Below are 55,710 nucleotides of genomic sequence, written 5' to 3' on the forward strand. Positions count from 1 at the left end.
AACGCCGCAGGTCAGCGCGTACAGATGGGTGTACTCAGCGAACACCACCTCGATGTCCTCTGCCGCTGGGAGATCCTTCCCAACTGCAGCAGCGGCAACCGTCTGAGCTTGCTCGCGCTCACGGTCCAGCATCTCCCGGTGAATCTCATCGGCGTCTTCAAGACGCCGATACAACGCCAACTGCTCCTGACACGACTGCCGTCACTGCGGAGACAGCTGCAGTGGCTCCGCCTGATGCTGCGCCACTGTCAGCCATCGGGCTGCCTGCTCCACGTCCTCCTGTGTCACCGCGGTCTGCTGCCGTGCCTGGGTGACTTTCCACTGTGCGGTGTGCAAGTCATGCTGCTCGACCTTCTTCCTCCCGGCACCCTTGAGCCACCCGATCCCGCTGCCGGCAGCCTGCTCCGCATCCCGGAACTGTGCCTCTGCGACCCGGAGCAGTCCGGCACATCGATCGGCCTGCTCCTGGGCGGCCGTGAGTTTTTCGGCGGCCTGCTCGACCTTCCGCAGCGCGGTGGCCTCCTACTCCAGCGGCTCACTGGCCTGCTTGACCTTCAACTGCAGACCCCAGGGCTCACCGGCCAGACGCAGCAGGTGGTCGTCGACCTCCCGCAGCGGACGCTGCGCGTCCGGCCGCGGTGCCGCCACCTGGGTGCCCTCTAGCACCTCTGCCGGAGCCTCGGGACCTGCCACACCTGAACCAGCGGCCTGCCGGGCGGCGTAGGCGTCCAGCCGTGCTTCCCGCAACTGACGCCGGTGCTCCATCGCCTCGGCCATCGGCGTGCCGGCGAACGGGTGAACATCCACCGCAAGATCCGTCGACAGTCGCTCCATCGACCACCGAGCCCAGTTCTTGCCCCACACCGCGTGCGGGGTCACATCTGCCCGCTCCCGGCTGCACGCCGCGATCAGGAGATCCCGCGCGTACTCCACTGACTCTCGCTGGCCCCCGGAACCAGCAGCATCGGTAGCATCGACAGTCGTGGACCGGCCGTGACCGGTCTCCGAATCACCCGGCGACGTCTCCGCCAGATACAGCGCATTGACCTTCCGCCCACTCCGATCCCTCGGGATCGGCGACCGATTCCATCTTCGGGTACTCGATCACTGAGCAGCTCCGGGCGGCGAAGGCGAGCCAGTCCCGCAGCAGTGGCACCGGTCGGGCTTCTGGACCGACCAGTTCTCCGAGAATGGACCCGGGCGTCGACGGGCCGAGCCTCTAGGACTCCTGCTCGGTTACGAGAGCCTGCCGCGGGGACCTGCCGACCCACTTGCCTCACAGGAAAATATGCTGAGACACAACTCTAGAAGACGCGACCGGATATACTCTTGTCGAGCGCGGCTAAAGGTCGCGGCATCCGACTGAAGGATAATGCATGAAGGTTCTCATCACCGGTGGAGCAGGATACATTGGATCGACCATTGCGGCATGTTGCGAGGACAATGGCATAACGCCCGTCATCTTGGATGACTACAGCAAGGGGCTCAAAGAGTTCTCACGGCCGTATGCAAACTACGAAGGCGATATCGCGGACACCTGCGTAGTGCAGAACATCCTGTCTGAGCATCCAGATATCGATTCCGTCATCCACTGTGCGGCGAAAATCGTCGTTCCTGAATCTGTGTCCGCGCCACTCGACTACTATGAAAACAACGTCGCCAAGTCACTGACGCTTTTGCGTGAGCTATCCGGTCTCGGAGTCCGCCGCTTCATTCTTAGCTCGACCGCATCCATGTACGAAGCTGGTGATGACTACATGGTCGACGAGTCCGGAGCAGTCGCCCCTCAGAGTCCCTACTCGGCATCCAAATGGATGTTGGAGCGCGTGCTGCGCGATTTCGCTGCCACCGGTGCGATGAACGCGATCGCGTTGCGCTATTTCAATCCGATCGGCGCAGACCCTAGTATGCGTAGTGGCCTCCAGGATCCACATCCGACACACGCCCTCGGCAAGATGATCGAGGCGTATCGAAGCGGAGGGGTATTCACGGTGACGGGTGTCGATTGGCCCACGCGCGACGGTTCCGGACTTCGTGACTATGTGCATGTCTGGGACCTCGCCCGGGCCCACGTGGCGGCGCTTCAGAACTTCGACGAGGTCATCTCGAGATCCGAGATCGATGGTTTCGATATCATCAATCTCGGAACCGGAACGGGAACAACGGTGTTCGAACTCGCCGACGCGTTCGGGCAAGCGACCGGGAAGCCCCTGAATGTGCAGACAGCTCCTCCGCGGCTCGGTGATGTCGTGGGTTGTGCGACTTTGACCGACAAGGCCGAACAGCTCCTCAGTTGGCAAGCCGAGTTGAGCATCGCAGACGGGGTCAGAGATTCACTAGAGTGGGCAGAAAAACTCCCGTCTGTACTAATTCGCGAACGGTCCACCGCAATGGACGCCGGGGAAGCATGATGGATCATGATGGATGCCGTCAACGTCGTTCTGTTTCGGCATTCTCCTCGACCAGTTGAACTGTGGCACCTCAATGACCGCGACGCGATCATCTTGAGTCACGAAAGTTCTAGTTCCCGCTACAAATCGGTCCCGCCCGTTGATCAGTCGATGGTCAGGTTCCTTGTCGACTTCGAGGGGAAGGGTCACGTCATTTGGGCGCGGCACTAGTGAACTGGGCGAGGTGGACTTGGTGCGCATCCTCTTCGAGGACGACGAACTTCAACGAGTGGCCGAGGATGCCTCCTACATCCCCAAACGATGGGGTTCGGACATCATCAAGGCATATCGTAAGAAAATCCAGATCCTGAAGGGAGCCGTGGATGAACGCGACCTGCGGGCCATGCGGTCGTTACATCTGGAACAACTGAAAGGCGACCGAGCCGGGACCTCTTCGATCCGCTTGAACAAGCAGTTTCGGCTCATCCTCAAATTCGCAACCAACAGCGACGGCCGCGTGGTCATCGTTATTGAAATGGTGGATTACCACTGAGAGAAGGTGAACTCATGAATGCTCCAATTGCGGCGGAGCTATTCCCGGCCGGGGAGATCCTCGCTGACGAGCTAGACACACGCGGATGGACTCAGGCCGACTTTGCCGAGGTGCTCGGACGTCCGGCACAGTTTGTCTCGGAGATTATTTCCGGAAAAAAGGAGATTACGCGCGAATCCGCAGCCCAGATCGGTGCCGCCCTGGGCACCTCCGCGGAATTCTGGCTTAACCTCCAGGACTCCTACCTGTTATGGAAGCAGTCTCAGGACGACCGGACGCAGAACAACCTCAACGTCGTGAAAACCCGTGCACAGTTACGAGAGCTAGCCCCCGTCTCTCTGCTCGTCAAGCGGGGATACATCACCGCCACCGACGTACAAAGTCAGGCATGCGAGGTGCTGAACTTGTTTGGCAAGAAATCCTTTGAAGATCCCTTGGGGATAAGCTTCGCCGCCCGACGTAGTAACTGCGAGGAAAAGGTCACTGTTCTGCAGGAAGCGTGGGCAGCTTGCGTTAGAGCAACTGCCAGCGTTCTCGAGGCTGCCCCCTACTCCCGTAAGGCACTAGAAGACCTCGCCCGGACACTGTCGAGTAGAGCATGTGACCCGCAGGCTTTTGCTGAGTTCCAGACTCTGTTCGCCGAGGCAGGGGTGAAACTTGTTTATGTGGAGGCTTTTCCGGGAGGAAAACTCGACGGCTGCGCCATGATGGTCGACGGGCACCCCGTAATTGGCATATCGGGACGAGGGAAACGGCTCGATAAGATACTATGTACCATCCTGCATGAGACAGCCCATATATTATTGGGTCACCTTGTCGACAATGGCGAGGTCATCCTCGATGACCTATCAGATGACAGTGCCGATAATGAAGCCCAGGCAGACCAGCTGGCCAGCGAACTCGCGATCTCTAGCCCTTTACCGGCGGTTCCTGATCGTGTGCACTCATCCTGGATTAAAGAACAAGCCGACCACCTAGGGGTTCATCCCATTACCCTGATTGGAAGGCTTCAAAAAGAGGGTAACCTGTCGTGGAAAACCACTCTCGTGCGCAACGCTCCCACCGTCATCGCTCAGCTTGAAAGGTGGAAATCACCCCTCCCAGCCTGACTGAGATTGGTCGCTTCGTTCACCATCAGCAAGGCGTTTGCCTATCGGACACTGAAGGTAACGGAAGCGATGTACTTATTACGGAAAGGACACGGCTTGCTGCCGGCTCCGATGTCCAAGAATTTCTTCGCTACATTTTGAAAAAGTCGCGCACGAGCCTGCAGGACAATCACACTCACTGGGTGGACACACTCAGAGTCAATGCAACGGATCGCTGAAAGGATCAGCCCAAACCGTTCAGCGAGCTCTCGCTTAATCTCGGGGGAGAGGTTAGCATCGAAGACTTCCTTCAGCGCTTTGAGGTGTAGTCTAAAAATCCGACAAAACGACTGAATCGGGAAATCCGGCGGCGCACCGACGTTGTAGGAATCTCCCTTAACCGCAGTTCTGTAATCCGCCTGATCGATTCTGTGTTAGCTGAACAGCAGAATGATTGGATCCAGCAAAAGCGCTACATGTCGCTGGCAAGCTTGGAACAAACCCGAAACCTCATAGCCGCCAACACCTTCAATGCTAGTAGCACGAAGACCGCCGAAGAAGCAGCCTAATGAACTGACACCAACCTCGAGTCGGACCCCAACACCGCCCCGGACACTATCCTCGATTTAGAAAGAACAAACACACCACTTCCACAGGCCTAACCCTCTGGCAACGCACAAACTATTCGGCGTGCGTAAAGACTGAATAGTCAGCAGGCCGCGCACCTGCGGCAGCGGCGCGCTCAGCGGCCTTGAGGAAGTCGGCAACGACCTTGCGGTCATCGAGGTTGCGGCCGGAAATCGATAGGCGCACGGTGTTGCCGCGCTGGGCGGAGCGCTCCGCGGCGCGGATGATGTTGCGGCGCCACCACTTCGCAGAACCAAAACCCTCACCAAAGGACAGGTTGCGGGCTTGGTGGAGCTCGCCAGAGCGCAAATCATGGATACCTCGGGTAGAGGCGGCGAAGTCGAAGTCAAACTCGGGAAGGACAGTAAGCGTGCCTTCCGACATGCGCCAGCGCGGCGGCGCAAAGATAGTGGGCTCGAAGCCGATCTTTGCCATCTGCCGGGTCGCGCCCTTCAGGCGCAGGCGCGCCTCGTGCGCATCCAGGTTGGCAAACTCCGCGCGACGCCCTTGGACCGCCTGGTCAAAGCCATTGAGAATCAGCACGCGGCCCGATTCAGCTTGCTCACGAAGCCAAGACTGCGTAACCGCATCCTTAGCCAGGTGCCAATTGCCATCGATGTGTGGCGCTACGAGCAAGGACACCGGGATATCCGCTTTATCGAACTGCTCCAGCAGGTCAGCGGCCTGCCTTCGGGTGTCGTCGAAGATACTGGAAATCGAAACCAAAAGGTGGCCATGCATAAGGAAAATTATCGCACAGCCACCGCGCCGCCGCGCGCCGAGCGGGGGTGATGCTTAAGCCTCCGCCCCCGTAGCCTGGTTAATCAGCCACGCGTACTCGAATGCCGACTGCCGCCACTTGGCGTAGCGTCCGGACACACCACCGTGTCCCGCAGCCATCTCGGTCTTGAGGAGGAACTCGCCGCCGGTGGCGACGTCGCGAAGCTTGGCTACCCACTTAGCCGGCTCCACATAGAGCACGCGGGTGTCGTTAAGCGAGGTCAGCGCCAGAATATTCGGATACTTCTGCGGCGCAATGTTCTCGTACGGCGAGTAGGAGGCCATATAGTCGTAGACCTCCGGATCGTGGTACGGGTCGCCCCATTCCTCCCACTCCACCACGGTGAGCGGCAACTCCGGCATCAGAATAGACGTCAACGGATCCACGAACGGCACGTTCGCCTCGATGGCCTTGAACCTATCCGGTGCCATGTTGGCCACCGCGCCCATGAGCAGGCCACCGGCGGAACCGCCCTCCGCTACCAAGGTGTCAGGCGTGGTCACCCGGCGCGCGATGAGGTCATCGGCCACCGCGATGAAGTCCGTAAACGTATTCTTCTTCGCCAGCATTTTGCCGTCGTCGTACCAGTTGCGGCCCATCTCGCCGCCACCGCGCACGTGCGCCATGGCAAAGATCATGCCGCGGTCCATGAGAGACAAACGGAAGACCGAGAAATACGGGTCCATGTTCGCCTCATAGGAGCCGTAGCCATACAGCAGCGTCGGGTTCGGCTGCGTGCGGTCGAGGTCCGCGCGGTGCACGATGGACACCGGCACCTTCGTCCCGTCAGGCGCTTCAGACCAGACGCGATAGGCCACGTACTCATCCTTGTCATAGCCGCCCGGGACTTCCTGTTCCTTCAGCAGCGTGTACTCCCCCGTGGCCACGCGGTAGTCAAAGAGCTGGGCCGGCTGGATGAAAGAGGTATAGCTCACGCGCAGCACCGGCGCATCCCACTCCGGGTTGCCGGCCACGCCAACGGTATAGAGCTCCTCGTTGAAGTGGAGCTCGCTTAACGACGTCCACCCCTCCCGCACGTCCATCACCGCGGCACGACCGATGCCGCCGCGGCGATAGCCCACGACGATCTGGTCGCGGTAACAATCCACGCCCTCGATGCGCACGGAGTCATCGTGCGGCATAAGGACGGTGAGTTCGCGCAGGGCTGGCAGCTCATCAGCAACCGGGCAATACCCCAAAGCAAAGTTGGGGCCGGTGGCATTGTGCGTGACTACCCAGTAGTCGGTGCCCGCCACCACGGCGTGGTCGACGTCGTAGTCCACGCCCGACTCGCGCTCCCAAAGGCAGCGGAACTCGCCCTCGGGAGTGGACTGCTCGAGCACCCACGCCTCATTCGTCGTCTTCGAGCCGGAGACAATCATGATGTACTTCTCGCTGCGGGTCGTGCCCACACCGATTCCGAAACGCGAATCCTCCTCGCGCATGACCACGACGTCCTCCGACTGTGGGGTGCCAACGCGGTGGCGCCACACGGTGTCCGGCCGCCATGCATCATCGACGGTGGTGTAGAAGATGAACTCCTCCCCGACCCACGTCGCACCATAAAAGATGCCTTCCAGGCGGTCCTCCAACAGCTCTCCTGTGCGCAGGTCCTTGATGAAGAGCTCAAAGCGCTCGTCGCCGGCCACGTCGACCGAATAGGCCAGCAGGTCGCCGGAATCGCTCACCGAGGACGCGCCGAGGGCAAAGAAGTCGTGGCCTTCGGCGAGCGCGTTGACGTCGAGAAGCACCTGCTCCCCGTCCGCAGCACCCTCCTCCGGGATGGTCGGCGGAGTCCACGGATCGGAGCCTTCCGACACCGGGATGCGGCAGCTGTAGCCATACTCCTGGCCCTCCTCGGTGCGGCCGTAGTACCAGTACTTACCGCGGCGCTGGGGCACGGACATGTCCGTCTGCTTGATACGGGACTTAACCTCGGTAAAGATGTTCTCCGTCAAGGTCTCCAGGTGTGCGGTGCGCTCCTTCGTGTAGGCGTTTTCCGCCTCGAGGTACTCCCGGGTTTCCGGGGCTTCTTTCGCGCGCAGCCACTCGTAGTTATCAACGAAGCTGCGGCCGTGAAACTCTCGCGTAATGGGCCGCTTGGCAGCAATCGGTGCGTTCATTCAGCCTCCTTAAAAAGTGGTTCCGGACAGGCGCTCAAAGGCCTCAACATAGCGCGCGCGGGTGGCCTGAACAACGTCGTCTGGCAGGCGCGGCGGCATGGACTCCTTGTCCCAGCCGGAGTTGGTGAGCCAGTCGCGCACGTACTGCTTATCAAAGGAGGGCTGGACTTTGCCCTCCTCATAGGTATCGGCCGGCCAGTAGCGCGAGGAGTCCGGTGTGAGGACTTCATCGGCCAAGACCAAAGTGCCGTGCTTATCGACGCCAAACTCGAACTTCGTATCCGCCAAAATAATGCCCTTCTCCTCCGCCAACGCGGCGGCCTTGGCATAGATGCGCAGGGTGGCATCGCGCAGCTCTTCGGCGCGTTCGCGGCCGAGCTTGTCCACGACGACATCGAAGGAGACGTTCTCATCGTGCTCGCCCTGCTCCGCCTTGGTGGCTGGGGTGAAGATGGGCTCGGGCAGGCGGGAAGCCTCGGTCAGCCCCTCGGGCAGCTCGACGCCGCACACGCTGCCGGATGCCTGGTATTCCTTCAGCCCGGAGCCGGTGAGATAGCCGCGGGCGACGCACTCGAAGGGCAGCATGTCGAGCTTCTGCACCACCATGGCGCGGCCGAGTACCTCTTCGGGAATGCGCTCATCATCGAGCGGGCCGGCGAGGTGGTTAGGGAAATCAATGACATCGAAGAAGAACTTTGAGGTCGCCGTGAGCACGCGGCCTTTATCCGGAATGGCGGGCTCAAGGGCGTGGTCATAGGCGGAAATACGGTCGGAGACCACCATGAGCAGGGTGTTGTCGTCGATTTCGTAGATATCGCGCACCTTGCCGGAGGCGATGTGGGTATAGGAAGAAAGTTCTGGACGCATGACATACATCCTAGACCCGTCTAGACTGCTTCAAGATACGTCCCAAGCTTGAGGAGTTAAGCCCGTGCGCTCTCGCGTGACCTCCCTTTTGACCACCGCCGCGCTAGTATGCGGTGCCCTCAGCGTGCCGGCGGCGCAGGCCGCCGATGTCTCCGCGCGCGAATCCGCCCACGGCCAATGGCTGTGTTCCATATCGGCGTCGGAATCAGACCGCGCGCTGGCCCGCGACGTCCGAGCCGGGTACATTGCCACGATCAAGGCGACCTCGGAGCAGATTCAAGCGCAGTTCCCGAAGCTTGATTTCTCCGCGTACACCTCGCGCGACATCAGCAAGGCACCGGGTTATGCGGCGACGGTGGCCGCGCTGAGCAAGGCCGGCTACACGGGCGCGGATATGCTCATCATCATGGTCGGTGCGTCTGCGCCGGAAGAGCTCGTCGCAGACGAGTCGGTGTTGCTACCGGAGGACGCCGAGTACTCCATCAATGCAGCTGCGGCCCGGGCCGAGAAGGGCCCGGCTCCCCTGCTGTCGACGGGCAGCGACTTCAGCCCGAAGCTGCGCGCCGCCCTAGCGGAGAACCAGATGCAAGAAAAGGAAGCCGTCAACGCCTTCAACGCCGCCCAGTCGCAGTCCTTCGCGGAGTGTGTAGAGGAGCTGCGCGGGCGCGGCGCTCAGGAGGGCATCCAGCCGGTGCCCGAGCTGCCCATTCCGGGGCAGACGACGCAGCAGCAGACCTCGTCCACGGGCGCGGCGGTCCTCGGCGTCATGACGGTGCTCACCGTGCTGGTGATCGGCGGCTACCTCGCCTCCAACGGCGCCTCTTTCGGCGGCTTTGAGCTGCCGGTTCTGCGCCTCCCCGGGATGGCCTAATGGCTGAGAGCGACGCCGAGCTAACCGTCATTACCGGTGAGGAAGGCGCACTTGTTATCGGCCCCGAATCCGAGTTGAAACGGCTTTCCGACCAGGCGGAGCTCTCTCCTGTCACTCCCCAGATCCTCCGCCGTGCGAGCCAGGTGCTCACAGGTATCGAGGACTACCAGAAGGAATCTGGACGTTGGCTCAAGCTCGATGCTGAGTCCGCTGCGTACCTCAAGCGCCTGGGCATCAAGCCGGGGGATATCCGCGCCGGTGTAATCCGCACCAAGGATGTCGGCCGCGGCGTTGCTTCGCACAACGGTGGAAGCCTGCTCAAGCACCTGCAGTTTGAGAAGGCCGGCCTGCTCACGCCGGCGGCTCCGATGGTGCTGGCGTCGATGATGCAGCAGGCGGGCGTCGAGAAGCAGATGGAGCAGATGCAGGCTTACCTGGAGCATATCGACGCCAAGCTCGATGAGGTGCTGCGCTTCCAGAAGGATTCGCTGGCTGGTGAGATTGATGGCGTCGCGGAGATGCTGGCGGAGGCCGCCCTCGTCCTCGAGGACACCGCTGAAGTGACCGATACGCAGTGGGCAACCATCGCCCACCTCACTGCGGACCTGGCTAAGCTGCAAGGCCAGGTACTGCGACACCTGCGGGCCGTGGCGGAGACGATGGCGAGGTCAAAGACTTCGCCCGGGAAGGTGCGCGCGACCTTCCAGAAGACTAACGACGACGCAGGCTCGTGGTTCTACGAGCTTGCCCGAACCGTGCAACTGCAGAACCAGATGTATGTGCTTCAGCTCAGCCGCGCCAATGCCGTGGAGGGCGAGGTGGCCAAAGACTACGCCGCGGCTGTTGCTCGGGCGCGGCAGAGGCGCGCCGCTCGTTTGCTGGAAGACCTCACCAGCATCGCCCACATTGCCGACGAGCTGGGCAGCTTCTCGACGCTGCGCAAAGCCATCGACTGGAACTCTCCCCGCGCCGTAGCGGAGGTCAACCACTTCTTTGCCCAACTGCGTGACTTCGCCGACGCTGCCAACCTTGCTGTCGAAGGAACCGAGGGCTTAGAGCCCGTCCGGCGCATCGATGCCTTCCGCGAGCTGAAAGCCTCCGGCACCAACATGGCCCGCGAAGCCGCTGGTGTTGCGCAGCAACGCACCTTAGAAGCCCGCGAAACCGTAACCAACCGCGCCCGGCAAGCCTGGGGTACAACCCGCAGCGCCATCGAGTCCGCAACGAAGGGCGCAGACAAAGCGCCGAATAAAGCAGAAAGTGACTAGCTGATCGTTTCGATCAAATAAGGGCCAGAAAATTCGATCTGGGCAACCTTATTTGATCGAAACGTACATGGACCGGGCCAGCGAGGTACGTTTTCGTAAATAGCGCCCCGAAAACTCGCGTTTGAGAGGGATTGTCTGCGAAAACGTACCACGCCCGGTGGCCCCAGATCACTGGATGCCCCCTGGCAGCGTGGGCTAGAGGATCTCGCCCGGGGTGTAGGCCGCGGCCTTCGGATGCTGGTCAACAATCGCCTTGATGCGGCCCAGAATTTGGCTCACCTGGGATTCGGCAGCTCCGATGAAGGCGTGTTTGTCTGACAGCGCGGCCTCGAGGGCGGCGGCATCGAGCGGCAGGCGCTCGTCGGCAGCCAGGCGCTCAATCAGGTCCTGCTCCCCGCCATTCTCACGCATGTTGAGCGCCACGGCGACGGCATTTTCCTTGATGACCTCGTGCGCGGTCTCGCGGCCTACGCCCGCGCGCACCGCCGCCATGAGGATGCGGGTGGTGGCGAGGAACGGCAGGTAGCGCTCCAGCTCGCGGTCAATCATGGCCGGGAAAGCGCCGAACTCGTCGAGCACGGTGAGGAAGGTTTCAAACATGCCGTCGATAGCGAAGAAGGCGTCGGGCAGCGCCACGCGGCGTACCACCGAACAGAACACGTCACCCTCGTTCCACTGCTGGCCGGACAGGTCCGCCACCATCGTCAGGTAGCCGCGCAGAATGACCTGGAAGCCACCGACGCGCTCGCAAGAGCGGGCATTCATCTTGTGCGGCATCGCGGAGGAACCAACCTGGCCCTCCTTGAAGCCTTCCGTCACGGTTTCGTTGCCAGCCATGAGGCGAATGGTCGTTGCCAGCGAGGAAGGCGCAGCACCGAGCTCCACCAGCGCGGACACAGCATCAAAGTCGAGGGAGCGCGGGTAGACCTGGCCCACCGAGTTAAAGACGCGGGAGAATCCCAGGTGATCCGCAATGCGGGTCTCCAACGCGGCGAGCTTGTCTTCGGAGCCGCCCATGAGGTCGAGCATGTCCTGCGAGGTACCCATCGGGCCCTTGATGCCGCGCAGCGGATAGCGGCTCAGCAGCGATTCCACGCGCTCGATGCCCAGCAGGAGCTCGTCGGCAGCGGAGGCGAAACGCTTGCCCAGGGTCGTGGCCTGGGCAGCGACGTTGTGGGAACGACCCGCCATGACCAGCGTCTGATACTGCGCCGCGCGCTCACCAATGCGCGAGACCACCGCGATGGCCTTATCGCGGGTTAGCTCCAAAGAACGCAGAATCTGCAGCTGCTCCACGTTCTCCGTCAGGTCACGCGAGGTCATGCCCTTGTGGATGTGCTCGCAGCCGGCTAGGGCGTTGAACTCCTCGATGCGCGCCTTGACGTCGTGGCGCGTAACGCGCTCACGCTCCGCGATGGAGGCGAGGTTGACGTTCTCAACCTGCGCCTCGTAAGCGGCGATAGCCGAGGCAGGGATGTCGACGCCAAGATCCTTCTGCGCCGTCATCACCGCAATCCACAGCTGGCGCTCCAGAATAATCTTGTGCTCCGGGGACCAGATTTCAGCCATCTCGGGGGAGGCGTATCGAGCGGACAGGACGTTGGAAATGTTCTTCTTTTCAGCCACGTCGCTCATTATTCCACGCCGCACCCCAAAGGAGGCATTATCAGGGGATTAGATGCTAATCTGCCCCTTCTCCGCCGGCAGTGCAATGTCCGTGCGGAAGAAGCTGCCCTCCAGCTCGATGCCGCCGAGAACCTCGTAGGCGGCTGCGCGGGCATCAGCGAGGGTGGCACCGCGACCGAGAACGTTGAGGACGCGACCACCGTTGGAGACGTAGCCGCCCTCCCCCGTGGTGGTACCGGCGTGCAGAACCCGGGTGGGATCATCAAGATCCGGCGAGGCAATCGGGTCGCCCTTGCGCGGCGAAGCCGGGTAGCCCTCGGCAGCCAGCACCACGGTGACGGCATAGCCGTCTTCCCACTCCAGCGGCGCCAGCTCCGCTAGCTGTCCGGTAGCGGTGGCGCTCAAAACCTCACCCAGCGGAGACTTCAGCAAAGCGAGCACCGCCTGCGTTTCCGGGTCACCGAAGCGGGCATTGAATTCCACCACGGCTGGGCCTTCCTTGCCCCACGCCAGGCCGGCGTACAGCAAGCCAGAGTACGGGGTGCCGCGCTTGACCATTTCCTTAGCCACGGGCACGCAGACTTCGTCGACGATGCGCTGGACGCCGTCGGCAGGCAGCCACGGCAGCGGGGTGTAGGCGCCCATGCCGCCGGTGTTGGGGCCTTCATCGTTGTCATAGGCGCGCTTATGGTCCTGCGCCGGGAGCAGCGGGACGACGGTCTCGCCGTCCACCAAGCAGAACAAGGAGACCTCCGGGCCGTCGAGGAAGGACTCGAGCAGCACTGGGTTGCCGGCAGCATGAACGGCATCGACGTGCGCGCGGGCTGCCTCGCGAGACTCGGTCACCACCACGCCCTTGCCGCCGGCCAAGCCGTCGTCCTTAACCACGAAGTGTGGGCCGAAGCGGTCGAGGGCGGCCTCGATGTCCGCATCGGTGGCACCGGGGGCGAGCTGCTCCGCGCGGGCGGTGCGCACGCCGGCGGCCGCCATGACATCCTTGGCGAAGGCTTTGGATCCCTCGATCTGTGCCGCGCTTGCCGACGGCCCGAAGACCGCAATGCCGCGCTCGCGCAAAGCATCCGCCACGCCTTTCACCAGCGGTACCTCCGGGCCGATGACGACCAGATCCGCGTCAATATCAACCGCCAGCTCCGTCATACGCGCAGGATCGTCCACCTGGGAATACTCCGGGTGAATGGTGGCTTGCTTGGCATGTGCCGGGGAACCCGGTGCGATGTGCAAATCGGTAACAGAGGGATCAGATTTAAGGCCAGTGAGCAGGGCGTGTTCGCGGCCGCCCGAGCCAATAACGAGAATGCGCATGCCGTCTATCTTAACTGGCGGTAGCCTAGGGGCCATGTCTTCCGTATTTACAAAGATCATCGAGGGCGAGCTGCCTGCTCGCTTTGTGTACCGCGACGAGAAGTGCGTGGCGTTTTTGTCCATCGAGCCGCTGCGTTATGGCCACACCTTGGTGGTGCCGGTCGAGGAGGTCGATAAGTGGACTGACCTCGATTCAGAAACCTGGGCACACCTCAACGAGATCGCTCTAGAGATCGGTGGCGCCATCAAGACGGCCTTCGATACCCCGCGTACGGGCTACATCATCGCCGGCTTCGACGTTCCCCATACCCACATCCACCTCTTCCCCACCGAGAAGATGGAAGACTACGACTTCGCCAAGGCCTTCGCTGCCGACGCCACCGACCCCGCCGCCATGGACGAGGCCGCCGCGCGCATCCGCCAGCACCTCGGCACGGACGAGGATGGCCGCCGCGACAGCTAAGAGCTGACTGCTACCTTTCGGCAGCTAGGCACTAGCTGCCGCCTTGGGCAGCTGGACGGTAAACACCGAGCCGCTGCCCAGCTCCGAATCCACGGAGATTAAACCGCCGTGCTGCTCGACGAGTGATTTCACGATGGCCAAGCCCAAACCCGAGCCACCCGTATCGCGGGTGCGCGAGGTGTCTGCACGGTAGAAGCGCTCAAAGATATGGGCCGCGTCTTCGGGGGAGATGCCCTTGCCGTCATCGGCAACGTCGATAAGCACGTGCTCCTCGTCGTCGCGCAAGGTCAGCGTCACCGACGCCTCCTCGCCGCCGTGGCGGATACCGTTGGACACCAGGTTAAGCAATACCTGGTGTAGGCGATCCGGGTCTCCGTTGACCATTGGAATCCCGGAGGCCTCGTTGTTGACGTTGATGGTGCGGCCCGCAAAAGCCGCCCGCGCCGAGGAACCCACTGACAGCACAAGTTCCAGCATGTCAACCTCGCGCATGTCCAGGCGCGAGCCCTCCGCGCGCGTCAGGGCCAACAGATCCTCCACGAGCAACGACATGCGCTGCGACTCAGCATCGATCTTGCTGAAGACAAACTCCGCGTCCTGGGTAGCCCCCGAGCGGTACAGCTCCGTGTAGCCGCGCAGGCTGGTCAGCGGCGTGCGCAGCTCGTGGGAGGCATCGCCGACGAAGCGGCGCATTTGCTGTTCTTTTTCCTGCGCATCGACAACGGAATTCTGCAGCTGCCCCAGCATGACGTTGAGCGCTCCGGCCAGCTGCCCCACTTCAGTGTGCAGCGGCCACTCCGGCACGCGCTTGTCCAAATTGCCCGCTGCGATTTGCGAAGCCGTCTTCTCGACCACCCGCAGCGGCCGCAGCGCCCGGTGGATCAGCCACATGCCCACCACCGCGATGATCAGCATGACCAAGGCCGCGATGATCACCTGGACAATCGCCAACCCCTTCAGGATGGAGTTCTCCGTCGTCATGTCTTTGGCGACGACCACCACGGAACCATCCGGTTGGAGCTTGGCCACGGCCCGCCATTCGGTCTCGCCCTGAATCGAGCGCACGGTGGTGGGTTCCCCACCGACGATCACGTTGCGCGCATCGGGCAATGCGGCCATCGGCCGCGTGGTCACCACGGAACCATCGGGATAGTACGCCAGCGCCACATAATCCGTCGGGGGTCGGCGGCTTCCGTCCTGCGGCATATAAAAGGACTCGTCGAGGTTGCTGGCCCAGGAGCTGTGGGCGTCGTTAAGCTCGGTGTCCACTCGGGTGTAGAGCACGTTGCGCATGATCGACGACACCGCCAGGGAGGACATGGCCAGGCCAAGCCCCGATACCAGCACCATGAGGACAAGTAGCCACGTGCGCAGGGGCAGCGCTTTGGGGCGCTGCATACGCCGGCGCGGGGTTTTATCCCGCACCAGCGTCACCCCGGATTGTGGGGCCTGAATATTCGCGGTGGGTTCGCTCATAGTGGATGAGCCTACGAGCGCGGCATGCGCAGCACGTAACCGACACCGCGGACGGTGTGAATAAGCGGGGTATCGCCGGTATCAATTTTGCGGCGTAGGTAGGAAATGTAGGACTCGACCACGTTGCCGTCGCCGCCGAAGTCGTAGTGCCAGACATTATCCAGGATCTTGGACTTGGACAGCACCACCTCGCGGTTCTGCATGAGGTAGCGCAGCAGGTTGAACTCGGTGGGCGAAAGCTCCACGATCTCCCCCGCCTTGGTGACCTCGTGGGTGTCATCGTTGAGGGTGAGGTCGGCATAGGTCATGGTGGCGTCGCCGTCCTGGTCATCCACCGCGTTACCGCGGCGCAGAATCACGCGCAGGCGGGTGATGACCTCTTCCAGGCTGAAGGGCTTGGTGACGTAATCATCCGCGCCAATGGTCAGGCCGTGGATGCGCTGGTCCACGCTGTCTTTGGCGGTGAGGTAGAGGACGGGGCCGTCGAGGCCTTCCGCGCGCAGCTTGCCCAGCAACTCAAAACCGTCCATGCCCGGCATCATGACGTCCATGATGTAGGCATCAGGGTTGATCTCCCGAGCGATGCGCAGGGCTTCGTTGCCGGAGTTGGCGCTGTGTACATCGAAGCCCTGAAACTTCAGGGAAACAGTAAGTAGTTCAACGATATTGGGCTCGTCATCGACGACAAGTACCTTGACGTCCTTTGAATCATCCATGGTCCCGCTCTGGTCCTTTCTCCGCTGTTCCTATGACTAGGTGGCGTGGGGGTTTCTCATTCAAAGTGAGAAGTATTGCACTCTGCCTTCCAAGGGTACTGAGCGGAGTCTGTACGTGCGCTGTGAACCGATTAGTCCCAGGCGAGGTTCCCCAAATCCAGACCTTCCGCCTGCGCTTGCGCCTCAATCAGCTGGCGTAAATAGTTGGCGTTGCCACGGTAGGTCTCGTTAAACCGCGGGTCCTCGCAATACATGCGCGCCAGGATCACCTGCTTGGACCTCGACACCGGGTACCACTGGGCGATGAGGGCGCGGTGCTTGTCGACGATTACCTTCGCCTCCTCGCCGCCCGGTTCAAGTCCTGCGTCCGCGGCTTCCTCTAGCTCGGCCGCAAAGTTCTCATGGTCCACTGAGAATTCCTCCCAGTCCTTCTTCCCCATCGATTCCACGACGGCCGCACTGGCCGCCCATTCTTTGCTGTCTCCCCACTTCTCGTGGGCTTCTTCCTGCAGTTGGGGCCATGCGTCACCCAGGTTCCGCACTTTTTGGCTGGGGCTTAGGTTCTTATCCATTTCAGTCTCCTCAATCAGTCTTTCCACTGCGTACAACATGGCGTCGACGTCGGCTCGCCGCTTCTGCAGGGCCTCGTGTTGGGCGCGGAGGCGGGGCAGGGTGGCGGACGAGGGGGCGTCGAGAAGCACTGCGATGTCTTTCAGCTCAATCCCGACGCTGCGATAAATCAGGATGTCCATCCCGCGCTGCACATCGTCTTCGGTGTAGAGGCGGTGATCACCCCCGGTGCGCCACTGGGGGCTAAGCAGGCCGATGTCATCCCAGTGCCGCAGGGTGCGGGTGGTGACTTTCAAAATGCCGGCCACATCGCCGATGCTGTAGTCGTTACGCATGTCGTTGAGCCTAAAAGTTCACGTCGCGTTAAGTGCAACTCCATCCACTCGGCAGGTGTTTTTGCCTACGATAATGAAGCATGACGCACGCCTCGAAACGCACTGACCGCCTCACCGTGGCTGCTTGGGCCCTGTGGGACTGGGGTTCGGCCGCTTTCAACGCGGTGCTCGTGACGTTCATTTTCTCGGTCTACCTCACCGACTCGGTGGGCCAGCAGATTGATTCGCAGTTCACCCCGGCGCAATGGTTGTCATGGTCCATGACGGTGGCGGGCCTGGTGATCTTTGCGGTGACCCCCGTGATGGGGCAGCGCTCTGACCGGTTGGGCACGCGGCGTCGCGCGCTGGGCTTCTGGTCGCTGCTGACCTTCCTGGTCATGGCCAGCCTGTTCTTCATCCGCAACGACGCGCCAGTGTATTTCTGGCTCGGCCTCATCGGCCTAGCGGTAGGTTCGGTGACCATCCAATTCGCGGAGGTCAACTACTTTGCCCAACTCAACCAGGTGGCCACCGAGGACAAGGTGGGCCGCGTATCCGGCCTGGGCTGGTCGGCAGGCTATTTCGGTGGCATCGTGCTGCTGCTCATCTGCTACTTCGGCTTCGTCTCCGGCGAGGGCGGCGGCCTAGGACTATCCACGGAGGGCGGCTGGAATATTCGACTCGTGGCGCTGCTTTCGGCGGCGTGGTTTGGACTGTCTGCCATCCCCGTGTTGCTGCGCGTGCCGGAGATTGCCCCGTCGGGTGAAGCGGCGGGCGGTGTGGCGGAGTCTTACCGCGAGCTGTGGCGGACGGTGCACACGCTGTGGCGGGAGGACCGCAATGCCTTTGCCTTCCTCTTCGCTTCTGCCATCTTCCGCGATGGCCTGTCCGCAGTGTTTAGCTTCGGCGCCGTGCTGGGCGTATCCGTCTATGGACTTTCGCCTGGCGACGTCCTCATCTTCGGTGTTGCCGCCAACGTTGCGGCCGCGCTGGGCGCGGTGGCGGGCGGGCTTATCGACGACCACGTGGGGCCCAAAGCCATCATTCTCACCTGCCTGGCTATCTTGACGCTCATGGCCGGCATCATGTTCGTGGCGCAGGGGCCGACGGCCTTCTGGATCTGCGGGCTCATCCTGTGTCTCTGCGTCGGACCGGCCCAGGCCTCCGCCCGCGGCTTCTTGGCGCGTGTGGCCCCGCCGGGGCGCGAAGGCGAGATGTTTGGCCTCTACGCCACGACCGGGCGGGCCGTGGCGTGGTTGACGCCCTTCCTCTTCGGTGTCTTCGTCTCACTGTTGGGCCAGGGCGACCGGGGAGGCGTGCTCGCCATCGGGCTAGTCTTGCTCGTTGGCGCGCTGGTCCTCATCCCAGTCAAAGACCCCGCGAAGGCATAACGCTTTCGCGGGGTGGAACCGCAGGGTGTAGGTCCCTTTTAATGTGCGGCGCTTAACGCCGACACATTAAAAGTCCTGCGGGCGCGGAATGTTGCGCAGGTTGGACTTCGCCATGGAGAGCATCTGGCCCACGCCACCGCCGAAGACGGTGCGGGTTGCCGCCTTAGAGAATCCGAGCAGCTGCTCAAAGGTCAGCGTCGGCGGCAAGGAGAGGGCGTTGGGGTCCGTGACGACGTCGATAAGCGCAGGCCCGTCGTAGGCCAAGGCCTCCTTGATGAGGCGCGGCGCGTCCTTCGGATCCTCGATGCGGAAGTGCTTGATGCCCGCACCCTCCGCAATTTTGGCGTAGTTGACGTGCTCGTGGTCGGTCTCATGCTCCGGCAGGCCCTGGACCAGCATCTCCAGCTTGACCATGCCGAGGGAAGAGTTGTTGAACACGAACATCTTCACCGGCAGGTTGTGCAGCTTCACCGTGAGCAGCTCGCCCATGAGCATGGAGAGCCCGCCGTCGCCGGAGAAGGTGATGACCTGGCGGTCCGGGTGCGCCGCCTGCGCACCGATGGCCATCGGCAGGGCGTTGGCCATGGTGCCGTGGCGGAAGGAACCGATCTGCTCGCGCTTACCGTTCGCAGTAATGTAGCGCGCGCCCCACACGTTGCACATACCGGTATCGACGGTGAAGATGGCGTCTTCATCGGCCTGCTGGTCAATGAGGTCGGCGATGTACTCCGGGTGGATCGGCGTGTGCTTCTCGACGCCGGAGGTGTAGGCCTCAACGACGTGATGCAGCTTGTCGTAGTGCTTCTTGAGCATCTTGTCGAGGAAGGAGCGGTCCTTCTTTTCATCGACGTGCGGCAGGATGTTCTCGATGGTGGCGGCGACATCGCCCGTCACCGGGTACTTGATGCGGGTGCGGCGGCCGATGTGGGAGCCATCGATGTCGACCTGGGCCACGTTGGCATCCGGCAGGAAGTCGTTGTAGGGGAAGTCCGTGCCCAGCAGGATGAGCAGGTCTGCCTCGTGGGTGGCCTCGTGTGCCGCACCGTAGCCGAGCAGGCCGGACATGCCGACGTCGAAGGGGTTGTCGTACTGGATGTACATCTTGCCACCCAGGGCGTGGCCGATAGGAGCCTTGATCTTCTCGGCCAACGCAAGAACCTGCTCGCGCGCATCCTTGACGCCGGCGCCAACGAAGAGGGCGACGGTCTTAGCCTCGTTAATGGCCTGGGTCAGCGCAGCGGCCTCTGCCGGGTCCGGGTAGACAACCGGGCGGCCGGAGGAAATAACGGAGGAGGTGAAGGTGTCCTCGTCCGCCTCTTGAGTGGAGACATCGCCCGGGATGACGAGGACGGACACGCCCTTGCCAGCCATGGTGCTCTGAATGGCATGGTGCAGGACCACACCTCCCTGCTCAGCAGAGTTGACCATCTCGCAGTAGCCGGAGCACTCCTGAAAGATGGCCTCAGGGTGGGTTTCCTGGAAGAACTTCGAGCCGATCTGGCGGGAAGGAATGTGGCTGGCTAGGGCAAGGACCTTGGCGCCGTTGCGGTGGGCGTCGTAAAGCCCCTGAATAAGGTGCGTATTTCCCGGGCCGCAGGAGGCGGCGCACACGGCGAGGTTGCCGGTGGTGAGGGAATCCGCCTCAGCGGCGAATGCCGCGGCCTCTTCGTTGCGGACGTGGACCCACTCGATGGAGGACTGCCGCACCGCGTCCACGATGGGGTTGAGGGAATCACCGACAAGCCCATAGATGCGCTTAACTCCCTGGGCTTCCAAGGTTTCTACGAGTTGCGTGGCGTAATTGCGTGCCATGTTGTACCTCTCTAACTTTTATCGCTAACGGCCCCCAGTGTTCTCCCTCCCGGTGGTGTTTCGCCACCATAAAGCTGCCTTCTCACGTCACGCGCACTTTGTGACTTTAACAACAAGTCAACATTCAAGACTTTGAAACTGTAACGACCGTTCGCTATAGTTTCGCAGCATGACAGACGTTCACACGAAAGCCTCCGCAGAGGCCTTAAGCACCTCAGCGACCCGACGGTGGATCTTTTTTAGTGTCATCTCCTTGGGTCTGCTCATGATCGGCTTGGACAACTCGATCCTTTACACTGCCCTGCCGGAGCTCTCCGAGCAGCTGCACGCCACCTCGCTGCAGCAGCTGTGGATCATCAACGCCTACGCGCTCATGCTCGCCGGCCTCCTCCTAGGCACCGGCACGTTAGGTGACAAGATCGGTCACCGCCGCATGTTCGTCATCGGCCTGTGGGTCTTCGGCATCGCTTCGCTGGCCGCCGCACTCGCCCCCGGCGCGTGGGAGCTCGTCGCCGCTCGCGCCTTCCTAGGTCTCGGTGCGTCCATCATGATGCCCGCTACCCTGGCGCTGATTCGCCTGACCTTTGAGGATGAGATTGAGCGCAACACCGCCATCGGCATTTGGGGCTCCATCGCCGTCGTCGGCGCGGCGGCGGGCCCCACGGTAGGCGGCTTCTTGCTCGAGCATTTCTGGTGGGGATCGGTCTTTTTGGTCAACGTGCCCATCGTCATCATCGCGCTCATCCTCACCGCCTTCCTCGCCCCGCCTAATGTGGCGAACCCGGCGAAGCAGTGGGATTTCTTGTCTTCCCTTTACGCGCTGATCACGCTGGCTTCGCTGGTGCTCGTCATCAAGTCTGTCGCCAGCTCCCATCTCAACGCCATGCTTATTGGCGGCGCGCTGGCTGCCTGTCTCATCGGTGCCATCCTCTTCACTCGCCGCCAGCACAAACTGAAGGAGCCGCTTCTCACCTTCGATATCTTCCGCTCGCCCATCTTCAGCGGCGGCGTGTTGGCCGCAGCCGGCGCCATGTTTGGCATGGCAGGGCTGGAAATGACCACCACGCAGAAGCTGCAGTTGGTGGACCTCTACTCCCCGCTGCACGCTGGGCTCATCATTTCCCTCATCGCGATTGCGGCGCTGCCGATGTCCGCGCTGGGCGGGGCTAACCTGCACCGCTGGGGTTTCTTGCCCATCATCGCTGGCGGCTTCCTCGCCATGGCAGCGGGCATTGGCGGCGTGGTGTGGGGCGGCACGCACGAGGTCTTCCCCGCATACCTGGCTGGTCTGTTCATCACTGGCCTCGGCGCGGGGTTCGTGATGTCGGTGTCCTCCACTGCCATCATCGGTGCCGCTCCTGCGTCACGCTCCGGCATGGCCGCGGGTGTGGAGGAAGTGTCCTATGAGTTTGGCACACTGCTGTCGATTGCGGTCACTGGATCAGTGCTGCCAATGCTCTACAAGAGCGGACTGCCCGAGGACATCCAGGACTTAGGCATGGAAGCACTCCACAACCCCGCACTCGCGGAGGCCGCCGGCGCCGCGTATAACGACGCCTACCTAGCCACCGCCGCTGGGCTCGGCGTAGTCATGCTCATTTTTGCCGCGGTCACCGGCTGGTGCTTCCGCAGCAATCCAACCTCAGGAGGTGCCGATGCCCCGCGTTAGTAAAAAGGTCGAGGCGCTCGAAAAAGCGCTCGCCATCATCGAAGAGGATGGCGTTCACGCGCTGACCTACGATTCCCTGGCCACCGCCACAGGCATGAGTAAGTCTGGGCTCATCTACCACTTCCCCACCCGCCACGAGCTGCTCATTGACTGCCACAAGCTCTGCGCGGAGCGCTGGGAGGAAGAGCTCGTCGGTCTCTCCGACGGCAAGACGGCAGACCAGCTGAGCCCGCGCCAGCGCTACCGTGCCGCGCTGGAGTCCATGGGAAAGAATGACCCGCTCATTGAATTGCTCATGTCCATCCACTCACAGTCCCATCCGGACTTCCAGAAGGTGTGGAGGGACGTCGACAGGCGCTGGCTCCCCGATCCTGCCTCGGAGGATGAATCCGTCGTGCTGGCTTCAATCATCGCCGACGGCCTGTGGGTCCACGATCACCTCACCGACCGCCCCCTACCGCCGCAAAGGCGCCGCGCGCTTATCGACGTCGCCTTGGGCCACCTCGCCGAATAGGCCCGAAAAGAGAGAAAGGGCCTTGAAAAAGGCCCTTTTGAGCTGGAGACGAGACTTGAACTCGCAACCTACGCATTACAAGTGCGTTGCGCTACCAATTGCGCCACTCCAGCACCGCGGCTCATCCGCTATGGGGAATCGTACCTGAGCCCACCCCATGGACGGAAAGCCAGGGTGGTTGCACTGCGAAAAAGCGGCCGTCAGGGGCCCGAAAAGCACTGGCAGGTGCATAAATCCGCGGCAGTTACTAAAGTGCTGACTTACCGAACCCAGAAGTGTTGTTGAGGTCTTTCTTTTCCGTGTCTGTTCTTTCTTCCTTGCGCCAGCGCCTGCTATACCGGTCGGCTCCGGTCGCCACCATCGACGCCGCTAAGGCCGCACCGCCGCCCTCCCCGCTCGCCCCTGTTGATCTCACCGATCCGGCCCAGGTCACCGGCGTCATGGAGATCGCCGCGCGCGTCGGCGAAATCCTGATTGCAGCGGGCTCAGCCAATACCGACGTGCAGGCACAGATTCACCTCGTCGCATCCTCCTATGGCCTGCACTACTGCCACGTGTCGATCCTGATGAACACCATCACTATCCACACCGCCATCGGCACAGGGCCGGATCGGCACAACCTCCACGTCTTCCGCGTGGCGCCGAGCATCGCCGTGGATTTCACCAAACTATCCGCCGTTGACAGGCTCATCCGCTCCATCCATTCCGGTGCTACGCCACCGGCAATGGCGGAGAAGATCTTGGATGACATCGATGCGATGAAGAACCCCTATTCCAAGACCACCATCGTCAGCGCGTGGGGTGCCATGGGTGGATTCATCGCCGTGATGCTGGGCGGTGACCTTCTCGTCGGTGTTGTCACCTTCCTCATTTCGGCACTCATCATGGGCACGAATATGTTCCTCGCCGGCTACCGGCTGCCGCCGTTCTATCAGAACCTTGTCGGCGGCCTGCTTGCCGTCATTCCCGCGGCCATCCTCTACAACGTTTTCGCGCGATTTGGCATCCAGATGCTACCCTCCCAAATCATCGGTTCCGGCATCGTCGTGCTGGTGGCGGGACTAACGCTCGTACAGTGCCTCGTGGACGGCATCACCCGCGCACCCGTGACCTCGTCCGCGAAGTTCTTTGAGGCTCTCATGTCCACCGGCGCCATCATCGCCGGCGTGGGCCTGGGTATCCAGGTGGCGTCGTGGTTGGGCTTTAGCCTTCCCCCACTAGCCACGCTCGCCCCGCCCGTCTATCACCAAATCCCACTGCTCGTACTGTGCGGCGGCATCGGCTCCGCCGCCTTTGCGCTGGCGCTGGGAGCCTCCTGGTCCGAGGTCACCATCTCCGGTCTCACGGCCGCCGCCGGTATGGTGTTCTACTACTTCCTCGTCGTCTTCTTGGGCGTCGGGGCCGTCATTGCCTCGGGCATTTCTGCCGCAGCGGTGGGCTTGGCCGGCGGCCTACTCTCCCGTCGCTACATGATGCCGCCACTCATCACTATGATCGTGGGCTATACGCCCATGCTTCCAGGCCTGACGTTGTACCGCGGCATGTACGCCATGCTCAACGAGCAGCTCATCACCGGCCTGACCAACCTGGCCAGCGCCCTCGCCATCGCCGGTGCACTTGCCGCCGGCGTCGTCTTCGGCGAGCGAGTCGCCCGCCGCCTGCGCCGCCCGCAGTACTTCCGCCCCTACACCGCCTTCAAGCGCCTAGGCACGTTCTCCTTCGCGCGCGCCACCCGCCTGGCGCAGCGCGCCCGCATTCCCCGCGTACCCCTGTCTCCCTTCGCCCCGCGCCACAATCTGCCGGCCCCGCCGCCGCAATATGGGCCCAAACCACCGACGCCCGCACAGCAGGCGCGCTTCCAGCAGGGCGATGCCATCACGGACATGTGGCCCGTTACCACGCAATTTCCGGCGCAGCGCCCCACCTACACGGTGCCCGGCAAAGATGACCCGAGCGCCCCAACGAAGTCGCAATAGCGTAGAATAGCCGGTCTGAAAGCTTTCATACTTCATCCCAGGAGGACTCCGTGCCACCAAAGGTCACAGATACCCAGCCCGCGGCTGACCAGACTCACGCAGTAGAGGAGGAGACCGCCCGCTCCGCGCGCCGCGTTGTCGCCACCTATGCGGAGGATTTCCTCGACGGCGTGACCCTCATGTCGATGCTGGGCGTCGAGCCAGAAGGCTTGGTCCACCGCAAGGTGCTGGCCGAGCAAGCCGATGCTGCCCCCAAGAAGAGCAGCAAGAAGGCCACGAAGAAGGCTTCTAAGAAATCCACGAAGAAGACGACTAAGAAGGCCACGAAGAAAGCCACCAAGAAGACAACTAAGAAGGCCACGAAGAAGGCAACTAAAAAGGCCGCAAAGAAGGCCTAGCTATGTCCGGGCGCACCAATAGCTTCGTCGTCGTTGCCAATCGCCTGCCGGTGGACCTCGAGACCGCCGCCGATGGCACCCGCGAGTGGAAGGCATCCCCCGGCGGCCTCGTCACCGCGCTCTCCCCGGTCTTGGAAGAACACCAGGGCTGCTGGGTGGGATGGCCGGGCGTAGCCGACGAAGCTCCCGAGCCCTTCACCACGGATAACGGTGTCCTCCTTCACCCGGTGCGCCTGACACAGGAGGATTTTGAGGCCTTCTATGAGGGCTTTTCCAACGCCACCCTGTGGCCGCTCTACCACGACCTCATCGTCACCCCCGTCTACAACCGCGACTGGTGGGATGCCTACCGCGAGGTCAACCTGCGTTTTGCCAACGAGGTAGCAACCGTCGCCGCAGAGAATGCCACGGTGTGGGTGCAGGACTATCAGCTCCAGCTCGTCCCCGGCATCCTGCGCCAGCTACGCCCCGACCTCACCATTGGATTCTTCCTGCACATTCCCTTCCCGTCCCCGGATCTCTTCCGCCAGTTGCCGTGGCGTGAGGAGTTGGTGCGGGGGCTTCTCGACGCCAACCTGATCGGCTTCCACCTCGAATCCAACGCCCGCAATTTCTTGGAGCTGGCCCGCACCCAAGGGCTGGACGTAGAAGGGGAGGTCAGCACCCGCGCGGTCACCGCTCGCATCGTGACCGGTAGCGGGCATTCTGTCGGGGTAGGCGCTTTCCCCATTTCCATTGCGGCGGGTGAATTCGCTGACGGTGGCGATGCGGGGGACGTCGCCCAGCTGCGTGCTGAGTTGGGGAACCCCAAGCACGTCATTTTGGGTGTGGACCGCCTGGATTACACGAAGGGGATCCTGCAGCGCCTCACCGCCTTCGAGGAGCTCCTCGAGACCGGTGCGCTGGACCCACACGAGGTAACCTTCGTCCAGCTGGCTACTCCTTCGCGCGAACGCATCGACCATTACCGCGCCACGCGTTCAAAGGTGGAGGAGGCCGTGGGCCGCATCAATGGCCGCTTTGGGCGCCTCGGCGCGCCGGTGGTGCATTACCAGCACAGCTCCGTTCCGAAGGAGGTCCTGCGCCGCTACTACCGGCTCGCGGACATCATGCTGGTCACGCCATTTAAGGACGGTATGAACCTAGTGGCCAAGGAATACGTGGCCTCCCACGGCGACGGCACAGGAGCGCTCGTGCTCTCCGAGTTTGCGGGCGCGGCAGCAGAGCTTACCCAAGCCAACCTGTGCAATCCCTTCGACATCGAATCCATCAAACGTGCGCTGCTCTCTGCGGTCAAGGCACTGGAGGAATCCCCCGAGACCATGCGCGAGCGCATGATTGCTATGAACGAGCAGGTGCGTCAGCACGATATCGCGCTGTGGTCGCAGTCCTTCCTCGGCGCACTGAACCAGGAGGAAGCATGATGCGGCGCCGGCTCACCGCTGTGCTCAGTACTGTGCTGCTTGCGCTTGGCCTAGCTGGATGCAGCTCCGCTAAGGAGGAACCTGCCCCGCGCGGCGATGACCGCATCGTGGGCAAGGATTGGCAGGTCATCAACCTCTACACCTCACCGGACGCTCCTTCCTCCCTCCCTGCCGATACTGCACACGTGCCCCATATGAGCTTCGGTGAGCACACTGCGGTGGGCTCAACTGGCTGCGTACCGTTTACCGCTGAGGTGTCCTTCCACAAGGATGACAAAACCTCCACGATCTGGGAGGGCGACGTCATGCGGGTGGAGAAAGCCACCTATGAAAGCCCACCGCGAAGCGGCGACTGCGAGGGCTCGATGCAATGGGCTGATTCGCTGATGCGCAACCTCATCGCCGAAGGCCATGAGTTCGACTTCGCGCTCAACCCCAACAACCAACTCGTGTTGACGCTGCGCACCGACAAGGTGGATTCACCGATTATCCGCATGGCCGCGCTATAGCTCCGAAGTTTCAGCGCTAGGGTGGGGAGCATGATTGATGCTCTCGCCGCCGCCGAACATTTAGCGGTTGTTTCCGACTTCGATGGCACCTTGGCCGGCTTCGCGCGCAACGCCTACGCAGTGCGCCCCGAGCAGCGCTCGCTGGATGCTCTCGCTGCCTTGGCGCAACTACCTAACACCACCGCGGCAGTGCTCTCTGGGCGCCACCTCGATGGCCTGATGCGAGTATGCCCGCTGCGCGAGCCGGTGCTTTTTGGTGGCTCGCATGGGGCCGAATCCTCGTGGGAAGAATCCGCGCTCACCCCGGAGATGGAAGCCTACTTGGCCAAGAAGGAAGCGGAAATCAAGGAGATTATCGCCCGCCACCCCGGCGCGGAGCTGGAGATCAAACCTTTCCAGCGGGTGCTGCACCTGCGGGCGCTGGAGTTGCAAGACCCGGACGCCGCCGCTGCTGCTTATGCGGAAGGCGAGGCCTTAAGCGCCGATGGTTTCCCCAAGACTGCGGGCAAGTGCGTCGTCGAGTTCTCCGCAACGCAGGCCACGAAGGGCACGTGGATTGACAAGCTTCGTCACCGCGTCGGGGCCACAGCGGTGGTCTTTTTAGGGGATGACACCACCGACGAAGACGGCTTCGCCGCGCTCAATCAGCCGCCGGACCTCGGTGTCAAGGTTGGTGAGGGCGCAACGCAGGCGGCGCTGCGCGTGCCCGATATCGCGGCGGTGACAGAGTTCCTCGAAGAACTCGCCGCCGCTCGCGCGCAGCACAGCTCTTAAGCCCCGACCGGCGCCACGGTGCGCCCCGGGCGGAAGGTGGTCTCCAACAACACGCGCGGCACCTCGCCGCGCCCCTCGATGAGGCTGGCCAGCATGCGCCCCGCCGCCGCCCCCTTTTCCTTGTTCGGCTGCACGACGGTGCTCAGGCCCAGCGCCAGGGCCGGCGCGATGCCATCGAAGCCGGTGACGGAGAGCTGCTCGGGAACCGCGATTCCATGATCGCGCGCATAAGCCATAACCCCGAGCGCCATCGAATCCGTCGTGCACAACACCGCGGTGAGATCCGGGTACTTAGTCAGCAGCTCCTCCGCGGCCGCGTAAGCCGTACGCGAATCGTTGATGTGTCGCGTCACCACGGGGATGTCTGCAGGATCGAGTCCCGCGTCTGCAAAAACATCGAGCGCACCCAATACACGTGAGCGCTGCACGTGCATGTCCGCCGCGGCCAGTTGTGCAGCCGTCACTTCGCCGTCGAGGCGTTCGCGGTGTAGTCGGATGGCAAGGATACCGATGCGGGTATGGGAGGCGTCGACAAGCGCCTGCGCCGCCGGGGCAATCGCGGCGCGGTCATCGATGCCCACGAAGGGCAAGCCCGAATCCGTGGGCTGGTCACACACCACCACCGGCAGGCCACGGCGCTGCACGGCGTCGAGGTAAGCATCTCCCGCCGCCACGGAATAGACCACGAAACCGTCGACGGCAGCTGAACCTACGAGTTGCGCGGCCTGGGCGTCGTTGGGCGCGCCGGCGGTATCCGGCCCGGCGGGGATGAGAGTCAACGTCGTGCTCGCCCCCGCCGAGGCCTCCGCCATGCCGGCGAGGAAATCCACCGAGGCCATGTCCTCGAAGGCATAGGACAGGTGCTCGGTGAGCAGCACCCCCAGTGAACCTTGGCGGCGCGTGCGCAAGCTGCGTGCGGTGGGATCCGGGCCTGTGTATCCACGCTCAGCCGCGGCGGCGAGGATCCGCTCGCGGGTGGCAGGCGCCAGCTGGTCCGGCCGGTTGTACGCGTTGGACACCGTGGTGGGCGAAACCCCAAGTTCGGCCGCTAGGGAGGCCAGCGTCGTGCTGCGTTTGGACATGACGGCAACATTACCCGTTTTCAACTCATTATCATTTGACAACAATTTTCACTAAACGTAGAAATAGGGACATGACCACTTCCCTCTCACGCCGTGCTTTCCGACGTCCCACCGCTCTCCTCTTCGCAGCCACCCTGGGCGCCGCCTCGCTGACCGCCTGTTCCTCCAGCGGCGATAACGCCGATAGCGGCTCGGATGCCGGTTCCGACAAGGAGGCCATTCAGGTCGTCGCCTCGACCTCCATCTGGGCTGATGTGGCCCAGGCGGTCGTCAACACCGCGCAGACCGACGTCAACATCGACGTCCACCCCATCGTGAGCGGTAACAGCGTGGACCCACACCACTTCGAGCCCACCGCCGCGGACATCGCCCGCGCTAACGAGGCCGACGTCATCATCGCCGGTGGCGGCGGCTACGACGCCTGGCTCTACCAGGCCGTCAAGAACCAGGACCAGATCATTCACGCGCTCCCGCTTACCGCGCACGATCATGGTGATCATGATCATGGCGAGCATGATCATGGAGAGGAACACGACCACGCGCATGATGAGCATGATCATGACGAGCATGGTCATGACGACCATGGCCATGGAGAAGGTCATGACCATGACCACGCTCACGAAGGCGACACCGTGACCATGGACGAGGCCAAGAAGATCGCCGCCGAGCACCCCGAGCAGGTCACCAACATCGATGGCAACGAGCACGTGTGGTACGACGCCGCAGCCATCGAGAAGGTGGCGACCGAAGTGGCCGAGCTCGTTAACGAGACCAACCCAGAGGCTAAGGCCACCGCCGATCCGCTAGTCGAGCGCGTGGAGGGCCTGAAGGCACGCATCGAGAAGCTCCCGCAGCGCAACTACGCGCAGACCGAGCCCATCGCGGACTACATCTTCAAGTACACCGACAGCACCGACGCCACCCCGGAGGGCTACCGCAAGGCCACCGTCGCTGAGGGCGAGCCCACCGCCGCCGATTTGGCCCGCTTCCTTGAGGACATCAAGCAGGACAAGATCGACCTGCTCATCTTTAACCCACAGACCGAAACCGACATGACCAAGCGCATCCGCGCCGCCGCCGAGGATAAGAACATCCCGGTGGTAGAGATTGGTGAAACCCCGCCGGAGGGGACCAACTTCCTCGACTACTACGAGGAAGTCGTCAACGCACTCGAGGCTGTGTAAGTGCTCATCTCTTTTAAGAACGCCGCAGTAGAACCGCTGTGGTCGGACATGAACCTCGCCGTAGACCGCGGCGAGTTCATCGCCGTTTTAGGCCCCAACGGCGTGGGCAAATCCACGCTCCTCGGCACTATCTTGGGTACCCGCCAGCTCACCGCGGGCAGCGTAGATATCAACTGCCGTGTGGGCTTTATCCCGCAGCAAAGGATGTTCCCTCAGGACCTGCCCCTGCGCGCCCGAGACCTCGTGTCGCTGTCCCTGGCGCATGGCACGCTGCGCAACCGACGTCCTGCCCGGGGGCGCGTGGACGAGCTCCTCGCCGAAGTTGGCGCCACCGGCATCGCTGACCGCCGCGTGGGCCAGCTCTCCGGCGGGCAGCAACAGCTCATCCGCCAGGCCCAGGCCCTGGCTAATAACCCAGAGCTCATCCTCGCGGACGAGCCGCTATTGTCCTTGGACCCGGCACGGCAGCAGGCGACCGTCGAGAAGCTCAATGCGTGGCGCCACGAGCGCAGCACCTCTGTGCTTTTTGTTACCCACGGCATCAACCCGGTGCTGGGAGTGGTGGATAAGGTGCTCTACCTCGCGCCCAATGGTCACATGTTCGGCACGGTCGATGAGGTCATGCGCTCCGAAGTGCTCTCGGAACTCTATGGCTCCTCCGTGACAGTCCTCAACGTCGATGGGAGGCTCATCGTTGTCTAAATTCATCGAAGATACCCAGTACCTGCTGGGCGTTGATTTTGTGCAATCCTCGCTCATCGCCTGCGCGCTGCTCGGAATCCTTTCCGGAGTGATGACCTCACTCATCGTCCTGCGCCACATGTCCTTCTCTGTGCACGCCACCTCAGAGCTCGCGCTCATGGGCGCGGCCGCAGCGTTGCTGTTCGGTCTCAACATCGGCTTCGGTGCGATTGCCGGCGCCATCGTCGCGGCCATCATCCTGGCGGTGCTGGGGCTCAAGGGCCAACAAGACAGCGCTATCGGCGTGGTCATGAGTTTCGGCCTGGGTCTCTCGGTTTTGTTCCTGCACCTCTACCCCGGCAACGCCAAGACCGCGATGACGCTGCTGACAGGACAGATCGTCGGTGTTTCCTCCGCCTCGGTGTGGCTGCTCGCCGCCACGACCGCCATCATCGTTGCCGTGGTGGTGCTCTTCTGGCGCCCGCTGCTTTTCGCCTCCGCGGACCCCGTCATGGCCCAGGCGGCCGGCCTGCCGGTCAGGTGGCTCGCGGTGGGTTTCGCCATCCTCGTGGGTCTGACGGCCGCGCAGTCGGTGCAGATTGTCGGCTCGCTGTTGGTCATGGCGCTGCTCATCACCCCGGGTGCCGCGGCGGTGCAGGTAACTTCCTCCCCGCTGCGCGCGGTGGTGTGGTCCACCATCTTCGCGGAAGTCTCCGCCGTGGGCGGCTTCCTGCTCTCCCTGGCACCTGGCTTACCGGTATCGGTGTTCGTGACCACGATTTCCTTCATCATCTACCTGGTGTGCCGCTTCATCGGCTGGCAGCGCGGGCGCACCGCCGTGCGCGATGACATCGCCGCCGCACGCTTCCACCGCGAGCACAAGGCCGTTGGCGAAGAACACCACACGAGCACCCACGATGAGCGCTGCGCGCACACCGACTAAACTGTCTGCCCGTGAAAGAATCCCTGGAACTCGATGGCCGCACCCGCACCTTCATCACCGTGGAGCCCGCTGAGCCAGGCGGGGATCTAATCCTCTTCTTCCACGGTTCGCTGCAATCCGGCAGTGTGCTCCGCAGGTTTACGGCCAATACCTTCGATGAAATGGCCCAGCGCACCGGCCGCGTCATCATCTATCCGGAGGGCGTGGACCGCCACTTCAACGATGCCCGCGGCACCTTGCCGGTCAAGGCCCGGGAGCTCGGCGTCGACGACGTCGCCTTTGCCCGCGCCCTGGTGGAGCTGGCCCAGCAGCGCTACGGCACACAGCGCACGTTTGCCTGTGGCTACTCCAACGGTGGGCAGATGGTGCTGCGCCTGCTTTTCGACGCCCCTGGTCTCCTCGACGCCGCCTGCGTCTTCGCCTCCACCCTGGGCTCCGGCGCTAACCACGCGCCGAGCAACCCGGACTCGGCCTACCTGCCCACCCCGGTCCTACTCATGCACGGCACTGCCGATCCGCTTGCTCCCTATGAGGGCGGCGTGGCCGGGCTGGATGCGACCCGCACGCGCGGCAAGGTGACCTCAGCGCCGTGGACGGCCGCGCGCTTGGCACAGCTCAATGGCCTAACTGGAGAGCCTCAGGTGACCCACCCTTACGAGGCAGTGACCACAAGGACGTGGGCGGGCGAGAACCCCGTGGTGCTGTGGACGATGGAGGGCACCGGACACGTCATCCCGTCCGGCAACCAACTCGATGCCCGCCTCGGCCCCAACACGGATGCCTTTCTGGCAGCCGATGTCGTCGAGGGCTTCTTCGCCCGCGTTTCTTAATTCTCTACCTCCACACACGGGCACAACTGCCCGAGTTGCCAAAGATCTGGCCAGATCTTGAATCAGCGCGGAGAAGTTTGGCAGGTAGGCCAGTGCCGTGTGGACGCGGCGCCTTAAGCGCCGCGCGCGCGACGCTGGCGGGCGAACTCCGAAAGAACCGCGCCCGCTGCCACGGAGGCGTTGAGGGATTCGACCCAGTCCGTCATGGGGATGGACATGATGGCATCGCAATTCTCGCGGACGAGGCGCGAAATGCCCTTGCCCTCAGAGCCGATGACGATGACAACGGGGTCAGTGCCACCGTTGTAGGTGTCGAGCGTGTGCTCGCCTCCGGCATCCAGGCCGACGACCTGGTAGCCGGCCTTCTGGAAGTCCTGAACCGTGCGGGTCACGTTGGTCACGCGAGCCACCGGCAGGCGCGCAGCAGTGCCGGCAGAGGTACGCCAAGCCACCGCGGTGACGGAGGCAGAGCGGCGCTCTGGGATGATAACGCCGTGGCCGCCGAAGGCCGCGACGGAGCGGATGACCGCGCCGAGGTTGCGCGGGTCAGTGATGTTATCGAGGATGACGAACATACCCGGTTCCTGGGCATCGCGCGCGCGGTCCATGAGATCGTGCACATCGGCGTACTTGTACGGCGGGATCTGCAGGCCAATGCCCTGGTGCATGCCGTTTCCGGTCATGCGATCCATCTCGTGGCGCTGGACCTCGAGAATCGGGATGTTGCGGGTATTGCACATGGCCACCGCCTCGGAAAGGCGGGCGTCGTTGCGTGTGCCCTGCACGATGTAAAGGGAGGTAGCAGGCACCTTGGCGTGCAGGCACTCGATGACCGGGTTGCGGCCAACGACCATCTCCGCGGTCTCCTTCTGGTGACGGCCCGAATTGCGGCGCTCGCGCTCCAGCTTCGCCTTGTGCTTGGCGTGGTAGATACGGTCCTCCGCCTTAGGCGTGGGGCCCTTGCCTGCCAAGCCCTTGCGGCGCTGGCCACCAGAGCCCTTCGTGGCGCCCTTCTTATTCGTCTTGCGGATACCTGCGCCGCCGCGGCCATGGGTACGTGCCATAGATCTTCTCCTTTGTTGTCCTCGGCTTATGCAGAGGACGTTAATCCGCCAGGGACCAGGTGGGGCCGTCGGCGGTGTCGGTGATGGTAATACCCGCGGCTGCAAGGCGGTCGCGCACGGCGTCCGCAGTAGCCCAATCCTTTTCTGCGCGGGCGGTAGTGCGACGCTCCAGCTCGGCCCGAACGAGAACGTCCAGGGCCGCTTCAGCGCCGCTTTCTTCGCCACTATCTTTCCACTGTTCATCCAGTGGATCAAAGCCAAGAACCGCGGCCATGGCGCGCACAGCCCCGGCGAGGCGCTCAGCCTCTTCACGGTTGCCGTCGCTCAGCGCCTTATTGCCCGCGCGCACGGTGGTGTGGATTTCCGCCAGTGCCTTCGGCACAGCGATGTCATCATTCATCGCTTCTTCGAAGGCCTGGGTCCACTCGCCCTTCTCGACGCCCTCGAACTTGCCTACGAAATCCTCGATGCGGCGATAGCCGGCTGCGGCCTCGGTCAGCGCTGCCTCGGAATATTCGAGCACCGAGCGGTAGTGCGCGGAGCCCAGGTAGTAGCGCAGCTCCACCGGGCGGACGATCTCCAGCATGTTGGCAATGGAGAGGACGTTGCCCAAGGACTTCGACATCTTCTCACCGGCCATGGTGACCCAGTGGTTATGCATCCAGTAGTTGGCGAACTTGTCCCCCGCCGCATGAGACTGCGCGATCTCATTTTCGTGGTGCGGGAACTGCAGGTCCAAGCCGCCGCAGTGGATATCGAACTCGCTGCCTAGGTAGTACGTGGACATGACCGAGCACTCCAAGTGCCAGCCCGGTCGGCCACGACCCCACGGGGTGGGCCAGGATGGCTCGCCCGGCTTAGCCGCCTTCCACAGAGCGAAGTCCTGGGGGCTGCGCTTGCCCGCGTTGTCTGTTTCGCCCTGTTCCATTTCCTCGACGCGGTTGCCGGACAGCGAACCGTAGTCCGAGCCTTCCGTGGCATTCCACGCCGCGACGTCGAAGTAGACGGAGCCAACACCGTCTTCGCCAGGCACGGCATAAGCAAAGCCGGCGTCGATAAGCCGCTGCATGTACTCCACCATCTGGGTGACAAAGCCCGTCGCGCGCGGCTCCACGGAAGGGGGCAGAACTCCCAGGGTGTTGTAGGCCTTGGTGAACTCGCGCTCATAGGTGGATACCCACTCCCACCAGGGGCGGTTATTCTCAGCGGCCTTAGTGAGGATCTTGTCATCGATATCGGTGACGTTGCGCACGAGTGCCACGTCATAGCCTTGCGCGCTAAGCCAGCGGCGCAGGATGTCGAAGGCAACGCCGGAGCGCAGGTGGCCAATATGCGGCTGGGACTGCGGGGTGGCACCGCACAGGTAGATCGACGCGTGGCCGGGGCGAACCGGCTCGAACTCACGTTGGCTGCGGGTGGCGGTATCAAAAATGCGCAAAGTACTCACCTGGCCTAGTCTAATTGACTCGCGTCCGGCGGCTAGCGCGGGACGGCCTAGGCGCGCCAGACCACGGCGGTGGCCACGGCAGCGCGGCCCTCCTTGCGGCCGGTGAAGCCAAGGTGATCCGTCGTCGTCGCAGAGACGGACACTGGGGCGCCGAGGATGTCGCTCAGAACGGCCTCGGCTTCCTTCCGCCGCGGGCCCATCTTGGGGCTCTGGCCAACCAGTTGCGCAGCGGCGTTGCCGATGATGAAGCCTTCCTTTTCCAGCAGCTCGCGGCACTCACGCAGCAGCTGGGCGCCGGAAACCCCGTCGTACTCTGGCCGGCCCACGCCAACGAAGGAGCCGAGGTCGCCGAGGTTGGAGGCGGAAAGCAGAGCGTCGACAAGCGCGTGGCTCACCACGTCCCCATCGGAGTGGCCCTCGCAGCCATCCACGTCCTCGAAGAGGAGACCTGCGATCCAGCAGGGTTTTCCGGGCTCAATCTGGTGGGCGTCGGTGGCGATTCCCACGCGCGGGATAATCGGGTTAGTCACTAGGCACCTCGAAGATGGTCGGTTCGGCCTCATCCGTCACGGCCTTCGCCAGGACGAGGTCGATGGGAGTGGTGATTTTAAACGCGAAGGTGTCTCCCTGCACGGTCTCCACGCGCTCGCCGTGCCATTCCATCAGGCTGGCGTCATCCGTGGCGACAAAGTCAGGGTCCTGCGCCCAATAGTCTAGGTTGGCGCGGCGCAGCGCGGCCAGGTTAAAACCCTGCGGGGTCTGCACGGCGCGCAGGCGGGAGCGATCCGGAGTAGACAGCACCGTGGTCCCCTCGACTTCTTTGATGGTATCCGCCACGGGAAGGACCGGGATAACTGCGGTGGCCCCGTCGAGCACGCGCTTGGCGACGCGCGCGATCATCCCCGGCGGCGTCAACGCCCGGGCGGCGTCGTGGACCAGCACCACGGCATCCTCTTCTGGGATGGCTTGCAGGCCCGCCCAGACGGAATCGGCGCGCTCACCCCCGCCGTGGACGATGCGTACGGGCACATCAGAATCGATGCGGTCGAGGATGCTGGTGGCATAATCCTCCATGGCGGGGCTGACGAGAACGATGACTTCATCGACAAATTCCGAGGTAATCATGGCCTTCACGGAGCGTTCAAGCAGGGTACTTCCGCGCAGCTCCACGTAGGCCTTAGGAATGTCAGCGCCGAGGCGCGTTCCCTGGCCGGCCGCCGCGACGAGGGCGATCACGCGGCGGGTATTAGTCTTCGTCGTCGAAGGAGAGGTCATCGAGATCGACGTCATTGTCAATGTCGGTGGTGATGGACTTGTCCTCGACCAAGCCGGCGGCGCGGTGGCGCTCGATGGTGGCGTTGATTTCCTCCATCATGGTGTCCGCCTTCTTGTCATCGACCGGCTTAGCCAGGGAAAGCTCACCGACCAGAATCTGGCGGGCCTTGGCAAGCATGCGCTTCTCACCGGCGGACAGGCCGCGGTCCTGATCGCGGCGCCACAAGTCACGCACGACTTCTGCCACCTTGTTGATATCGCCGGATGCAAGGCGCTCCTGGTTGGCCTTATAGCGGCGGGACCAGTTGCCGGCCTCCTCCACGTCTTCTTCGCGCAAAACGGAGAAGACCTTCTCGAGGCCTTCCTTGCCCACAACATCACGCACGCCCACCATCTCAACGTTCTTGGAGGGCACACGAACCACGAGGTCGGACTGGTTGATCTGGAGGACGAGATACTCGAGCTCCTCGCCGCCCATCTCGCGCTTTTCAATCGCCGTAATCTTGGCGGCGCCGTGGTGGGGGTAGACGACGACCTCTCCGACCTTAAATTCCATTGCCACTCCTTATGAAGCCTTTGAGACGGTGCCCATCGTGCGCTCTCGGCGTACTCTCAGTGGGCCGCATATACAGGGTATCTACTCTAGCACGCAGTTTTCCGGCACTGCTCCCCCACCCAAGCCCGTAGAGCAGCTCGCTTTACACCACGATGACGGCCAACATAAAGCGCGGCTACCCCCGGTTTACCCAAGAGGTTTGTCGGAAACTGTGTGCTTTTACTGCGGAGGTACTAGGCTAAAGCGTTGATAAGCTTTGTGATCGCAATTCAATGGAGGACACTCACAGTGCAGTCCCTGAAGTCCGCCGCTCGCTGCGGTGCCATCATGTCAGTTACCGCCCTCTCCGCGCTGGCCTTGGCGTCCTGCTCGGCCGGTCATGTTGCTCAGACCGCGGAAAAGGTCATTGCTGTCGACGGCGCATCCGCAAGCACCGAAGATGGCAAGGTGGCCGTGCGTGACGTCACCATTCAGGTTGAGCCGGACACCGGTGAGACCTCCCTGAAGTTCGTGGCCGTCAACCAGGGCTACAAGGTCGACGACGTCGTCCTCGAGTCCGTGAGCGTCGACGGCCAGGACGTACCACTGGAAGGCGCAGAGCCGCTTCCTCGCGATCACGCCCTCTACGCTGATTCCCAGACGAACCTGGACCGTCTCCCGAAGGACGGCAAGGACAAGAACATCACCTACGTGGCCACCACCCTAGAGAACGACGGCTTCGCCTTCGGCGGCGCCCGCCCGGTGACCTTCACTTTTAACACCGGCACCATCGAGGTTGACGCCACCGTGTCCGCCTCCCCGCTGCAGTCCGGTGACTTTGACCGCGACCCGCAGTCCACCGAGGGCTACGCCGAGAACAAGTAAGCCTTTTCTTCATAGAGAACCGCCCCAGCCGCCAAAGTTTTCCCGGATCTTCGAATCACGGGCTTCAACTTTGGCAGTTGGGGCGGTGTGCGTTTAACGCTCCTCAGCGAACGCAGGAAACTCTTAAGCTCGCGAGGATGCCGTAGTCATCACAAGCAGAGAGTTAAGAATGCCCAGAGAGGACAGGGCAGCCGGGATGAGAAGAAGGTTCGGTGCCTGCGGGCCGCCGTACTTCACCATCTCATCCATAACCTGGTTGAGCGGTTCCGGGTAGGTAGCGGCGGAAGCGGCCGGGGCGCCAGCTACAGCCAGGGAGGTAGCAGCGGTCAGAGCAACGAGGGTACGACGAATCTTCATGGGGTCTCCTTGAATAGTGAGGTGTGGGGGTAAGTGAACTGGACTAGGACAGCAGGTTCGACAGGAAGCCCAAGGAGGACAGCGCCGCCGGGACGAGGATGAGGTTCTGAGCCTCATAGCCAGCGACGTTGGTGATCTCGGTCAGAACAGTGGCCAGCGGCTCGGGAGCTTGTGCGGCAGAAGCAGCCGGGGTGCCAGCGAGGGCGACGGCGGCAGCAGCGCCAGCGGCGACGAGGGTACGACGAATCTTCATGGAAATACCTTCTTGTTGTGAGAAATCGGACGGGGATAAAGAGGGGGCAGGCACACACAAGATGTAACCTGGCTAACACTGTAGCGCCTCTGTGCATATCGCGCGCGATGAAAAGGGTGCGACCCTGCCCGCGACGTGAATGTCCACACCACTTACTAGAGTGATGGGCATGGCAAAAAAGGTTCGTCCCGTCCACACGTGCTCTGAATGCGGCTTCGTCTCCCCCAAGTGGCTTGGCCGCTGCCCCGAGTGCGGTTCATGGGGAACGTTGCAGGAAACCGCGGCGTCAGAAAGCAGCACCGCGGCCCAGGCCGCTGTGTCTGGACGCCGACCAACCGGCCTGACACCGACGAGCCCAGCGGTTCCGATTACGAAGGTGGGCGCTGCCGCCACGAAGGCCCTCAACACTGGCATCGGGGAGCTCGATCGCGTTCTTGGCCGCGGCATCGTTCCCGGTTCGGTGGTGCTTATGGCGGGTGAGCCAGGAGTCGGAAAATCCACTTTGTTATTGGAGGTCGCCTCCCGCTGGGCGCAGCTGGGCCGCACCGCCCTCTATGCCACGGCCGAGGAATCCGCCGGGCAGGTCCGCGCCCGGGCCGAGCGGACCGGGGCCTTGCACGAGACGCTCTACCTCGCGGCCGAATCGAATTTGGATGTCGTCTTTGGTCACGTCGAGCAGCTCAAGCCCAGCCTCCTCATCGTGGACTCCGTCCAAACCATGCACGCGGCCGGGGTGGAGGGCGTAGCCGGTGGCGTGGCACAGTCGCGTGCGGTGACCGCAGCCCTGACCACACTGGCCAAAACCACCGGCATCCCCATCCTCCTCGTCGGACACGTGACCAAGGACGGCAACGTCGCTGGCCCGCGCGTGCTCGAGCACCTCGTGGACGTCGTGTTGAACTTTGAAGGTGACCGCCAATCCTCCCTGCGTCTGCTCCGGGGACTCAAGAACCGTTTCGGCGCCACCGATGAGATGGGCTGCTTTGAGCAAACCGCCGCCGGCATCCGGGAGGTGGCGGACCCTTCCGGCCTCTTCCTCTCCCACCGCGGCAGCACCCCAGACGGTTCAGCGGTGACCGTCGCCATGGATGGCGTGCGCCCCATCCTGGCCGAGGTGCAGGCGCTGACCGTCGACCCCGTGGCGAAGAACCCGCGGCGCGTGGTCACGGGGCTCGATGCCAACCGTGTCCCGATGGTGCTCGCCGTACTGCAGGCCCGCGCCGGTGAACGCACCAACGATAAGGACGCTTACGTGGCCACGGTGGGCGGCATGAAGATCCAAGAGCCGGCGACGGATCTTGCCGTAGCGCTCGCCACGTGGTCTTCCTTGCACGAGCAGCCGCTGCCACCGAAAACGGTGGTCATCGGTGAGGTGGGCCTGGCCGGCGAAGTTCGCCGCGTACCGAACCTGGACCGCCGCTTGGCAGAAGCGTCCCGCTTGGGTTACCGCTACGCCATCGTCCCGCCCGGAAAGGTGGAGGTCGGCGGTGGCATGCAGGTGCGCCAAGCCGCAACGCTGAGCGAGGCGATTGCAGCGCTTAAAGCAAGTTGAACGGCAACGCTGGGGAGTAGTTTTCCCCGATGACGGTATGCAGGAAGTAAGCGCCTGGCTCGGCTTCCTCGCGCTCGGTGCACTTGCCCGACTCGGAACGCTTGCGGGACCAATCCGCCTGGAAGTAGCGCGTCTCACCGGACTTGAAAGTCTGCTTGCCGGTTTCCACTGAGGCATAGCAATCGGTATCGGACCACACGCGTTCGTTGGAGCCCATCTTGTAAACCTCGAAACGCAGCTGCTCTTCATCGAGATCGATAGAGCAGTCCTCCGTCGTCGGGTTGAATACCTCCAAGTAGAAGGTTGGCATCTTACCGGCGGGGACGCTGTCCTCGTTGGTCTTGGCCATCACTTTAAGGTCCTGGAGGGAACACGTTGTCTTGGATGGATCAACGGTGAGCTCAGCTGGCTTTTCCTCGGAGGTCGGTTCTTCTTTGTCCGTCTCCCCCGCCTCGGGCTCGGTGGATTCCTCAGACGCGGTGGACTCGGTCGTCTCCACCGCCGAGGTTGCATCCTCCGACGGAGTCAGAGTGCCCGACGCCGCCGCCTGCTGCGACTCGGCTCCCGGGTCCTCCTTCGAACCGCTAAAGAGCGCGGTGGCAGCCCAAATAAGGATAACCACGAGTACCAGAATCGCCACGAGCGCGGCGATGCGGCGACGCAGGTAAATCTCTCGCGGCAGCTGCTTCGGGGTACGGGATGGCTCAGTCACAGCTCTTAGTTTAAGGGGACTAGAGCCCAACCCGGGCCAGCCCGGGGCCGCGTGTCTTGAGCAGCGACTTCTATGCGCTTAGTCCCGCCCAGTGCCCGGGCCAGCCGGCGAGCCTAGTGAACGCCGTGCAGGACGACGGTCTCCACGCTGGAATCCTCTAGGAGGTAGCGCAGGCCGACGATGCCGAGCGTGCCGGCGTCGAGAAGCTGGCGCGCAGCCGGCACGTCAGAAATGATCTGGGAGACTGTCTGCGCGGTATTCTCGCGCTCGAAATCGGCGAGCTCCTCGCGGCCATCACGCTTGGCCACCATCGAGGCAGCGGCCACGCGCTCAATGATCGGACGCTGCAGGCCCGTCGGCAGATCGCCGCCCGCCAGGAAGTCCGCAGCTGCGCCCACCGCACCGCAGGACTGATGCCCCATCACCACGAGCAGGTTGGCCTTGAGATTCTCCAGGGCATAGTCCAGCGACGCCATCACCGCGCTGTCCAGGATATGACCGGCGGTGCGGATGACGAAGGCATCGCCGAAACCAATGTTGAACACGTGTTCGATCGGCGCGCGGGAATCGGAACAGGCCAACACAATGACGCGCGGGTCCTGCCCTTGGGTCAGGCCAGCGCGCAGCTTCGCGTCTTGGTTAACGTCGATGAGGTGGCCCGTCACCAGTCGGTGGTTACCTTCCTGGAGGGCTTCCCACACCTTCTGCGGGTTTTGAGGGACATCTACTAAAGGCATGATCCTTACTCTAGTCCCCACCACCTACACTGAGGTGCCTATGGATACCCAAGCTGTCGTGGAATGGTTCGATGCCCATGAGCGTCCCCTACCGTGGCGCGAGCCAGGGACCTCGGCATGGGGCGTGCTCTTAAGCGAGGTCATGAGCCAGCAAACACCCGTCGCGCGCGTCGCCCCGCAGTGGGAGGAGTGGATGCGCCGCTGGCCCACCCCACAGGACCTCGCGGCGGCTTCCAAAGCAGATGTGCTGCGTGCCTGGGGAAAGCTGGGCTACCCGCGCCGCGCGTTACGCTTGTGGGAGTGCGCGAAAGAGATTGGTGAAGGCGCGGTTCCGGGAGACGTCGACAAGCTCTTGGCGTTGCCCGGAATCGGTGAGTACACCGCGCGTGCGGTGGCTTGCTTCCATTTTGGGCACAACGTTCCGGTGGTGGATACCAACGTCCGCCGCGTCTATGCCCGCGCCGAGGAGGGCCGCTTCCTGGCGCCACCTCCCGCAAAACGCGAGTTGGCGCAGGTAGAAGCTTTGCTTCCAGAAGAGAACGGTCCGCGCTTTTCAGCCGCGCTCATGGAGCTCGGCGCGCTGGTGTGCACGGCCAAGAACCCCGACTGTGCCGCCTGCCCCATCAAGTCCACGTGCGCCTGGCAGCTCGCGGGCTGTCCGGAGCCCAGCGAAGAAGAGACCGCGCGGGCCAAGAAGCGCGTGCAAAAGTTCACCGGTACGGACCGGCAGGTGCGCGGGCTGCTTCTCGACGTCCTCCGCGCCACCCCTCATCCCGTCGAGCAATCCGCGCTCGACGCGGTATGGCCGGACGCGGCACAGCGCTCGCGCGCACAAGCCTCACTGCTCGAGGATGGGTTGATGGATGTCAACGACGAGGGTTTGTTCCACCTTCCGCACTAGGCACATGTGAGAAGTCGATGAGGTGGCCGAAGGTCCAGTCACGGTCGGTCAACAGGCGCGCGAGGATAAGCCCACAGCCGATGGCTGCCACGGCCATCGAGGCGGTAGCGAAGTTGCTCAACGCCTGGTCCATGTTACCCACGTTGAGGTGATAGACAGTGCGGAACATGGAGGTGCCCGGGATCATGATGACGGACGCGGGCACCGTCGTGGTGATGCGCGGTAGGTGTGCGCGTGTGGAGGCCACCGCACCCAAGAGCCCGACGATGAGACCACCTACGAAGGCGCCGACGTAGGCCGTGGCCCCGACGCCGATGAGGAGCAGGCGCACAAGGTTGGCCACCGTTCCCACCGCGGCCGCCACGAGCACCATCCGGCGCGAGGAGTTAAAGAGGAACGCGAATCCGGAAATGCCTAGGAAGCTGGCCGCCGCGGCGGCGAGGTACCACACGGGCGCATAGTCCGGAATTCCCGGTTCCGGGGTGAGTTCCGTGGTCCAGCTGACTAAGGCCACGGTAAAGGTCGCAGCTGTGATCACCGTCAGCGCGTAGGTCAGGCGGGATAGTCCGGCCTCGAAGTCGAAGCGCGCGAGATCAATGAGCGCGGAGAATAGCGGGAAGCCGGGAATGAGGAAAAGTACGGCGGCCACATAGCCCGAGGAAAACTCCGACGGGTCCGCCACCCCGGCGGCGGCCACAGCCTCGGTGGTGAAGAAGTACACGAGGCTAGCCACCGTCCCGGCCGCCACGATGCAGCCCAGCTGGTGAACGTGCTTGCCGTGTAGGACCGCGCGGGTGAGCTGACCACAAAAAGCGGCGAGCGCCACGAGGAAAATCGCCAGCGGCGTGAAGAAGTTCAGGACCGCGAATGAGGCGCACGCAATCGCCGCCGCGGCTGCCAAGAACCAACGATTCCACCGCTTGACCACCCTCGACTCGATGGAATCAAGCATCTCTGTAAGATCTTCGGCCGTAATGCCCGCGTACAGCCTGTGGTGGGTAAGGTCCTCCAGCGCCTCAATGCGGGAGGCGTCAACGGCCGGCGAATGCTGCTGGGCCACCACGGTGCGAAACTCGCGGCCGCGGTGAAACGTGCACGTTATCTGGGTGACGCCCACGTTGGCGTCGAGCCGATCAAAGCCGAGCGCACGGGCGGCACGTTTCATGCCGCGCAGCACGCGGTAGCCGGACGTTCCCGCCCCCATGAGCATCATGCCTAGGCGCAAGACGACGTCGGCCTCGTACCCCATACGGACATAGTCGCTGTTGGGGTGAGATGTCATTAGCGCCAGCGTCCCCGGAAATTCAGGCCGCCGGGCAGGTTGACCCACATGCCGCCGCGGGAGTTAAACGTCACGGGGCCGACCTTCGTCGACATCGAGGCACCGGAGCCGGAGAGGTTGATCCAGCTGTTCTTTCCGGTCTTCTTGCGCTTGCGATAATAAATTCCCATGCGTGCCAGCTTAGCGCGGATGCGCACCACGACGCCGCAGGCTACTCTGAGCTTTGTGCGAATAAAATCCCTGTTAACAGTGCTGACGACCACCGCTGCTCTTATTCTGGCGTCACCCGCCGCCCACGCGGTGGAGCCGGGCAGCGTCCAGTCGGCGTCACCGATAGAACAACCCGGTGTTAAGGCCACTGTTATCTCTTATTCCTCCACCCTCATGAATGGCACGCCCACCACGGTGACCGGCATGGTCTACGAGCCCTCAGCACCATGGAACGGGCCGGGCGAGCGCCCAACTATCGTCTACGCGCCGGGAACGCGTGGGGCGGGTGACCAGTGTGCGCCGTCCCGAGCCCGTTTCGCCGCCGACGGCAACCGCGTTGACCAGCGCTATGAAGCTGCGGCCACGCGCGTGTATAACTACGCGGCCTCCCAAGGTGTGCGCGTCGTAGTCACGGACTACATCGGGCTCGGAACCCCGGGGCACCATTCTTATGTCAACAACGTCGAGGAGGCCCACGCGGTTCTTGACGCCGCCCGCGCCGCGCTCCGGCTCGCCGGTGCTCCCGCCGATTCCCCCGTGGGATTTGTCGGCTACTCCCAAGGCGGTGGCGCAGCTGCCGCTGCAGGCGAATACGCCGCTAGCTACGCCCCCGAGCTCAACGTCAAGGGAACCTTCGCCGGTGCACCTCCAGCGGACCTCTTCGAGGTGATGCAGGCGGTCGACGGCTCAGCGCTCGTTCACGTGTTGGGCTACGCCATCAATGGTTTTGCGGAGCGCAGCCCAGAGTTCTCCCGGGAAATCATCGGTGAGATGAATCCACGCGGCCACACATTCCTCGCCGACGCTGCCACCTTTTGCTTGCGCGAATCGATGTCTACCTGGGGAAATGTTCGAACCAGTGAGCTGACCACGAGCGGTGAATCCTTCGCCGAGCTCCTGCGCCGCAAGCCGGTGGCCTCCCGCATGCTGCACGAGCAGCGCCTCGGCCAGCGGGCTCTCAACGCCCCGATGATGGTGGTCAACTCCCCGACCGATGACATCATCCCCTACCAGCAAGCACGCCGCATGGCTCACGACTTCTGTGCTGCCGGTGGGACCGTCTACTTTGAGGACGCCTGGGCGGTGAACGTGAGCCCGGGCTCGGGCACCAACCATGCCGCGCCCACGGTCCGCGCGGTTCTGCAGGGCACGAACTACCTCATCGACCGCTTCCGCGACGTCCCCGCACCGTCAAACTGCCAACCTGCCGAATCCTAGAATCGCCCCCTGGCGCCGCCATCTATTTTCATTTACTTGTCAATAAGCGCCGGCGGGGATAGGCTGAGTGCATGGCACACGAGCACCACGACCACGATCACTCCAGCACGCCCCTGCGCGCGCTCTTGATTGCGCTCAGCATTACCGGCACCGTTTTCTTCGCGGAGCTGATCGGCGGCTGGTTGGCGGGTTCAATGGCGCTGATGGCGGATGCGATGCACATGCTTTCCGACGCCGCTGGGCTCATCATCGCGGTACTCGCGGTGTTGGTTGGGCGTCGACAAGCATCGGCCCAGGCCACGTACGGCTACCGGCGAGTAGAGGTGCTTGCTGCGCTAGCGAACGCGGTGATGGTGCTGGCAATCTCGGTGTGGATTGTCGTCGAGGCGGTGCGCCGCCTGCAGAGCCCGGCTGAGGTACAAGGAACAACGATGCTGATCATCGCGGTGATTGGCCTTGTGGCGAATGCGCTATCGGCGTGGGTGTTGCACCGGCACCGCGAATCCTCAATCAACGTGGAGGGCGCGTTCTTGCACGTGCTGGTGGATATGCTCGGCTCGATCGCAGTGATCGTGGCGGGCGTCGTGGTACTGACCACGGGGTTTGTGGCGGCGGACGTGATCGCCTCCCTGGTGATCGCGGCGATGGTGCTCCCGCGCGCCTGGCAGCTCATGCGGCTCTCGGCGAGCGTGCTGCTCGAGCAGGTCCCGGCGGACTTCGACGCCAGCGTCATCGAGCCCGCGCTGCGACAGATCGAGGGTGTTGCCGACATCCACGACCTACACCTGTGGAGCCTGGACGGCGTGAACGTGCTGACGACCGTGCACATCGTGCGCGACGGTACCGTCGAGACCGGCCCTCTGTTGGATGCCGCCCAGCAAGCCCTGCGCGAGCACGGCATCGAGCACTCCACCATCCAGATCGAGCACCCGGAGCACGAATCCCACGAGACGGTGTGCTGATTCCCTTCTAGCCCGGCTTAGGTCATGAGCGGGCGAGCAACGTCACTCCTAACACTGCTACCTGGTACTTTTCGGCGGTGGGGTGGGATTGTTCCGCACGAAACTGAACCAAGTCAAAAGGGCGTCCCGCAAAAGGCATCTGGCAAACGGCATCTTTGGGTCTAAAAACGCCATCTACAAGGCGTAAAAGGCGTTTTCAGCCGTGAAAACGCCTTATGACAGATGCCTTTTGTCAGACGCCTTTTACCAAACGCCTCCATCATCCAGGTCGAGCACCCGGAGCACGAATCTCACGAGACGGTGTGCTGATTCCCTTCTAGTGGTGGGCGGGCCTTCCCGCCCACTGGGCCTTCCCGCCCACTGGGGCGTGCCTCCCATCGCGGCTGGAGGACACACAAAGAAAGCCCCGAACCGCACGCGGTGTCACACGCATGCGGTTCGGGGCTTATTCCTTATGGGTCCAGCACGGGGCCCAAGTCAGCGCTTAGAGCGGCTGGCCAGCACCGGCACCTGCCGGCGGCGGGTTGCCGTCATCGCCATCGTCGTTGTGGGATTCCTCAGCGGAATCGCTACCAGACTCGTCGAGGACGTCCGGGGTCACCGTGTCCGGACCATTGGAGTCGGGGCCGTGAGTTTCGGCGTCGATCTCGGTGGCCAGTTCCTCATCGGCCTCACGCACGGCGGTCTCCTCGAGCTCCTTGTCGAAGGTGTCCTCCGGCAGCGGGCGTGGACGCGGCGTGAAGGTGAAGGTGGCAGAAGAGTTGTCCTTGGACTCGCCGTCCCAGCCTTCAACGTCCACGGTGATGATCTCACCCGCGCCGATTTCGCCGAAGAGGATCTTCTCGGAGAGCTGGTCCTCAATCTCGCGCTGGATGGTGCGGCGCAGCGGACGTGCACCCAAGACCGGGTCGAAGCCGCGCTGAGCCAGCAGGTCCTTGGCCTTCTGAGTGAGCTCGATGCCCATGTCACGCTCGGAGAGCTGCTTCTCTACGCGGGCGATGAGCAGCTCCACCATCTCGACGATCTGCTCCTGGGTGAGCTGGTGGAAGACCACAATCTCATCAATACGGTTGAGGAACTCGGGGCGGAAGTGCTTCTTCAGCTCGTCATTGACCTTGTTCTTCATGCGCTCGTACTGCGCATCGGCGTCATTCTCCGAAGAGCCGGTGAAGCCCAGTCCCACAGCCTTGGAGATATCCTGAGTACCCAAGTTCGAGGTGAAGATAAGCACGGTGTTCTTGAAGTCCACCACGCGGCCCTGACCATCGGTCAGACGGCCATCCTCCAACACCTGCAGAAGGGTGTTGTAAATCTCCTTGTGGGCCTTTTCGATCTCATCGAAGAGCACCACGGAGAAAGGCTTGCGGCGAACCTTCTCGGTCAGCTGGCCGCCCTCTTCGTAGCCAACGTATCCCGGAGGAGCACCAAAGAGGCGGGACGCGGTGAAGCGATCGTGGAACTCACCCATATCGATCTGGATGAGGTCATCATCCGAACCGAAGAGGAAGTTGGCCAGGGACTTCGACAGCTCCGTCTTACCCACACCGGAGGGGCCTGCGAAGATGAAGGAACCGGAAGGACGGCGCGGGTCCTTCAGGCCGGCACGGGTGCGGCGAATGGCGCGGGACACGGCCTTGACGGCATCGTCCTGGCCGATGATGCGCTTGTGCAGCTCCTCTTCCATGTTGAGGAGGCGGTTGGATTCCTTCTCCGTGAGCTTGAGCACCGGAATGCCGGTCCAGTGCGCGAGGACCTCAGCGATCTGCTCCTCGCCGACCTCGGCGATTTCCTCCAAGTCACCGGAGCGCCACTGCTTTTCCTTTTCCGCGCGCTCTTCACCCAGCTTGCGCTCCTTATCGCGCAGTCCAGCGGCCTTCTCGAAGTCCTGGGCGTCAATCGCAGCTTCCTTTTCCTTGCGGACCTCTGCGATGCGATCATCCACTTCGCGCAGGCCCTCCGGGGCGGTCATGCGCTTGATGCGCATACGGGCACCGGCCTCATCGAGGAGGTCAACAGCCTTATCCGGCAGGAAGCGGTCATTGATGTAGCGGTCCGACAGGGAGGCCGCAGCCTTCAACGCTTCATCGGTGTAGGAGACGCGGTGGTGTGCCTCGTACTTATCGCGCAGCCCCTTGAGGATCAGGATGGTGTCATCGAGGGAGGGCTCCTCCACCTTGACAGGCTGGAAGCGGCGCTCCAAGGCAGCATCCTTCTCAATGTGCTTGCGGTACTCATCCAGGGTGGTGGCACCGATGGTCTGCAGCTCGCCGCGGGCCAGTTTCGGCTTCAGCAAGGAAGCAGCATCGATAGCGCCCTCGGCGGCACCGGCGCCGACCAGGGTGTGGATCTCATCGATAAAGAGGATGATGTCACCGCGCTGGTTAATCTCCTTGAGCACCTTCTTCAGGCGCTCCTCGAAGTCACCGCGGTAGCGCGAGCCAGCCACCAGGGAGCCGAGGTCCAGCGAATAGAGCTGCTTATCCTTGAGGGTCTCCGGGACCTTGCCGTTAACGATATCGAGGGCCAGGCCCTCGACCACGGCGGTCTTACCCACACCGGGCTCACCGATGAGCACCGGGTTGTTCTTGGTCCGGCGAGACAGAACCTGCATGATGCGTTCAATCTCGGAATCGCGACCCACGACTGGGTCCAGCTTGCCGTCGCGCGCAGCCTGGGTGAGGTTGCGGCCAAACTGGTCCAGCACCAGGGAGTTGGAGCGCTCGCCGGAGCCACCCGGGCCAACACGGCCTCCCTGGCCAGCGCCGGCACCGGCGCCTACCGGGCCGGGGCCACCCTGGGACTGGCCGCCTTCGCCTTCATTCCCTTCGTAGCCGGAGAGCAGCTGGATAACCTGCTGGCGCACGCGCGGCAAGTCGGCGCCCAGCTTGGTCAGCACCTGAGCCGCCACGCCGTCACCCTCACGGATGAGGCCGAGCAGCAGGAACTCAGTGCCAATGTATTTGTGGCCCATCTGGAGCCCCTCACGCAGGGAGAGCTCGAGAACCTTCTTCGCGCGCGGGGTAAATGGGATGTGGCCGGTGTGCGGCTGAGAACCTTGACCAATAATCTCTTCCACCTCACGGCGGACGTCCTCCAGCGAGATCCCCATGGATTCCAAAGCCTTGGCCGCTACGCCTTCGCCTTCGTGAATAAGCCCCAGGAGGATGTGCTCGGTGCCGATGTAATTGTGGTTGAGCATGCGTGCTTCCTCCTGCGCCAAAACGATGACGCGGCGAGCACGGTCAGTAAACCTCTCGAACATTACCTCTTACCTTTCGCTGTAAATGTGTCATCCACTCTAACGCGCGGGGCGGACACTCCATTCGCGAATTCCGCACCCCCCCTACTCAAAAACCTCATTTCCCCAGGTAGAGCCACTGTACGCCGGTAGCGAACAGGTGGCGGGAGGCGTCGCCAAGCGCCTGCGCGCAAGCCTTAAAGTAAAGTAACTCTTCAGTCAACACTGGTTACATCCCCGCGGGAAGGAGCCTCCCCCGATGCAACAGGCACAGCACGGCACTCTGCTTATCGACGATCTGATTGGGCACTCCCGCCTCCTCGAGGTCTCCGAAAGCGTCACCCTTGGCCGCCAGGGGGACTTCCTACTGGCCTCCGATGATCCCGCCATGCACCGCACGTTCCTGCAGGTGTGGTCCAATGGCTCACAGTGGTTCATCAAGAACATCGGCAGTTTCATCGCCGCTACGATCCAGCCGCCCGCCGCCTGCGGCTTCGGCCGCACCCTCATCAGCCCCGGCAGCATTGAGGTCCTGCACCCGGGAACCTCCACGCTCTATTTCTCCACTGCCACCATGAGCTACGAGTGCGAGCTCACCGTCATGCAGTCGCTGCGCAGCCCACAGCCCAGCCTTCCACCGGATGGGCCGTTTACCACCCACGTCTTCGAGCCGAATGAGGAGCAGTGCCTGCTGCTCAAGACCCTCGCTCAGCCACTCCTCGACAACCCCGCTGCGGAGCCACGGGTGGTCGTGAGTAGTCAGCGCGAGCTAGCAGAGGCCCTAGACTGGACCGAAAAGAAAGTAGAGCGCAAGATTCAGACGCTGGCGGAGACCTTGCAAAAGCTCGGCGTTCCGCAGTTCCAGCCGGGCCAGAAAATCTCGTGGCGCATTGTGCTCGCCCAGTTCGCGGCCGCACACCCGCACTACTATGCGCACCTTTCATAACAATTCAGCATTATTGTTTTAAGCCGCTCACCGGTGCTGTTATTCTTTGTCTGATTCTGGCCCCTTTCTATTTTTATCCCCTTCTATCCCTCATCTGTCCCTCTGCAAGGATCTGACAACCAATGTTCGCCTCCGTCTCTCCGCGCGCGCTAGCTGGACTCGGCGTAGCGCTCCTCGCGCTGTCTGCGTGCGCGACGAACAAGGACACCGCGGAGGATGCGCCCAAATTCACGGTCACGGGCCAGACCACCCTGTCCCAGTACGAAGACGTTCCTGTCGAGGGGGCCGACTCCGAGAGCCCAGAACCCAGCGAACCTTCGCACCTGCGCCAGGAGGACGGCACCTACCTGCTCACGAAGAAGGAAGCGGGCCCCGGTGTGGTCAACGAAATCGTGGCCACCTACTCGGGCGTAGAGCCCTACGGTTTCCAAACCCTGCGCGTTGAGCTGGACAACCGGCGCTACGACGGGGCTACCGGCGGCTCTGCCCCGACCGGCGTGCTGCAGTGGGCCACCGGGGGTGCCCTTGTCCTCAGCGTGCAGGCCACGAACTTGAGTGGGGACGAGGCAGATCTGGACAACAATGCCGAATGGCAGGTGGCGCTTCTCGACGACACCCAGTCACACCACCTCAAGGAGGGCGAGGATTTCGTCGTGGACTGTGAGTCCGGCGAGTGCACGCTGGTTGCTCGGCTCACCGACCCCGGCGACTTCGTCGCAGAGATCAGCATCCGGCAGGCCGGTTATGAGCCTTTTGTCATTCACCAGCCCATCATCGTCGCCGCATAGCCATGAACAGCCAGCCCACCGCTTCCGGTCTGCCTTTGGATCTTGAGCCCGAGCTCAGCGCCAAGGGCTACTCGCAGTTCCACCAGATCGGTGCGGGTGGCATGGGCACCATCGTCTTTGCCCGCAAGGAAAGCTTGGACCGCGAGGTCGCCATCAAGGTCATCGCGCAGCATGCGGCCGAGGATGATGAGGAGGTCCGCCGCTTCATGGCGGAGATGCGCACCGTCGCGGCACTCGAGCATCCGGCCATCGTGCCTATCTACGATGGCGACATCACCCCGGGCGGCGTGCCTTATTTCATTATGAAATTTCTGCGCGGCCCTAGCTTGGAGGCGCACATTAACCAGCGGATCTTGGACAATTCCAAGTTCACGGTGGAGGAAACCGTGCAGCTGCTCGCGCCCATCGCACAGGCCCTGGACTACCTGGCGGCCCTGCCTTCGCCGGTCATTCACCGCGACGTCAAGCCCGCGAACATCATCGCCGATAGCACGCCTTCCCCCACGGCCCACAGTGATAACGAGGGCTGTACCGTCATGCTGGCGGACTTTGGCATCGCCATCAATGAGGACACGACGCGCTTGACCCGCGAAGGCCTGCGCGTGGGCACGGATGCCTACATGGCGCCGGAGCTCTACCCCACGCAGCTGGTCAAGCAGCCACCGCAGCCGACCGCCGCCAGCGACCGCTACTCGCTCGCGCTCATCGCGCTGGAGATGCTCACTCTGGTTAATCTGCGCCGCGCCACCAGTCCCCAGCAGTGGGCGCACAGCCGTGTGATACCGCAGTTGACCGCTCATAATCTGGCGCCTGGCGACGCTCCCCTCGCCCCCGCCCTCAACACTTTTTTCGCCAGCGCGCTGAACCCGGATCCTCATCAGCGCTTCGCCAGCGCATCGGAGATGCTCGCGGAGCTGAGTGAGCTGGCGTCCGCGCCGCGCCCCGCAGCCCCGGATGCTGCCGCCGGCCCTGCTACGCCACCGGCCAGCCCCCACCACGAGCGCGCCCAGCAGCCGCGGCGCCGCCATCTGAGCATCCTCGGGGGCGTGCTTGCGGCGGTGTTGCTGTGTCTGGCAGTCGCCGGCGGACTAGCGCTGTACGGCGCGGGGTGGGACGACTACGACGAGGTTCTGGCCCAACAATTTCCACAGTTGTTGCCGGAGCACCCTGGCCGCGCTCCGTGGCGCAACCTCGACTGCCGCCCCGCGCTGCCGGAAGCGGGGCAGCAGGCTCGAATCGTGTGCAGGGGCGACGACCTCACGCTCGTCGCAGCTGATTTCGGCACGGAGGACAACCGTAACTCCATCATGCCGCGCCGCCTCGACGTCTTAGTCCAGGATGCGTGCAGCATCACCTCGGCGGAAATCCCTCACCAGCCGGGAACGTGGGGAGTGTACCCCTCGGGCGTCTCCGCGCGTTTTGCTCTCGTTCTTGCTGGTCCGCAGGCCCACGAGGACCGTTTGAGCTTGCCCATCTGTTAGCCCACCCTGGCGGGAGCGCTGTGTCACGCCCATGGACACGGTGTCGCCTTTAGAATGAGGAAGATTCGTATACCTCACCGTCGACCTCCTCCACGAAGGATTTCTCTCACCGTGACTACGCTTCCTGAATTTTTCACTACCCAGCACCGGCTGCGCGAGAAGGCTGTCTTGGACCAAGGGACGGGCTCCTCGCTGTTTCTCGTGGAAGATCCCTCGCAAGACGAACTCCTCGTAGAGATTTATGGTCCGGAGCACCGCGGCGTGCTCCGCCAGTCCGGAATCGTTGGCCAGCTGCAGCACAGCGCTATTGCCCCCGTCGTGGGCACGGGCACGATGAACAATGGTCAGGAGTTTTTTGTACGCCGCAGCCTGCCGGGCGAGCAGCTGTCGAAGTACACGTCATCTGGCATCGGCGCCCATCACCTTTCCCAGGAGGAGGCTCTCGCCGTCTTTGCTCCCTTGGCCGACGCCACGGACTTCCTTATCCAGCAGGGCCGCGCTGGCTTCGCTCTCCGTGCGCTCAACCCGCGACGCATCATCCTCACCGATAACCGCGCGAACGCCTTCTTCGCCACGGTCGGCCCGGCCACCGCTACCGACGCCCCCACTGCCTCCGCGAAGGAGGTCATTGACCGCCTAGCCCAGCTCGTCTCCGCGGCCTACCCAGGCTTCCGTGCTGCGGCCGCCTACCCCTCAGCGGCCGCCGTTATCGACGCCGTGCGCAGCACAAACACAGATAGTCCGGGCGCGGCCTCGTGGCAGTCAGCTCCGCAGCCCACCGCCGCCCCACAGGCGGACTGGGCCGGGCCGCAGCAACCCCAGCAACCCCAGCAACCGCAACCTGGCTATGCTGCCGATCCCGCGGAGTCATCACCCACCACGCGCACCTCGAAATCGAAGGGCAAGGTCTTTGCGGGCTTGGGCGTGGGCCTTCTTCTCCTGCTCCTGGTTGGTGGGCTGCTGTGGTTCTTCTTGGGGCGGTCGGCGTGGTCCGACTCAGAGCAGGCGCTTGCCGACGGCCACCCCGGGCTCATCAGCTCCCGCCCCGGCGACGAAGGCTTCAACGGCGCCACCTGCGAATCCCGTGCTCCGGAGGACGGCCAAGAGGCGAAGATTACGTGCGTTGGTGACGGCGTGAGCTACTCCGTGGCGCGGTACGGGGACGTCACCCAGCGCGAGGCCGCCGGCCCGACGCAGGGCGCGCAGGAACTATCCAACGGACGCTGCACCGTGTACAGCTACGACATTTCCGATTCCGAGCCGGTGTTCTACATGAGCGCCGAGGACTCCACCGACGCCGTCCTCGTCTGGGGCGAGGACGCAGAGGACATCCGCCTCAACCTACCTCTGTGTTAAACCGCGCACTTAGTCCGCGCGCTTAAGCAGCGGTGCTATCACCGCAATGGCGATGCCGGCCACGCCGGCAAACAGGAAAGCCCAGTGCGTTCCCTGCGCCGTCGCCGCGGCCGGGCTTAGCCCAGCGGCAGCGCCAGCCAGGGTGCCGCGGGTGAGGAAGACAACGAGCAAAGCCGTTCCCGTCGCACCCGCCAACTGCTGGAAAGTGTTCATGATTGCCGAGCCGTGCGAGTAGAGCTTCTTCGGAAGCGAGGACAGCGCAGTGGTCATCAGCGGCGTCATCATCAAGCACATGCCGAGGGAGAAGATCACGTGCATACCCACGACCATCCACACAGCTGAGTTCTCACCCAAGGTGGCCATGAGCCACAGCCCGGCCACCATGAGCAGTGAGCCAGGAATCATGAGCGGGCGCGGGCCATAGGAATCGAAGAGCCGGCCCACAATCGGAGAGAGGAAGGCTTGGAGGATGCCGCCCGGCATCACCGCCAACCCCGTGGCAAAGGCCGTAGCACCCAGTGTGGTTTGCAGATAGATGGGCAAGACCGTGACCATTCCCAGCATGAGCCCAAAGGACAGGAGGAGGATGATCACCGCGAGGGTGAAATTGCGCACACGGAAGGGACGCAGATCCATCAGGGCGCGATCCTCCAGCGCCAAGCGCTGCTGCCGACGGATGAATACGGCAAGCGCGATGACGCCCACCACGGTAACGGCGATGTCCACCCAGCCGTCACCCTGCAGGATCTTTTCCATCGAGGACAGGCCGTAGATCAAACCGCCAAACGCGAAGGCGGAAAGGACGACGGAGAGGCCGTCGAGCGGGGTATCACGGTTCTCCCCCACATTGTCCAAACGCCACAGCCCGGCGACGAGAATGAGGGCGATGAGCGGGACCATGGCCCAGAAGATAACGTGCCAGGTGAAGTGGTTGAGAATCGCTCCGCCGACGGTGGGGCCCAATGCCGGGGCCACGGAGATCACCACGGAAATGATGCCCATCACCGTGCCACGACGCTGCGCTGGGACCAGCGTCATGGCCACGGTCATAAGGGTAGGGATCATCAAAGCGGTTCCGCCAGCTTGAAGGACGCGGCCCACCAGCAGGATGAAGAAGCTCGGTGCGAGGGCCGCCACCACGGTTCCGGCCAGGAAGAGCCCCGCGGACGCAACGAAGATCTGGCGCGTCGTGAGCCTTTCCAGAAGGAAGCCGGTGGTCGGGATAACCACAGCCATGGTGAGCATGAATCCCGTCAACAACCACTGGGCACTCGTGGCAGGAATGGAGTAGTCCGCCATAATAGCTGGTAGCGCAACGGAGAGCGAGGTCTCGTTGAGAATCATGACCATCGCTCCCAGCACCAGGATGCTGAGGGTAGTTATTACCTTCGAAGGGATTTCAGCGGACATGCGGCCGGCTACACCTTTCAACTTTTCTATTTTGGGTCTTCAGCGCTGCTACTCACATCGTCAGCGCCCAAGAGACAACACGTGAGCGATTTAGTGTATTCCTCTGGTGGCCGGGGGTGCCACACGAGCCAAATGTGAACCCTCGTTGGGTGGCACTCCCCGGAATCTCAGCAGGCGCGCTAGGCCACACGGCAGTGTAAAGGTGACAGCGCCCTCCGTACTACTCAAAGCTCTAAAAGCTACTGCCTAAAGTTACAGAAAGGCCTCTGGATGCAGCGCGACCTCCTTGTCACTAACTCCGCTGGGGAACGCGCCGTCGTGCGCCCAGGTCAGCAGCTCGTGGCAGGCCGCGCGGGGGACTTCCCACTGGCTCCTGATGACGCCTCCATGCACCGTCACTTCCTCCACTTCTGGCAGCAAGAGGACAACTGGATGGTGAGTAACGTGGGCAGCTTCCTCGCGGCGGAGTTATCCTCCCCACACATCCGCACGCACGGCCCCATCAGGCTGCTGCCGCACGCTACCGCAGCCATCCCCGAGGGCACCTCGCTGCTGTGCTTCACGACGCCCAGCGGCTCCTACGAACTCACGCTGACTCGCGGCCCGCACTGATCTAGCGCTGCCCACCTTTCTCTGACACGAGTGCACGCGCGGCCGGGTCCAGGACGACGACAGCGCCACCGTCTTCAATGCTGCAGCCAAGCCACCGATAGTCGGGCTCGTCTGGCCAGCCGGGATCGGCGTTATAGGAGCAACTGAAATCATCTTCCATGAGGTACCCACGGTTGCCGCCCTCCATGGGCGCGAAGTCATAGTTCTTGTAATACTCAAGAACTTCCATTGCCCGCGCGCAATTCG

At 62.9% G+C, this 55,710-nt stretch carries 54 protein-coding genes, 1 tRNA gene and 1 pseudogene (1 of these 56 only partly in view); 29 read left to right on the plus strand and 27 right to left on the minus strand.

Annotation, left to right across the window (positions count from 1 at the left end; genetic code table 11):
- Positions 1–201 precede the first annotated feature (201 nt).
- Entirely contained in the window at positions 202–336 is a 135-nt protein-coding gene (locus HMPREF2806_RS13965; protein WP_255365986.1) for a hypothetical protein, read from the minus strand.
- A 186-nt stretch (positions 337–522) separates the two neighbouring features.
- Positions 523–879, minus strand: coding sequence for a hypothetical protein (locus HMPREF2806_RS13410; protein WP_158010559.1), 357 nt, complete (start codon positions 877–879; stop codon positions 523–525).
- Positions 880–1,376: 497 nt separating this feature from the next.
- On the opposite strand from HMPREF2806_RS13410, the gene galE reads away from it, so the two are divergent.
- The 4 genes and pseudogenes from galE to HMPREF2806_RS12935 all read left to right on the plus strand — a co-directional run.
- The gene (galE, locus tag HMPREF2806_RS01550; protein WP_070515814.1) at positions 1,377–2,411 is read left to right on the plus strand and encodes a UDP-glucose 4-epimerase GalE; all 1,035 of its coding nucleotides are present in this window, start codon (positions 1,377–1,379) and stop codon (positions 2,409–2,411) included.
- 232 nt (positions 2,412–2,643) lie between these two features.
- Positions 2,644–2,943, plus strand: coding sequence for a type II toxin-antitoxin system RelE/ParE family toxin (locus HMPREF2806_RS01560; RefSeq protein ID WP_023025236.1), 300 nt, complete (start codon positions 2,644–2,646; stop codon positions 2,941–2,943).
- Positions 2,944–2,957: 14 nt separating this feature from the next.
- Positions 2,958–4,052, plus strand: a complete 1,095-nt coding sequence (locus HMPREF2806_RS01565; protein WP_070515818.1) for a HigA family addiction module antitoxin — start codon at positions 2,958–2,960, stop codon at positions 4,050–4,052.
- A 308-nt stretch (positions 4,053–4,360) separates the two neighbouring features.
- Positions 4,361–4,600, plus strand: a pseudogene (locus tag HMPREF2806_RS12935) (transposase); the annotation flags it as partial.
- A gap of 112 nt (positions 4,601–4,712) precedes the next feature.
- On the opposite strand, the gene HMPREF2806_RS01570 reads toward HMPREF2806_RS12935, so the two are convergent.
- The 3 genes from HMPREF2806_RS01570 to HMPREF2806_RS13275 are packed head-to-tail and all read right to left on the minus strand — an operon-like array spanning position 4,713 to position 8,429.
- Positions 4,713–5,399 (minus strand): DUF2334 domain-containing protein, encoded by a 687-nt coding sequence (locus HMPREF2806_RS01570; RefSeq protein ID WP_070515820.1) that lies wholly within the window; start codon positions 5,397–5,399, stop codon positions 4,713–4,715.
- A gap of 54 nt (positions 5,400–5,453) precedes the next feature.
- Positions 5,454–7,562 carry a S9 family peptidase gene (locus tag HMPREF2806_RS01575; protein ID WP_070515822.1) on the minus strand — a complete coding sequence of 703 codons (2,109 nt, stop codon included), beginning with the start codon at positions 7,560–7,562 and terminating at the stop codon, positions 5,454–5,456.
- A 9-nt stretch (positions 7,563–7,571) separates the two neighbouring features.
- On the minus strand, positions 7,572–8,429 hold the full coding sequence (locus tag HMPREF2806_RS13275; RefSeq protein WP_070515824.1) for a phosphoribosylaminoimidazolesuccinocarboxamide synthase: 858 nt from the start codon (positions 8,427–8,429) through the stop codon (positions 7,572–7,574).
- A 64-nt stretch (positions 8,430–8,493) separates the two neighbouring features.
- On the opposite strand from HMPREF2806_RS13275, the gene HMPREF2806_RS01585 reads away from it, so the two are divergent.
- Positions 8,494–9,300: a serine/threonine protein kinase gene (locus HMPREF2806_RS01585; RefSeq protein WP_070515826.1), complete on the plus strand. Its 807-nt coding sequence runs from the start codon at positions 8,494–8,496 to the stop codon at positions 9,298–9,300.
- Positions 9,300–10,568 carry a hypothetical protein gene (locus HMPREF2806_RS01590; RefSeq protein ID WP_070515828.1) on the plus strand — a complete coding sequence of 423 codons (1,269 nt, stop codon included), beginning with the start codon at positions 9,300–9,302 and terminating at the stop codon, positions 10,566–10,568. The genes HMPREF2806_RS01585 and HMPREF2806_RS01590 overlap by 1 nt, the downstream gene beginning before the upstream one ends.
- 195 nt (positions 10,569–10,763) lie before the next feature.
- Here HMPREF2806_RS01590 and purB read toward each other — a convergent pair whose 3' ends face one another.
- Positions 10,764–12,203 (minus strand): adenylosuccinate lyase, encoded by a 1,440-nt coding sequence (gene purB / locus HMPREF2806_RS01595; RefSeq protein ID WP_070515830.1) that lies wholly within the window; start codon positions 12,201–12,203, stop codon positions 10,764–10,766.
- Between the two features lie 39 nt (positions 12,204–12,242).
- Positions 12,243–13,517 (minus strand): phosphoribosylamine--glycine ligase, encoded by a 1,275-nt coding sequence (gene purD, locus HMPREF2806_RS01600; RefSeq protein WP_070515832.1) that lies wholly within the window; start codon positions 13,515–13,517, stop codon positions 12,243–12,245.
- Between the two features lie 34 nt (positions 13,518–13,551).
- On the opposite strand from purD, the gene HMPREF2806_RS01605 reads away from it, so the two are divergent.
- Complete coding sequence (locus HMPREF2806_RS01605; RefSeq protein WP_046649286.1) at positions 13,552–13,980, plus strand: HIT family protein; 429 nt, start codon at positions 13,552–13,554, stop codon at positions 13,978–13,980.
- Between the two features lie 24 nt (positions 13,981–14,004).
- On the opposite strand, the gene HMPREF2806_RS01610 is transcribed toward HMPREF2806_RS01605, so the two are convergent.
- From HMPREF2806_RS01610 to HMPREF2806_RS01620, 3 genes are all read right to left on the minus strand, one after another.
- On the minus strand, positions 14,005–15,456 hold the full coding sequence (locus tag HMPREF2806_RS01610) for a sensor histidine kinase (protein ID WP_070515835.1): 1,452 nt from the start codon (positions 15,454–15,456) through the stop codon (positions 14,005–14,007).
- A gap of 11 nt (positions 15,457–15,467) precedes the next feature.
- Positions 15,468–16,172: a response regulator transcription factor gene (locus HMPREF2806_RS01615; RefSeq protein ID WP_046649284.1), complete on the minus strand. Its 705-nt coding sequence runs from the start codon at positions 16,170–16,172 to the stop codon at positions 15,468–15,470.
- 131 nt (positions 16,173–16,303) lie between these two features.
- Positions 16,304–17,077 carry a MerR family transcriptional regulator gene (locus HMPREF2806_RS01620; RefSeq protein ID WP_070515836.1) on the minus strand — a complete coding sequence of 258 codons (774 nt, stop codon included), beginning with the start codon at positions 17,075–17,077 and terminating at the stop codon, positions 16,304–16,306.
- An 80-nt stretch (positions 17,078–17,157) separates the two neighbouring features.
- On the opposite strand from HMPREF2806_RS01620, the gene HMPREF2806_RS01625 reads away from it, so the two are divergent.
- Entirely contained in the window at positions 17,158–18,447 is a 1,290-nt protein-coding gene (locus HMPREF2806_RS01625) for an MFS transporter (RefSeq protein WP_070515841.1), read from the plus strand.
- Positions 18,448–18,513: 66 nt separating this feature from the next.
- Here the strand turns inward: HMPREF2806_RS01625 and HMPREF2806_RS01630 are convergent, their stop codons facing one another.
- Complete coding sequence (locus tag HMPREF2806_RS01630; protein WP_070515843.1) at positions 18,514–20,259, minus strand: pyruvate dehydrogenase; 1,746 nt, start codon at positions 20,257–20,259, stop codon at positions 18,514–18,516.
- A gap of 169 nt (positions 20,260–20,428) precedes the next feature.
- Here HMPREF2806_RS01630 and HMPREF2806_RS01635 point away from each other — a divergent pair, with 169 nt between their 5' ends.
- Positions 20,429–21,928: an MFS transporter gene (locus tag HMPREF2806_RS01635; RefSeq protein WP_049154745.1), complete on the plus strand. Its 1,500-nt coding sequence runs from the start codon at positions 20,429–20,431 to the stop codon at positions 21,926–21,928.
- Entirely contained in the window at positions 21,915–22,442 is a 528-nt protein-coding gene (locus HMPREF2806_RS01640) for a TetR/AcrR family transcriptional regulator (RefSeq protein WP_070511059.1), read from the plus strand. The genes HMPREF2806_RS01635 and HMPREF2806_RS01640 overlap by 14 nt, the downstream gene beginning before the upstream one ends.
- Positions 22,443–22,482: 40 nt before the next feature.
- Here HMPREF2806_RS01640 and HMPREF2806_RS01645 read toward each other — a convergent pair.
- Positions 22,483–22,555, minus strand: a tRNA-Thr gene (locus HMPREF2806_RS01645).
- A 186-nt stretch (positions 22,556–22,741) separates the two neighbouring features.
- Between HMPREF2806_RS01645 and HMPREF2806_RS01650 the strand changes: the two genes are divergently transcribed.
- Genes HMPREF2806_RS01650 through otsB form a run of 5 tightly spaced genes read left to right on the plus strand, consistent with a single transcriptional unit; the run spans position 22,742 to position 27,523 of the window.
- On the plus strand, positions 22,742–24,418 hold the full coding sequence (locus HMPREF2806_RS01650) for a threonine/serine exporter ThrE (RefSeq protein ID WP_046649278.1): 1,677 nt from the start codon (positions 22,742–22,744) through the stop codon (positions 24,416–24,418).
- Between the two features lie 50 nt (positions 24,419–24,468).
- Positions 24,469–24,816: a hypothetical protein gene (locus HMPREF2806_RS01655; RefSeq protein ID WP_046649277.1), complete on the plus strand. Its 348-nt coding sequence runs from the start codon at positions 24,469–24,471 to the stop codon at positions 24,814–24,816.
- 2 nt (positions 24,817–24,818) lie between these two features.
- Positions 24,819–26,240 carry an alpha,alpha-trehalose-phosphate synthase (UDP-forming) gene (locus HMPREF2806_RS01660; protein WP_070515845.1) on the plus strand — a complete coding sequence of 474 codons (1,422 nt, stop codon included), beginning with the start codon at positions 24,819–24,821 and terminating at the stop codon, positions 26,238–26,240.
- Positions 26,237–26,749, plus strand: a complete 513-nt coding sequence (locus tag HMPREF2806_RS01665) for a hypothetical protein (protein WP_070515847.1) — start codon at positions 26,237–26,239, stop codon at positions 26,747–26,749. The genes HMPREF2806_RS01660 and HMPREF2806_RS01665 overlap by 4 nt, the downstream gene beginning before the upstream one ends.
- A gap of 30 nt (positions 26,750–26,779) precedes the next feature.
- The gene (gene otsB, locus HMPREF2806_RS01670) at positions 26,780–27,523 is read left to right on the plus strand and encodes a trehalose-phosphatase (protein ID WP_070511068.1); all 744 of its coding nucleotides are present in this window, start codon (positions 26,780–26,782) and stop codon (positions 27,521–27,523) included.
- Here otsB and HMPREF2806_RS01675 read toward each other — a convergent pair.
- Entirely contained in the window at positions 27,520–28,605 is a 1,086-nt protein-coding gene (locus HMPREF2806_RS01675; protein WP_070511070.1) for a LacI family DNA-binding transcriptional regulator, read from the minus strand. The two genes, otsB and HMPREF2806_RS01675, sit on opposite strands and share 4 nt — an antisense overlap.
- Before the next feature lie 71 nt (positions 28,606–28,676).
- Here HMPREF2806_RS01675 and HMPREF2806_RS01680 point away from each other — a divergent pair, with 71 nt between their 5' ends.
- From HMPREF2806_RS01680 to HMPREF2806_RS01695, 4 genes are read left to right on the plus strand one after another with little or no spacing between them, the layout of a single operon-like run.
- A complete protein-coding gene (locus HMPREF2806_RS01680; RefSeq protein WP_070515849.1) occupies positions 28,677–29,789 on the plus strand; it encodes a metal ABC transporter solute-binding protein, Zn/Mn family in 1,113 nt (370 codons plus the stop codon).
- Positions 29,790–30,491: a metal ABC transporter ATP-binding protein gene (locus HMPREF2806_RS01685; protein ID WP_070515851.1), complete on the plus strand. Its 702-nt coding sequence runs from the start codon at positions 29,790–29,792 to the stop codon at positions 30,489–30,491.
- Entirely contained in the window at positions 30,469–31,413 is a 945-nt protein-coding gene (locus HMPREF2806_RS01690; RefSeq protein ID WP_198531303.1) for a metal ABC transporter permease, read from the plus strand. Before HMPREF2806_RS01685 ends, HMPREF2806_RS01690 begins: the two co-directional genes overlap by 23 nt.
- A gap of 11 nt (positions 31,414–31,424) precedes the next feature.
- Positions 31,425–32,243, plus strand: a complete 819-nt coding sequence (locus tag HMPREF2806_RS01695) for a CE1 family esterase (protein ID WP_232745222.1) — start codon at positions 31,425–31,427, stop codon at positions 32,241–32,243.
- Positions 32,244–32,356: 113 nt separating this feature from the next.
- On the opposite strand, the gene rlmB is transcribed toward HMPREF2806_RS01695, so the two are convergent.
- Genes rlmB through HMPREF2806_RS01720 form a run of 5 tightly spaced genes read right to left on the minus strand, consistent with a single transcriptional unit; the run spans position 32,357 to position 36,585 of the window.
- Entirely contained in the window at positions 32,357–33,307 is a 951-nt protein-coding gene (gene rlmB, locus HMPREF2806_RS01700) for a 23S rRNA (guanosine(2251)-2'-O)-methyltransferase RlmB (RefSeq protein ID WP_046649269.1), read from the minus strand.
- 40 nt (positions 33,308–33,347) lie between these two features.
- The gene (gene cysS, locus HMPREF2806_RS01705) at positions 33,348–34,754 is read right to left on the minus strand and encodes a cysteine--tRNA ligase (protein ID WP_070515856.1); all 1,407 of its coding nucleotides are present in this window, start codon (positions 34,752–34,754) and stop codon (positions 33,348–33,350) included.
- A gap of 47 nt (positions 34,755–34,801) precedes the next feature.
- Positions 34,802–35,284, minus strand: a complete 483-nt coding sequence (gene ispF / locus HMPREF2806_RS01710) for a 2-C-methyl-D-erythritol 2,4-cyclodiphosphate synthase (RefSeq protein WP_070515858.1) — start codon at positions 35,282–35,284, stop codon at positions 34,802–34,804.
- Positions 35,277–36,029 carry a 2-C-methyl-D-erythritol 4-phosphate cytidylyltransferase gene (gene ispD / locus HMPREF2806_RS01715; RefSeq protein ID WP_070515860.1) on the minus strand — a complete coding sequence of 251 codons (753 nt, stop codon included), beginning with the start codon at positions 36,027–36,029 and terminating at the stop codon, positions 35,277–35,279. The genes ispF and ispD overlap by 8 nt, the downstream gene beginning before the upstream one ends.
- Entirely contained in the window at positions 36,001–36,585 is a 585-nt protein-coding gene (locus HMPREF2806_RS01720) for a CarD family transcriptional regulator (protein WP_070511088.1), read from the minus strand. The genes ispD and HMPREF2806_RS01720 overlap by 29 nt, the downstream gene beginning before the upstream one ends.
- Positions 36,586–36,873: 288 nt before the next feature.
- On the opposite strand from HMPREF2806_RS01720, the gene HMPREF2806_RS01725 reads away from it, so the two are divergent.
- Positions 36,874–37,449 carry a hypothetical protein gene (locus tag HMPREF2806_RS01725; protein ID WP_070511090.1) on the plus strand — a complete coding sequence of 192 codons (576 nt, stop codon included), beginning with the start codon at positions 36,874–36,876 and terminating at the stop codon, positions 37,447–37,449.
- A 123-nt stretch (positions 37,450–37,572) separates the two neighbouring features.
- Here the strand turns inward: HMPREF2806_RS01725 and HMPREF2806_RS01730 are convergent, their stop codons facing one another.
- Positions 37,573–37,806 carry a hypothetical protein gene (locus HMPREF2806_RS01730; protein ID WP_046647225.1) on the minus strand — a complete coding sequence of 78 codons (234 nt, stop codon included), beginning with the start codon at positions 37,804–37,806 and terminating at the stop codon, positions 37,573–37,575.
- A 43-nt stretch (positions 37,807–37,849) separates the two neighbouring features.
- Positions 37,850–38,059: a hypothetical protein gene (locus HMPREF2806_RS01735; RefSeq protein ID WP_049154730.1), complete on the minus strand. Its 210-nt coding sequence runs from the start codon at positions 38,057–38,059 to the stop codon at positions 37,850–37,852.
- A gap of 169 nt (positions 38,060–38,228) precedes the next feature.
- Between HMPREF2806_RS01735 and radA the strand changes: the two genes are divergently transcribed.
- On the plus strand, positions 38,229–39,611 hold the full coding sequence (radA, locus tag HMPREF2806_RS01740; protein ID WP_070515862.1) for a DNA repair protein RadA: 1,383 nt from the start codon (positions 38,229–38,231) through the stop codon (positions 39,609–39,611).
- On the opposite strand, the gene HMPREF2806_RS01745 is transcribed toward radA, so the two are convergent.
- Positions 39,598–40,323, minus strand: a complete 726-nt coding sequence (locus tag HMPREF2806_RS01745) for a hypothetical protein (protein WP_070515864.1) — start codon at positions 40,321–40,323, stop codon at positions 39,598–39,600. The two genes, radA and HMPREF2806_RS01745, sit on opposite strands and share 14 nt — an antisense overlap.
- A gap of 113 nt (positions 40,324–40,436) precedes the next feature.
- A complete protein-coding gene (locus tag HMPREF2806_RS01750) occupies positions 40,437–41,060 on the minus strand; it encodes a carbonic anhydrase (RefSeq protein ID WP_070515866.1) in 624 nt (207 codons plus the stop codon).
- A gap of 40 nt (positions 41,061–41,100) precedes the next feature.
- Between HMPREF2806_RS01750 and HMPREF2806_RS01755 the strand changes: the two genes are divergently transcribed.
- Positions 41,101–41,961 (plus strand): HhH-GPD family protein, encoded by an 861-nt coding sequence (locus HMPREF2806_RS01755; RefSeq protein WP_070515882.1) that lies wholly within the window; start codon positions 41,101–41,103, stop codon positions 41,959–41,961.
- On the opposite strand, the gene HMPREF2806_RS01760 is transcribed toward HMPREF2806_RS01755, so the two are convergent.
- Positions 41,927–43,243 carry a threonine/serine exporter family protein gene (locus tag HMPREF2806_RS01760; protein WP_070515868.1) on the minus strand — a complete coding sequence of 439 codons (1,317 nt, stop codon included), beginning with the start codon at positions 43,241–43,243 and terminating at the stop codon, positions 41,927–41,929. The genes HMPREF2806_RS01755 and HMPREF2806_RS01760 overlap by 35 nt on opposite strands.
- Positions 43,243–43,413 carry a DUF4236 domain-containing protein gene (locus HMPREF2806_RS12940; RefSeq protein WP_080975064.1) on the minus strand — a complete coding sequence of 57 codons (171 nt, stop codon included), beginning with the start codon at positions 43,411–43,413 and terminating at the stop codon, positions 43,243–43,245. The genes HMPREF2806_RS01760 and HMPREF2806_RS12940 overlap by 1 nt, the downstream gene beginning before the upstream one ends.
- Positions 43,414–43,492: 79 nt before the next feature.
- Here HMPREF2806_RS12940 and HMPREF2806_RS01765 point away from each other — a divergent pair, with 79 nt between their 5' ends.
- Together HMPREF2806_RS01765 and HMPREF2806_RS01770 are read left to right on the plus strand one after the other, a co-directional pair.
- Positions 43,493–44,671 carry a lipase family protein gene (locus HMPREF2806_RS01765; protein ID WP_232745223.1) on the plus strand — a complete coding sequence of 393 codons (1,179 nt, stop codon included), beginning with the start codon at positions 43,493–43,495 and terminating at the stop codon, positions 44,669–44,671.
- A 71-nt stretch (positions 44,672–44,742) separates the two neighbouring features.
- Positions 44,743–45,633, plus strand: coding sequence for a cation diffusion facilitator family transporter (locus HMPREF2806_RS01770; RefSeq protein ID WP_046647215.1), 891 nt, complete (start codon positions 44,743–44,745; stop codon positions 45,631–45,633).
- Between the two features lie 484 nt (positions 45,634–46,117).
- Here the strand turns inward: HMPREF2806_RS01770 and HMPREF2806_RS01775 are convergent, their stop codons facing one another.
- Complete coding sequence (locus HMPREF2806_RS01775; RefSeq protein WP_070515872.1) at positions 46,118–48,895, minus strand: ATP-dependent Clp protease ATP-binding subunit; 2,778 nt, start codon at positions 48,893–48,895, stop codon at positions 46,118–46,120.
- A 235-nt stretch (positions 48,896–49,130) separates the two neighbouring features.
- On the opposite strand from HMPREF2806_RS01775, the gene HMPREF2806_RS01780 reads away from it, so the two are divergent.
- The 4 genes from HMPREF2806_RS01780 (at position 49,131) to HMPREF2806_RS01795 (ending at position 53,442) form a co-directional block, all read left to right on the plus strand.
- Complete coding sequence (locus HMPREF2806_RS01780) at positions 49,131–49,817, plus strand: hypothetical protein (RefSeq protein WP_070511101.1); 687 nt, start codon at positions 49,131–49,133, stop codon at positions 49,815–49,817.
- A 122-nt stretch (positions 49,818–49,939) separates the two neighbouring features.
- Positions 49,940–50,605, plus strand: a complete 666-nt coding sequence (locus HMPREF2806_RS01785; RefSeq protein WP_070515874.1) for a hypothetical protein — start codon at positions 49,940–49,942, stop codon at positions 50,603–50,605.
- A gap of 2 nt (positions 50,606–50,607) precedes the next feature.
- Positions 50,608–52,086: a serine/threonine-protein kinase gene (locus HMPREF2806_RS01790; RefSeq protein ID WP_070515876.1), complete on the plus strand. Its 1,479-nt coding sequence runs from the start codon at positions 50,608–50,610 to the stop codon at positions 52,084–52,086.
- 111 nt (positions 52,087–52,197) lie between these two features.
- Positions 52,198–53,442, plus strand: coding sequence for a serine/threonine protein kinase (locus HMPREF2806_RS01795; RefSeq protein ID WP_070515878.1), 1,245 nt, complete (start codon positions 52,198–52,200; stop codon positions 53,440–53,442).
- Between the two features lie 9 nt (positions 53,443–53,451).
- Here HMPREF2806_RS01795 and HMPREF2806_RS01800 read toward each other — a convergent pair whose 3' ends face one another.
- A complete protein-coding gene (locus HMPREF2806_RS01800; RefSeq protein ID WP_070515880.1) occupies positions 53,452–54,852 on the minus strand; it encodes an MDR family MFS transporter in 1,401 nt (466 codons plus the stop codon).
- 270 nt (positions 54,853–55,122) lie between these two features.
- On the opposite strand from HMPREF2806_RS01800, the gene HMPREF2806_RS01805 reads away from it, so the two are divergent.
- Positions 55,123–55,464: a hypothetical protein gene (locus tag HMPREF2806_RS01805; RefSeq protein ID WP_049154720.1), complete on the plus strand. Its 342-nt coding sequence runs from the start codon at positions 55,123–55,125 to the stop codon at positions 55,462–55,464.
- A gap of 1 nt (position 55,465) precedes the next feature.
- On the opposite strand, the gene HMPREF2806_RS01810 is transcribed toward HMPREF2806_RS01805, so the two are convergent.
- Positions 55,466–55,710, minus strand: the 3' portion of a protein-coding gene (locus HMPREF2806_RS01810) for a hypothetical protein (protein WP_049154719.1). It continues 694 nt past the right edge of the window; 245 of the gene's 939 nt are visible here — the last part of the coding sequence; its start codon lies off the right edge, out of view; its stop codon occupies positions 55,466–55,468.

The organism is Corynebacterium sp. HMSC076G08, assembly GCF_001811515.1.
Classification (GTDB): Bacteria; Actinomycetota; Actinomycetes; order Mycobacteriales; family Mycobacteriaceae; genus Corynebacterium; species Corynebacterium hiratae.

Bases quoted from the DNA above. Each gene is read 5' to 3' on its own strand.
- galE (WP_070515814.1), top strand. From the start codon at position 1,377: ATGAAGGTTCTCATCACCGGTGGAGCAGGATACATTGGATCGACCATT.
- HMPREF2806_RS01565 (WP_070515818.1), top strand. From the start codon at position 2,958: ATGAATGCTCCAATTGCGGCGGAGCTATTCCCGGCCGGGGAGATCCTC.
- HMPREF2806_RS01570 (WP_070515820.1), bottom strand. From the start codon at position 5,399: ATGCATGGCCACCTTTTGGTTTCGATTTCCAGTATCTTCGACGACACC.
- HMPREF2806_RS01575 (WP_070515822.1), bottom strand. From the start codon at position 7,562: ATGAACGCACCGATTGCTGCCAAGCGGCCCATTACGCGAGAGTTTCAC.
- HMPREF2806_RS13275 (WP_070515824.1), bottom strand. From the start codon at position 8,429: ATGCGTCCAGAACTTTCTTCCTATACCCACATCGCCTCCGGCAAGGTG.
- HMPREF2806_RS01590 (WP_070515828.1), top strand. From the start codon at position 9,300: ATGGCTGAGAGCGACGCCGAGCTAACCGTCATTACCGGTGAGGAAGGC.
- purB (WP_070515830.1), bottom strand. From the start codon at position 12,203: ATGAGCGACGTGGCTGAAAAGAAGAACATTTCCAACGTCCTGTCCGCT.
- purD (WP_070515832.1), bottom strand. From the start codon at position 13,517: ATGCGCATTCTCGTTATTGGCTCGGGCGGCCGCGAACACGCCCTGCTC.
- HMPREF2806_RS01605 (WP_046649286.1), top strand. From the start codon at position 13,552: ATGTCTTCCGTATTTACAAAGATCATCGAGGGCGAGCTGCCTGCTCGC.
- HMPREF2806_RS01610 (WP_070515835.1), bottom strand. From the start codon at position 15,456: ATGAGCGAACCCACCGCGAATATTCAGGCCCCACAATCCGGGGTGACG.
- HMPREF2806_RS01615 (WP_046649284.1), bottom strand. From the start codon at position 16,172: ATGGATGATTCAAAGGACGTCAAGGTACTTGTCGTCGATGACGAGCCC.
- HMPREF2806_RS01620 (WP_070515836.1), bottom strand. From the start codon at position 17,077: ATGCGTAACGACTACAGCATCGGCGATGTGGCCGGCATTTTGAAAGTC.
- HMPREF2806_RS01625 (WP_070515841.1), top strand. From the start codon at position 17,158: ATGACGCACGCCTCGAAACGCACTGACCGCCTCACCGTGGCTGCTTGG.
- HMPREF2806_RS01630 (WP_070515843.1), bottom strand. From the start codon at position 20,259: ATGGCACGCAATTACGCCACGCAACTCGTAGAAACCTTGGAAGCCCAG.
- HMPREF2806_RS01635 (WP_049154745.1), top strand. From the start codon at position 20,429: ATGACAGACGTTCACACGAAAGCCTCCGCAGAGGCCTTAAGCACCTCA.
- HMPREF2806_RS01640 (WP_070511059.1), top strand. From the start codon at position 21,915: ATGCCCCGCGTTAGTAAAAAGGTCGAGGCGCTCGAAAAAGCGCTCGCC.
- HMPREF2806_RS01660 (WP_070515845.1), top strand. From the start codon at position 24,819: ATGTCCGGGCGCACCAATAGCTTCGTCGTCGTTGCCAATCGCCTGCCG.
- HMPREF2806_RS01665 (WP_070515847.1), top strand. From the start codon at position 26,237: ATGATGCGGCGCCGGCTCACCGCTGTGCTCAGTACTGTGCTGCTTGCG.
- otsB (WP_070511068.1), top strand. From the start codon at position 26,780: ATGATTGATGCTCTCGCCGCCGCCGAACATTTAGCGGTTGTTTCCGAC.
- HMPREF2806_RS01675 (WP_070511070.1), bottom strand. From the start codon at position 28,605: ATGTCCAAACGCAGCACGACGCTGGCCTCCCTAGCGGCCGAACTTGGG.
- HMPREF2806_RS01680 (WP_070515849.1), top strand. From the start codon at position 28,677: ATGACCACTTCCCTCTCACGCCGTGCTTTCCGACGTCCCACCGCTCTC.
- HMPREF2806_RS01690 (WP_198531303.1), top strand. From the start codon at position 30,469: ATGGGAGGCTCATCGTTGTCTAAATTCATCGAAGATACCCAGTACCTG.
- rlmB (WP_046649269.1), bottom strand. From the start codon at position 33,307: ATGGCACGTACCCATGGCCGCGGCGGCGCAGGTATCCGCAAGACGAAT.
- ispD (WP_070515860.1), bottom strand. From the start codon at position 36,029: ATGACCTCTCCTTCGACGACGAAGACTAATACCCGCCGCGTGATCGCC.
- HMPREF2806_RS01720 (WP_070511088.1), bottom strand. From the start codon at position 36,585: ATGGAATTTAAGGTCGGAGAGGTCGTCGTCTACCCCCACCACGGCGCC.
- HMPREF2806_RS01730 (WP_046647225.1), bottom strand. From the start codon at position 37,806: ATGAAGATTCGTCGTACCCTCGTTGCTCTGACCGCTGCTACCTCCCTG.
- HMPREF2806_RS01735 (WP_049154730.1), bottom strand. From the start codon at position 38,059: ATGAAGATTCGTCGTACCCTCGTCGCCGCTGGCGCTGCTGCCGCCGTC.
- radA (WP_070515862.1), top strand. From the start codon at position 38,229: ATGGCAAAAAAGGTTCGTCCCGTCCACACGTGCTCTGAATGCGGCTTC.
- HMPREF2806_RS01750 (WP_070515866.1), bottom strand. From the start codon at position 41,060: ATGCCTTTAGTAGATGTCCCTCAAAACCCGCAGAAGGTGTGGGAAGCC.
- HMPREF2806_RS01755 (WP_070515882.1), top strand. From the start codon at position 41,101: ATGGATACCCAAGCTGTCGTGGAATGGTTCGATGCCCATGAGCGTCCC.
- HMPREF2806_RS01760 (WP_070515868.1), bottom strand. From the start codon at position 43,243: ATGACATCTCACCCCAACAGCGACTATGTCCGTATGGGGTACGAGGCC.
- HMPREF2806_RS12940 (WP_080975064.1), bottom strand. From the start codon at position 43,413: ATGGGAATTTATTATCGCAAGCGCAAGAAGACCGGAAAGAACAGCTGG.
- HMPREF2806_RS01770 (WP_046647215.1), top strand. From the start codon at position 44,743: ATGGCACACGAGCACCACGACCACGATCACTCCAGCACGCCCCTGCGC.
- HMPREF2806_RS01775 (WP_070515872.1), bottom strand. From the start codon at position 48,895: ATGTTCGAGAGGTTTACTGACCGTGCTCGCCGCGTCATCGTTTTGGCG.
- HMPREF2806_RS01780 (WP_070511101.1), top strand. From the start codon at position 49,131: ATGCAACAGGCACAGCACGGCACTCTGCTTATCGACGATCTGATTGGG.
- HMPREF2806_RS01785 (WP_070515874.1), top strand. From the start codon at position 49,940: ATGTTCGCCTCCGTCTCTCCGCGCGCGCTAGCTGGACTCGGCGTAGCG.
- HMPREF2806_RS01790 (WP_070515876.1), top strand. From the start codon at position 50,608: ATGAACAGCCAGCCCACCGCTTCCGGTCTGCCTTTGGATCTTGAGCCC.
- HMPREF2806_RS01800 (WP_070515880.1), bottom strand. From the start codon at position 54,852: ATGTCCGCTGAAATCCCTTCGAAGGTAATAACTACCCTCAGCATCCTG.
- HMPREF2806_RS01805 (WP_049154720.1), top strand. From the start codon at position 55,123: ATGCAGCGCGACCTCCTTGTCACTAACTCCGCTGGGGAACGCGCCGTC.